Raw genomic sequence first — 56,411 nt, forward strand, 5'->3', positions numbered from 1 at the left:
GCCGCCGTCTTCGCAAGGCCGATGAACAGCCTGTCCTGCCAGATCGGCATGCCGGAATTGGGCGAGGCCTTCAGCGAGCGCCGCGACAGGAAGAAGGACGTCGTCATGATGTCGAACTTCCATCCCTGCTTGCGGCAGATCGCCAGCGCGCGCGGAATATTCGGCTGCTCCATGTAGCCGAAGGTCAGCGTGACCCGCATGAACAGCTCGTTGACCGTCTCCATCTTCACTCGCTCGCTATCCGGCACCACCGGCTGCGGTGCGGTCACCACGGAAAGAATGACATTCTTCTCATGCAGCACCTTATAGTGCTTCAGGCTGTGCATGAGCGCGGTCGGCGCGCTCAGCGGATCGCTGGTCAGGAACACGGCGGTGCCGGACACCAGCTGCGGCTTTTTCTTCAAAAGGTTCGCCGCCAGGAAGTCGAGCGGGATTTCGTTGCGTCGCGTCTTGTCGAACAGGTAGCGGCTGCCGCGCACCCAGGTCCACATGCCGAGGATGATGGCGAAAGCCACGGCGAGCGACGCCCAGCCGCCTTCGAACACCTTGACGATGTTGGAGGCAAAGAAGCCGACATCGATGAAGGCAAACAGAGCCGTTAACGACACCGCGACCCAGAGCTGCCACTTCCAGATACGGGTCATGACGACGAAGAGGAGCACCGTCGTCACCAGCATATTGCCGGTCACCGAGATCCCGTAGGCCGAGGCAAGTCTGCTGGACGCGCCGAAACCGACCACCAGAAGCATCACCACCAGCGCCAGCAGCATGTTGACGCGCGGCATGTAGATCTGGCCCGACTGTTTTTCGGACGTATGCAGGATCTCCAGCCGCGGCAGCATGTTGAGCTGCACCGCCTGCCTGGTCAGCGAAAAGGCACCGGAGATCACCGCCTGGCTGGCGATAACGGTCGCTGCCGTCGCCAGAATCACCATCGGGATCAGCGCCCAGCCTTCATTCATCTCGAAAAACGGATGGCCGACGACACCGTTCTTGGCGAGCACGAAAGCGCCCTGCCCGGCATAGTTCAATAGCAGGCAGGGAAATACGATCGCCAGCCATGCCAGCACGATTGGCTTGCGGCCGAAATGGCCGAGGTCGGCGTAGAGTGCCTCCGCGCCGGTGACGGCCAGGAAAATGGCGCCGATCGTGACAAAAGCCACGTCCGGCGAGTGGATCAGGAAGGCGACGATGTAGTGCGGGCTGATCGCCCAAAGGATTTCAGGATCGGCAATGATGTGATTCAGCCCGGACAGGCCGATGGCGAGGAACCACACGGCGGTGATCGGCCCGAAGATCAAGGCGACACCACCTGTGCCGAACCGCTGCACCGCAAACAGAATGGCCAAGATGAGCAGCGTCAGCGGCACCACATAAGGCTGAAAGGCGGGTGTCACGACATTCATGCCTTCGACGGCCGAAAGCACGGAGATGGCCGGGGTGATCACGGCGTCGCCAAAGAAAAGCGAGGCGCCGGCGATGCCGATGGCCAGGATGACCGCCGAACGCGTCGCGAAAGTGCTGCGCGCCAGCGCCATCAGCGAGAGCACGCCGCCTTCGCCACGGTTGTCGGCGCGCAGCACGAACATGATGTATTTGATCGTGACGATGATCGTCAGCGACCAGATGATCAGCGACAGCACGCCAAGGATATCGCCGCGATCGGCGACCTCACCGCGCGAGGAAGCAACGAGCGCCTCGCGGAACGCGTAGATCGGGCTGGTGCCGATATCACCATAGACGACACCCAGCGCGCCCAGCATCAGCACCTTGGTGCTGTGCTGCTCTATTTCCGGATGCCCCGTTTGCTCGACGGGTTCTGCCTCAGCACCATTGGCAAGGGCCATGACGACACTCCGATAAAATGCGCGGTGCTCTACGCTTGCTGCAGTGCAATATCAAGTGCCCTGGCGTTAGGGCTCCCATACCGCCAGTGCAAGGCTCGACCTGCAGAGGTGCATTCAAATCTATGGCACAATGTGGATGCTTGAAGCGTCAGATCGCGACCTGCGTACCGATCTCGACCACGCGCCCGGTGGGGATCTGGAAATACTCTGTCGCATCCGCCGCCGTCTTCGCAAGGCCGATGAACAGCCTGTCCTGCCAGATCGGCATGCCGGAATTGGGCGAGGCCTTCAGCGAGCGCCGCGACAGGAAGAAGGACGTCGTCATGATGTCGAACTTCCATCCTTGCTTGCGGCAGATCGCCAGCGCGCGCGGAATGTTCGGCTGCTCCATGTAGCCGAAGGTCAGCGTCACCCGCATGAACAGCTCGTTGACCGTCTCCATCTTCACCCGCTCGCTGTCCGGCACCACCGGCTGCGGCGCGGTCACCACCGAAAGAATGACGTTCTTTTCGTGCAGCACCTTGTAGTGCTTAAGGCTGTGCATGAGCGCGGTCGGCGCGCTCAGCGGATCGCTGGTCAAGAACACGGCGGTGCCGGACACCAGCTGCGGCTTCTTCTTGAGGAGGTTCATCGCCAGGAAGTCGAGCGGAATTTCGTTGCGGCGCGTCTTGTCGAATAGGTAGCGGGTGCCGCGAATCCAAGTCCACATGATCAGCCCCATGATCAAAGCGACAGTGATCGACACCCAACCGCCTTCGACCATCTTGACGACATTGGCCGAGAAGAAGCCGAGGTCGATGACGCCGAAGAGCAGCGCCAGCGCCAATGCGAGCGCCAGCTGCCATTTCCAGAGCCAGCGCATGACGACAAACAAGAGGATCGTCGTCATCAGCATCTCACCGGTCACCGAAATGCCATAGGCGGAGGCGAGCGCGCTCGAGCTGCCAAAACCGACGACCAGAAGCATCACGCCGAGCGCGACCAGCAGATTGACCCTCGGCATATAGATCTGGCCGCTTTGCATCTCGGATGTGTGCTGCACCTCGATGCGCGGCAGAAGATTGAGCTGCACCGCCTGTCTGGTCAGCGAGAAGGCGCCGGAGATCACCGCCTGGCTGGCGATGACCGTCGCCGCCGTTGCCAGGGCGACCATCGGCATCAGCCCCCATTCGGGAAGCATCTGGAAGAACGGGTTGGTCGGCTTGCCGCCGTGCGAGAGCACGAAGGCGCCCTGCCCGAAATAGTTGAGGAGCAGGCAAGGGAAAACGATGGAAAACCAGGCCAGCACGATTGGCTTGCGGCCGAAATGGCCAAGGTCGACATAGAGCGCCTCGGCGCCAGTGACCGCGAGGAAAACCGCGCCGACGGTGACGAAGGCGCCCGTCGGCGTGGTGGCCAGGTAATAGACCGCATAGTAGGGGTTTATAGCCAACAGGACGGACCAATCGTCGACGATGTGATAGAGGCCGGCAACGCCGATCGCCACGAACCATGTCGCCGTGATGGGTCCAAACACTGCCGCCACCTTGCCCGTGCCGAAACGCTGCACGGCGAAAAGCACCGCCAGAATCACCAGCGTGATCGGAACGACATAGGCATCGAGCGCCGGCGTGATGACTTCCAGGCCTTCAACCGCCGAAAGCACGGAGATCGCCGGCGTGATGATCGAATCGCCGAAGAAGAGGGCCGCGCCGCAGAGGCCGATCACCAGGATCAGGCTGGAGCCCTGCGGATAGGCGCTCCGTGCCAGCGCCATCAGCGACAGCGTGCCGCCCTCGCCCTTATTGTCGGCCCTCAGCACGAAGGCGACATATTTGATCGTGACGATGATGGTGAGCGCCCAGACGATCAGCGACAGCACGCCGAGCACATCGTTGCGGGCAACCACTCCCCCTGAAGCATGGAGAGCCTCTCGAAAGGCGTAGATCGGGCTCGTGCCGATATCGCCGTAGACGACGCCGAGCGCACCGAGCATCAGAACCTTGGTGCTGTGCTGCCGCTCGGCCTCGGCATGGCCCGAAGGTTCGAGGGATTCTGTTTCGCTGGCGTTGGCTAGCACCATGAACCCCACTTCATCAGATTCGCCACGCTCCGACGCTGCCGCAAAGCGCGGAACACGCCGGAGCTACGCAAGGCTTCCTCGCCCTACCATCCGCAGGCCTTCAAGAACCGCCCAACCGTGCCGGCCATGCCATACTCCAGCGCATCCGCTGTCAACCCATGTCCGATCGATACTTCGGCCAATGCGGGGATGCGTTTGATCAGTGCAGGCAGATTGTTCACGGTCAAATCGTGGCCGGCATTGACCTGGAGCCCCGCCGCGAGTGCCGCGTCCGCGGTTTTTCCCAGTCTTTCCAATTCCTTGGCCGCCTTGGCGGAATCGGAATGGTAACCGCCATAGGGCCCGGTATAGAGCTCGATCCGGTCGGCGCCGGTATCGCGCGCGGCATTCACGCCGGCCGCATCGGCGTCGGAAAACAGCGACACCCTAAATCCGCCCTTCTTCAGCCGCTTGACGATCGGTGTCAGGAACGCAGCCTGCGCGACGAAGTTCCAGCCGTGGTCTGACGTCGCCTGCGCCGGATCGTCGGGCACCAGTGTCACCTGCTCCGGCTGGCTCTTCTCGACAAGCGCTAGGAAATCCTCTGTCGGGTAGCCCTCGATGTTGAATTCCGTCTTGGGGAACTCATCGTCGATCAGCGCCCTGATCTCCGGCAGGTCGGAATGTCTCGTATGCCGCTCATCGGGGCGTGGATGGACGGTCAACCCATGCGCGCCGGCGGCAAGAGCGATGCGCCCCAGCCCTATGACGCTCGGCCACGGCAGGTCGCGGCGGTTGCGCAGCATGGCGACAGCGTTGAGGTTGACCGAAAGCTTTACAGGCATGAATTCGCATCCAGCTTGGTTTTGGCGGGCATCTATAGCGCCTTTGCAGGGAACAGATAGTGGGTTTCCGGTGTTCCAGAGACTAGCTGATGGCCAACACAAGGATTTGCCAGTGAATTTCCTCGAGGCGGTGCCGGCGATACGCCGCATTGAAACCAACCGTGACGCGCTTTTTGCCATCGACGTCGTCGGCGATGTCTCGCCGGCGGATGCGGAAAACCTGTTCGGCCTGCTGGAAGCTGCCTATGCCCTGCACCCGAGGATCGACGTGCTGGTGCGGCTGACTGACGAGGAGAGCGTCGATTGGGCCAACATCTCGCAAGAGACGCTGCAGCAAGGTGTGGCCGACGCGCTGGAGCATGTCGTCCGTTGCGCAGCTATCGGCGAACCGCGCTGGGCATCGCTTGTCGGCGACTTCTTTCCGAAGGTTCTGCCGTTCGAATTCCGGCATTTCACCAGTCAGGACGAAGCCGCGGCCTGGCAATGGCTCGATGCGAGGCCGGCAGAATAAGCGGACTGGAGCAATTCCATGAAAGGTGTGACGGCTTTCCGTTCAGAATTGCGCCAAAACAACGAGCTAGAGGGGTTTACCGTTTCCTGACCCGGTGAACCGCTCTATCGCACGATCGTCAGCCGCTCGGCCGCACGCGTGATGGCCGTATAGAGCCAGCGTTGCCGGGTCTCCTTGAAGGCCCAGCTCTCGTCGAACAGCACGACGGCGTTCCACTGCGAGCCCTGCGCCTTGTGCGCGGTCAGCGCATAGCCGTAGTCGAAATCGTCGAATCGCTTCTTCTGCTGCCATGGAATCTCGGCATCCGGATCCTCGAACGCCGCCTTCAGCAGCTTGATCTTGGCAACGCCGCGGTCGGGATCGTCCTCCTCCGGCGAGACCAGCAGGTTGATGCCGGGCTTCACCGTCTCGCGTGACGAGGTCATCACTTTCCACAGCGATCCGTTGAGCAGCCCCTTGGCCGGATCGTTGCGCAGGCAAACCAGCTTGTCGCCGGCCTGCGGATAATCGGCGGAAAAGCCCTTCAGTTCGCGCAGGCGCTGGTTGTAGCGCCGCCGCGTGCGGTTGGTGCCGACCAGCACCTGATCGGCTTTCATCACCAGATCCTGCGTGACCCCTTCCCTGCCGATCACCTGCGCCGTGCCGTAGTCGCCATGCATGAACTCGCGGCCTTCGCGCACGTCGAGCGCCAGCCGGATGATCGGGTTGTCGCGCGCCTGGCGATGGATCTCGGTGAGCAGCACATCCGGCTCATGCTCGGTGAAGAAGCCGCCGCCGGAGATCGGCGGCAACTGCGCCGGATCGCCGAGCACTAGGATCGGCGTGCCGAAGCTCTGCAGGTCGCGGCCGAGTTGCTCGTCGACCATCGAACATTCGTCGATGACGACGAGCTTGGCGCGCGCGATCGGACTTTGCCGGTTGAGTGAAAAGGTCGGCGACATCGACGTCTTGCCGGTCACCTGGTCCTCGACCGATTCCTCGCCCTTCGGCCTGTAGATCAGCGAATGGATGGTGCGGGCGTTGGTCGCTCCTTTGGAGCGCAGCACCTGGGCAGCCTTGCCGGTGAAGGCCGCGAATTGCACCTGCCCGTCGACATGCTCGGCGAAATAGCGCGCAAGCGTCGTCTTGCCGGTGCCGGCATAGCCGAACAGGCGGAATATCTGCGGCCGCCCGTCCTTCAGCCAGCGGCCGACCGCCTTCAAAGCCTCGTCCTGTTGGGGAGAGAATTCCATCAGTTCGACAGACCGGATTCGCGAGCGAAACACAAGGTTGCGTGCCATCACCGGCGTCGTCGGCGACGGTCTCATTCATTATCAGCTCGGCACGCTATCAGGCGCAAACAAGAACGTAAAGGGAACGCAGCTTGAGTCCGGGCTACCGGCGGGCTCCGGGATCATTCTCCAGCAGGATCGGCTTGCCGTGCGGCGTGGCGTGCGCGGCACGCTCCCAGGCGGCCGCGAGCGCATCGATCTCGTGCTTGCCGGCGACGCCCTTGGTCGCCAGCAATTTTTCCAGCGCCGACAGCCAGTGCTCGTAATAGTCGTGGCCGTCCCTCGCGGCGTCCGGCTTCTTCACTTCGGCGGACAGGGCGTCCGCCCATTCGTTCCACGAAAACAAGCCGCTGTCGTGCAGCGCGACCGTGATGGCGAAAGCCTCCGCCTGCCACGGTTCGGCGAACACCGGATCGTCGAAGCCGCCCGGCAGTTCGGTCTCATGCCGGCTCAAGGTAGCTCTCCCAGGCATCGATCGAGACCTCAAGCGTCGGGTCGGCGCCCTCGCCCCAGATCTCGGCACCGTCGAAAACCACGGTATAGACCCATTGCGGGTTCTCGCCCTTGCCATGCGCGTTGCTGTCCGGGAACACGAAGCCGTCGCGAACGGCCTCGATCCTTCCGTTCTTGCCGCGCGCGTAGCGCGGCAGGCGCGTATGGCCGGTCGGACTGAAATTCTTCGTCCGCACGCGGTCGCCCGCCTGGAAGCGCGCCGGCGCAGCCACGGGACGGTCGCAAGGCCCACCCTTGGCGAGCACGGCAGGCACATCGGCAGCCTTCAGCACGCGTTTGGGTGTCGCCGCCGGATCGACAGCCTTGCCGGCGGCAAGGTCGCGTTCCGTCACGAAGCCATGGCGCTTCAGGAGTACCTCAAGCGCCTGGATCCAGATCTGGTAATAGCTCGACGAATAATAATCGGCGGGATGCAGCGACTCTCGCGCATGCCGGCTCTCGTCGATGTTCCAGGCACCCATGGCGCCGGCAGTGAGCGTGACGCCAAGCGCCCGCCGCTCCCAGGCAGCATACTCGTCCGTCTCGGGCCCGACCGGCCCGAACCCCATCTGCCCGCCAAGATCTTGCGGCCCGTTCATGCCGGCTCCTTCGCCAGCGCCGTGCCGATCATCGAATCGCGGCTGACCAGGCTGGCGAGTTGCTCCTCGCTCCAGCCGTCGGTGCCTTTCGGCCGCATCGGCACCACCAGATAGCGAAGCTCGGCCGTCGAATCCCAGACCCGGATTTTCCTGCCCGCGGGCAAGGTTAGCCCGAATTCTTCCAAAACGCCACGCGGATCGATAACAGCCCGCGAACGATAGGGCGGCGCCTTGTACCAGACCGGCGGCAGGCCGAGCACGGACCACGGATAGCAGGAGCAGAGCGTGCAGACGACGAGGTTGTGCGTCTCGTGCGTGTTGAACACCGCCTGCATGTGCTCGCCCTGACGCCCGGTATAGCCGAGCGAGGCAATTGCTGCCGTCGCGTCGCGCTTCAGCCATTCGGCATAGGCCGGATCGTTCCAGGCCTTCGCCACCACCCTGGCGCCGTTGCGTGGGCCGATTTTCGTCTCGTATGTATCGACGATGACGTCGATGGCCGCCGGATCGATCAGGCCCTTCTCGGTAAGGATCGTTTCCAATGCGCGCACGCGCGCCGCAAACGGATCGAGCTCGTTGTCGTGATCGTGATCATGGGACATGGCGCAAGGTTACGATCGTGCGCACGCCCCCGCAAGCTCGGCACCTTGGGCCAGAGCCGGGCCGCCTATTCGGCGGCCAATTTTTTCGGCTCGGCATTTTCTCCGGGGTCGAAGAGCGAGGGCTGCTCGACCGGCTCGACCGCATGCAACTCCGGCCGGCTCTTCTTCGAGGAGAAGCTGAGCAGCCAACCGGAGAAATGCTCGAAATAGACATAGATGACCGGCGTGACGAACAGGGTCAGCGCCTGGGATGCGAGCAGGCCGCCGACCACCGCAACGCCGAGCGGCTGGCGCAGCTCGGCGCTGGCGCCGGTGCCGAGCGCGATCGGGAACGTGCCCATCAAGGCCGCCAGCGTCGTCATCATGATCGGCCGGAAACGCATCAGGCAGGCCTTGTGGATAGAGTCCAGCGCCGACATGCCCTCGCGCCTCAACTCCAGCGCCACGTCGATCATCATGATGCCGTTTTTCTTGACGATGCCGATCAGCATCAGGATGCCGATCACGGCTATGACCGACAGGTCCATGCCGAAGAGCCGCAATGCAACCACCGCGCCCAGTACCGCCGATGGCAGGCCCGTCAGAATGGTCAGCGGATGGATGAAGCTCTCGTAGAGCATGCCGAGCACAATGTAGATCGTGAGAATCGCGCCCCCGATCAGCAGCCCTTGGTTGGCAAGCGAATCCTGGAACGTCTTGGCGGTGCCGGCGAAGGTGGTGCCGATCGCCTGCGGCATGCCGATCTGGTCCTTGAGCTGGTTGATGCGGGTCACCGTGTCGCCGAGCGAGACACCCTGCGGCAGGTTGTACGAGATCGTCACCGCCGGCAGCTGGCCAAGCTGGTTGACCGTCAAGGCGCCGGCCGTGCGATCGACCCGGGCGAAGGCACCGAGAGGAACGAGGCTGCCGCTCGCCGTTCTCACCTGAATGGCCAGCATGCGCTCCGGCGACCACTCGATCTTCGGATCGAGCTCGGTGATGACCTCGTAACTGTCGGCCGAGCCGAAAATGGTTGAAACCTGATCGGTGCCGAAGCCGCCATAGAGGGCGGAGCGCAGCGTGTCCGTGTCGATGCCGAGCTGCGCGGCCTTGTCGCGATCGACGACCAGCGACGCCTGCAGCGCGTTGTTCTGCAAATCACTTGTGACGTCGGTGAAGAATTTATGATCGGCGGCCATGGCGTCGTTCAATTTCTGCGCCCAGGCGTCCGTCGCGCCGTTATCGAGGCCTTGGACGACCAGCTGATAGGCGCTGGCCGAGGAACGCGAGCCGAGCCTGAGGTTCTGCACCGGTTGCATATAGGTTTCGATGCCGGCGACGCCGGACAGCTGCCGCCTCAAATCGGAAAGCACCTTCTCTATGTCGGGACGCCTGTCCTTGTCCTTCAGTTGCACGAACAACTGTCCCTGATTGAGCGCATTGTTGCCGCTGCCCACCGACCAGGCGACGTGATCGACGTAAGGCGAATGCGAGAAGACGTCGGCAACCTGGCTCTGCAGCTTCGTCATCGCGTCGAAGGAGATGTCCTGGCGTGCGATGGTGGTTACCGAGATCTGGCCTATGTCTTCTTGCGGGAAGAAGCCCTTCGGCGAAACCTGGATCAGCCAGACAGAGGCCGCCGCGGTGCCGACGAAGACCAGGAACACCAGGAAGGTGTGGCGCAGACAGAAGCTCAGGATCCAGTCATAGCCACGCGTGATGAGATCATGTCTGTGACCGTCGGCATGCGCGTCGCGATCGGCCTTGGTCACCGACAAGAGCCGCGAGCACAGCATCGGCGTCAGGGTCAGCGACACGAACATCGACGCCAGGATGGCGACCGTCACCACGACGGCGAATTCGTTGAAGATGCGACCGATGACGCCGCCCATCAGAAGCACGGGGATGAACACCGCCACCAGCGAAATCGAAATCGATATGATGGTGAAGCCGATCTCGCGCGCGCCCTTGAGCGCGGCGTCGAAAGCCGACAGTCCGTCCTCTTCCATGTGGCGGAAGATGTTTTCGAGCATGACGATTGCGTCGTCGACGACGAGGCCGACGGCCAGCGTCAGACCCATCAGTGAGATGTTGTCGATCGAGAAGCCGAACAGGAACATCGCGCCGAGGGTTGCGATCAGCGAGATCGGCACGGCCACCGCCGGGATGATCGTTGCCGTGACGCGGCGCAGGAACACGAAGATCACCATCACGACCAACGCGATGGTCAGGAGCAGCGTGAACTGCACGTCGTCGACGGCCTGGCGGATCGAGGTGGATCGGTCGTTGAGCAGTTTGATGCTCGCGGCAGCCGGCATCTGGTCCTGGAAGGACGGCAGCATCGCCTTGACCTTGTCGACGACGTCGACCGTATTGGCGTCGGGCTGACGCTGCACGGCCATAATAATGGCGCGCGTGCCGTCATACCAACTCGCCGTCGTCGTGGTTTCGACCGAGTCGATGACGCGCGTGACCTCGCCCAGCCGCACCGGATGGCCGTTCTTGGTGGCGATGATAATGTTGGAAAAATCGGCGGCGTTCATCAGCTGGGTGTTGGCCGTGATCGTCAGCTGCTGCTTGTCGTTCTGCAGGACGCCGAGCGGGGTGTTGCTGTTGGCCGAGGCCACGGCCGTCTGCAACTGGTCGATCGAGATGCCGCGCGCGGCGAGGGCGGTCGGATCGATCTGGATGCGCACCGCATATTTTTGCTGTCCGTAGATCGAAACCTGCGCAACGCCATCGATGGTCGACAGCGAGGGCGAGATGACGTTTTCGGCGAAGGCGTCGAGGTCGGTGAGTGGAACGGTGTCGCTGACCAGCGACATCAGAAGAATCGGCGCATCGGCCGGATTGACCTTGCGATAGCTTGGCGGCGCCGTCATTTGCGGCGGCAGCGATTTTTGCGTGCGCGCAATGGCTGCCTGAACGTCCGCGGCGGCCGCGTCGATGTCGCGGTTGAGCACGAACTGGATGGCGATCGAGGTCTGGCCCAGCGAGTTGGTGGTCGAAATCGAATCGATGCCGGCAATGGTTGCGAACTGCTTGATCAGCGGCGTTGCGACCGAGGTCGCCATGGTCTCCGGCGAAGCGCCGGCCAGTTGGGCCGAGACATTCACCACCGGGAACTCCGCGCTGGGCAGCGCGGCAACCGGCAGGAACTTGTAAGCGAACAGTCCGCCCAGCACGAGGGCGAACGACATCAGCAGCGTGGCGACGGGCTTTCGTATGCAGAATTCGGAAATCATGGGCGAGCCTCGCCGGCCTTGTCGGCTTGTGCGACCTTAGGCGAATTTTGATCGCCACTGTTGCTCGCTGTCTTGCCTTCGTGCACCGTCGCGCCGTCCTTTAGCCTTGTCTGGCCTTCGACCACCACTTTCTCGCCGCCCTTGAGGCCTTGGCTGATGGCGCTGTTATCGCCCTCCGTCAGCGCCACCTGCACGGGCCGCATCTCGACCGTGTTGTCCGGCTTGACCACATAGACGAAGGGACCTTTCTGGCTCGGCTGCACCGCGACGGTCGGCACCGAGGTCATTTGCGGCATCGTGCCGGCATCAAGGATGACGTTCACATACTGCCCCGGCCAAAGCGAAAGATCGGAGTTCGGTATGCTCGCCCGCGTGGCGATGGTGCCGGAGGCGGTGTCGACGCTGGAATCGACGAAATCGAGCGTGCCCTTGCCGATCGGCGTCGGATCGCCGTCCTTGGTCAGCGTCACGTCGCCTTGCTGTGGGCTCGCCAACGCCTTGTGCAATAAAGCAAGGTTGCTTTCCGGCAGAGTGAAATTCACCTGCAGCGGGTCCATCTGTGTGATGGTCACAAGCGGCGTCGTGGTGCTTGAGCCGTTGCTGGTGGTGACGAGATCCCCGACCGAGACGTTGACCGCTCCCAGCCTGCCTGAGATGGGCGCGCTGATGGTCGCGTAGCTTAACTGGACCGTATCGGCGTCGATCGTCGCCTTGTCGGCATCGATGGTGGCGGCCGCGGCCTTCTGCGCCGCCAGTGCCTGGTCGTAAGTCTGCTGCGTGCCAGCCTGCTTGGCGACAAGGTCCTTGGCGCGCTGAAGATCCGCTGTAGCGCTCACCAGCAGGGCCTGGTCCTTGACCAGCGTCGCCTGGTCCTTGGCAAGCTGCGCCTTCAGCGCGCGGTCATCGAGCGAGAAGAGAAGGTCGCCGGCCTTGACCATTTGCCCGTCCTTCACCGCGATCGACACGATCTGGCTGGAGACACGGGCATTCACGCTGACCACCGACGGCGAGGAGACGAAGCCGATGGCGTAGCGGCGGATCGGAAAATCGGCGGTCGTCGCAGTTGCCGAAACAATAGAGGCGGAACGCGCGCCGCCAGCGCCGCCCTTTTGGCTGCCCGATGCCTTGTTCGTGTCGGCGCCGACTGCGTCGGCCTGCTGGCCGGAGATCAGCTGCTGCACCCTGCCCATCGTGGCGGGCGACAGATAAAGGCCGACACCTACAAGGCAGGCCAGAGCAACGACTGTAAAGGCGATTTTTCCGCGCATCGACAACTGGCCCTCTATCCGACACGCCGAAACCGGTGGTCTATTCTCAGCTCATTCACGGCCGTTGCCGCGAATTTCGCCGAATAGATAGGACAAGGCTTTGGCGGAAAAGGGCCAAAACGCGGGATTACGAAGATTTAATATGCACTGCACAATTGTTGTGCAGCCGTCTAACGTGCCGTGGCGATCCCTTAACGCAGCATCGGCCAGAGCGTCGCTGCGAGCAGCAGACCCATTCCTATGTTGAACCATTTCAGCCGCATGGGATCCGAAAGGAAGCCGCGCAGCGCGATGCCGAACCCGGCCCACACCGAAACGCTGGGCAGGTTGACGATGGTGAAGGCGATCGAAATCAGCGCCACCGAGACGAACGGATGATCCGGATTGGTGTAGACGGCCATGGCAGTGATCGCCATCACCCACGCCTTCGGGTTGACCCATTGGAACGCGGCGGCATCGATGAAGCGCATCGGACGCGCCTTCGCCCCGTCCTTGCCACCCATCGAGCGCGACATGCCGATCTTCCAGGCAAGGTAGAGCAAATAGGCGGCGCCGGCGATTTTCAGCGCCATATGCAGCACCGGAAACGCTGTCAGCACCGCGCCGAGTCCGAAGCCGACGGCCAGCAGCAGAACCAGAAAACCGATGCTGATGCCGAGCATATGCGGAACCGTTCTGAGGATGCCGAAATTGACGCCGGAGGCCAGCAGCATGAGATTGTTCGGCCCTGGCGTGATCGACGTCACGAAGGCATAGACCAGGAGTGCAAGGAACGCGTTGACGGACATCATATCCTCTCCGGATAGGTCAGCTATATTGTCCTTTTTCGGCAGGTGCGCAAAAGCCACGGACGGGTCGACCGCCGGGCCAGCGAGGAGAAGTTGAAGCAGTCGGAGCGGTGGTGGCGCGCCTACATCCCCTGCGGGCCGCGGTTCATGGCTGCGACACCGGTGCGGCAGATCTCGACCAGGCCGAGCGGCTTCATGATGGCAATGAACTGGTCGAGCTTGGAACCCTTGCCGGTGATTTCGAAGATGAAATGCTCGGTGTTGGCGTCGATGACCGACGCGCGGAAGGCATCGGCCAGCCGCAGCGCCTCGACGCGGGCGTCGCCGGTGCCGGCGACCTTGACGAGCGCAAGCTCGCGCTCCAGCGGCCGCTCCTGGCCGAGCTCGTGCGAGCGCACGGTGAGATCGACCACGCGGTGCACTGGCACGATCCGCTCGAGCTGGTGCTTGATCTGCTCCAGCACATGCGGCGTGCCGCGCGTCACGATGGTGATACGCGACAAATGCTTCTCGTGCTCAGTCTCGGACACCGTAAGGCTTTCGATGTTGTAGCCGCGCCCCGAGAACAAGCCGATGACGCGGGCAAGCACGCCCGGCTCGTTGTCGACCAGCACGGAAAGCGTGTGCGTTTCCGGCTTTTCGGTTTCCTTGGCGATGAAGTAGGCGGAGCCGGTCGGCTGGAGCTGTGCGTTCATGACGTGAATCTCGATTTCAAACTTTGGCGCTAATTCTCTGTTTCCACACGGCTTCCGCCGCAGACGCTGCCTGCCGCTACACCAGTTCCCTGCCCTTGGCGTCGATGGCGTTGGCCACCGCCTCGTCGGTCGCCTCGTCAGGCAGGAGCATCTCGTTATGCGCCTTGCCGGACGGGATCATCGGGAAGCAGTTGGCGAGAGTCGCCACGCGGCAGTCGAACAGCACCGGCTTCCTCACCGAGATCATCTCGCGGATCGCGTCATCCAACTCGTCCGGCTTGTCGCAGCGTATGCCATGGCCGCCATAGGCGTCCGCCAGCTTGACGAAATCCGGCATCGCCTCGGTGTAGGAATGCGACAGCCGGTTGCCGTGCAGCAGCTGCTGCCACTGGCGCACCATGCCCATATACTGGTTGTTCAGGATGAAGATCTTGATCGGCGCGTCGTACTGCACGGCCGAGCTCATCTCCTGCATCGTCATCTGCACCGAAGCGTCGCCGGCGATGTCGATGACCAGCGCATTCGGATGTGCGATCTGCACGCCGAGCGCCGCGGGCAGGCCATATCCCATCGTGCCCAGGCCGCCCGAGGTCATCCAGCGGTTGGGCTTGTCGAAGTGATAGTGCTGCGCCGCCCACATCTGGTGCTGGCCGACTTCGGTGGTGATGTAGGTGTCCATATCCTTGGTCAGCGCATAGAGCCGCTGGATCGCATATTGCGGCATGATCACGTCGTTGTTCATCCTATAGGCGAGCGAGTCCCGCGCGCGCCATTTCGCGATCTGCTCCCACCATGGATAGAGCGCCTTCTTGTCGGCCTTGGCGGTCGCCCGCCACAGCCGCACCAGATCCTCCAGCACGCGGCCGACATCGCCCAGGATCGGCACGTCGGCATGGACGTTCTTGTTGATCGAGGACGGATCGATGTCGATATGGATCTTCTTCGAGTTCGGCGAGAACGCGGTCAGCCGGCCGGTGATGCGGTCGTCGAAGCGCGCGCCGATGCAGATCATCACGTCGCAATCATGCATGGCCATGTTGGCTTCGTAGGTGCCATGCATGCCGAGCATGCCGATCCAGTTCTTGCCAGAAGCCGGATAGGCACCGAGGCCCATCAGCGTCGAGGTGATCGGGAAGCCGGTGAGGTCGACCAGCTCGCGCAGCAGATGGCTGGCTTCCGGACCTGAATTGATGACGCCGCCGCCGCTGTAGATGATCGGCCTCTTCGCGCCGGCCATCAATTCGACGGCGGCCTTCACCTTCTCCAGATCGCCCTGGACCTTCGGCTGATAGCTGGTGCGCGGCGCCGTTTGCGGCGGCACGTAGATGCCCTTGGCGAACTGCACGTCCTTCGGAATGTCGACGACGACCGGGCCCGGCCGCCCGGTGGTCGCGACATGGAAGGCTTCGTGGATGGTGGCGGCGAGCTCGTTGACGTCCTTCACCAGCCAATTGTGCTTGGTGCAGGGGCGCGTGATGCCGACGGTGTCGCATTCCTGGAAGGCGTCGGAGCCGATCAGCGAGGTCGGCACCTGACCGGTGAGACAGACCAGCGGAATGGAATCCATCAGCGCGTCCTGCAGCGGCGTCACCGCATTGGTGGCCCCGGGGCCGGACGTGACCAGCAGCACGCCGGCCTTGCCGGTCGAACGCGCATAACCTTCGGCGGCATGGCCGGCACCCTGCTCGTGCCTGACCAGAATGTGCTCGACCTCATCCTGCTGGAAGATCTCGTCATAGATCGGAAGGACCGCGCCGCCCGGATAGCCGAAGACATGCTTGACGCCGTTGTCCTTAAGCGCCTGCACCACCATTTCGGCGCCGGTCATTTCGCGCCGCTCGTTATGTCCGTTGCTCATCGGTCTGGTCCCGTACTGTTCGCCATCTGGCGATTTGCTGGTCGTTTAGTTGGGTTTTGGGCAATAAAAAAGGCCCCCGAGGGAGCCTGTGGGATGCGCATGGGAGGTTTTCGCCCGGCGGTTACACCGCCTTGCCCACGCGCCAGCCTACGAGAATGAGTGCTGTTTTCATGGGCGCGGACAATAAGGTCGGTTCCGCGCCGCTGTCAACGGGCAATCTGTCGGTCTCATTGTTCAGCGGCGCGGATTGTTCAGGCCGCCAGCACCACACCCCTTGCCTGGTTGCCGCCAATGCATTTGCCGCGTATGTCGAGACGCATGATGTTGCCGAGAAAACGTCCCTAGTCTTCGGCGGCGCACTATTGGCGGCAAGTGTGGCGCGTGGGGCGGCGACGGGTGATCTGAGATCACGTCGCGCTTTGGGCCGCGAACTTTTTCACCACCCGCTCCAGCAGCGGCACGTAGTCGCGAAAGGCGCGCGTCTTCATGTTGGCGACCTTGCCACCCTCGTCCCAGATGCGCACACGCATGGCTTCCTGATGGAATGGATTGCTGCGGAACTCCGCCACCTCCTCCGCGCTCATCGGCCCGCCTTGCAGCGACAGCGTATGAACCGAGGCCGGCGACAGCTTGCCGAAATAGGACGGATCGGTGGCGCAGAGATAACGCTTGGCCGCAACATGCAGCCTGACGCATTCGACGATGACCGGCGGAAAGAACGGCGCCAGCACCTCGCCCCCCGCCTCGTCGTGGTGCTTGTCCTCGACGTCGTCGGGCGAATAGGTACCGAACTCGCTGGTGTAGTGGCCGATGTCGTGCAGCAGCGCCGCAGCCACAAGCTCCTCCGGCGCGCCATCCTGCTCGGCTAGCCACGCGCCCTGCAGCATATGCTCGGACATGGTGACCGGCTCGCCGAGATAGGATTCCGCGCCGCGACGCTCGAAAATGTCGGCGATGAACTCGACGATGTTGCCGGTGTTCAGTTCATTCGATTTCATTCGGCCGCCTCTCTGACATCGTGTTCGATTGCCGCCAGCGTGGACAGCAGGCCGTCTTTGTCGGCGTAGCAGCCCTGCAGCCAGCGCGTGCCGCTGCCGGAAAAGGCCTTGCGCGCATGCATGACGCGCGTGTTGTCGACGATGAACGACTGGCCCGCCTCGAGCTTGAAGGTCACCTCGAAGGCCGGATCCTCGATCAGTTCGGCGAACCGGCGATAGGCAGCGTAATATGCGTCCATTTCGGCGAACGGCACGTCGATGGTCGGCGCCAGCGAACGGTTGTTGAAGCGCACGCAGATGAGCTCGCCATCCGGTCCGAGCTCGATCATCGGGCGCTTGGACTGCAGCCGCACGCCCGATGAGCCGGCATATTCGAAGCGTGCCGGATAGGAGGAAAGCAACCGGAAGCCGTCCGAATTCTCGGCCTGCAGCGCGGCCGCCACCGCGAATCCGTCGACGACGCTGGATTCGCCGCCTTCCACCGTATTCTCGATACAGGCCAGGATCTGCAGCGTCGGCACCGGGTCGCGGTAGGGATTGTCGGTATGCGCCTGCAGGCCGAGATTGGTGTAGGCGAGATTGCTCGGATTGACCTCGGCGCGCACCTCGAACCAGCGCCCGTAATTGGTCTCCCTGATATATCCGAAGAGATCGGCCACATTGCACAATGCCCCGGATTCGGCCGGCAGACCGTCCATGACGGCAAAGCCAAAGCTCCGCATCGCCGTCAGCCATTGCCGCAGAACATTCCTGTCCTGCCTGGCCTCAAGATAGGCCGCGCGCGGCACCGAACTCTGCATCGTGGCCTTGGTCCACCGCCGAATGTCGCTGCCGGTCCAGCCGGGCTGCCGATTTTCTTCACGGTCGTAAGTATGGCCACGAAGCCAGCTCGCGGGAAAGCTGACGGTCTTGTCTTCAGGCACGAACGTGACCACCAGCGCCTCGCCCTCGATCGAGGCCTCTCCGATCCGTGTCTCGGCCGGAATGTCCAGGATGGTGATCAGCCGCTGGCCGTTGCCGGAGCTGCGGGTCCTGTCGTCCAGTGCGTTGTCGCGCAGCCACATGGCATGGAATCGGCTGCGTGTTCCATCGTCCCAGCCTAGCGCGATCGTCCGTCCTTCGTCGACAAGGGTTGCTCTCGTCAGCATGTTTCTGAAACTCCCGTCTTCGGGCCGTCGCCGCGGTACCGATTGCATGCTGTCTTTGCCAGAGGCATAATTCAATTATTGTTTTTCACCTAATGCCGCCAAAAATCTAATGACTGGAAAAGCTGCCGATCTCATGCCTCCGCTCGACTGGCTACGCAGTTTCGAAGCGGCTGCGCGCCTGTCGAATTTCACCGCCGCGGCCGCCGAGCTCGGGCTCACGCAAGCCGCCGTCAGCCAGCACATCCGCTTTCTGGAAGAGCGTCTCAAGACGCGACTGTTCGCGCGGCTGGCACGCGGTGTGGCGTTGTCGCCGGAGGCCGCCGCCTATCTTCCCCACATCCAGTCGGCATTCGCGATCATCGGCAGCAGCACGCGCGAGTTGTTCGAGCCACGCGTCTTGCAAACCGTCACCATTCGCGTTCCGATTTCTTTCGCGCTGCTCGTGCTGGTCCCGGCTCTTCCCGATCTCGCAAAGGCGCTGCCGTGGATCAGGCTCGATCTGGTGACCATCCATCGGCCGACGGACTACGACGAGGCGGGCTCGACGCTCGACATCCGCTTCGGCAACGGTTCGTTTTCCGGGCGCGACGCCGACCGGTTGACGGTCGAGCGGCTCGTTCCGGTCGCGGCGCCGACCTTGGCCGGAAATGCCGAATGGACATCCCTGCCGCTGCTTTTGGTGGCGGGTGCGCGCGAGATGTGGGCGGAATGGTTCGCAGCCTCCGGCCTTGCCGGACACTCCCAACGCTCGCATCGCTTCGACAGTTTTGTCGCCGCGATGGAGGCGGCGAAGTCCGGCGCCGGAGCGCTGCTGGGCTCGCGGCCGCTCATCGAGGCCGCGCTGAAGGACAATCTCCTTGTCAGGCTTTCCGATTTCGAGCTCTCGAGCCCATCGGGTCACTTCCTGACATGGCCATCGTCATCGCGGCTGTCCGGCGCCGAACAGGATTTTCGCCGCTGGCTTTTGTCGCGTCTCGCCAGCATTTCAGGATAGCGCTCGGGCCGGCTCCCCTATCCGCTTCCAATAGATGAGCGTGCCGGTGAGCCCACCATGCGGTTTCAACGCATAGTTCGGAATCTCGCCGGTCAGCGAGAAGCCGAGTCTTTCGTAAAGGCCGGCGGCCCCCTCTTCGCTTGCTGTGTCCAACACCAGCAGGGTGCGCCCTTTCTTGACCGCCAGTTCCTCGGCGGCCCGCATCAGGCCGCTGGCAATACCTTTGCCGATAGTCGAGGCGGGTCATCAGCTTGGCGATCTCGGCGCGGTGCGGTTGGTTGGGCGGGCAGTCGAGAAGCAGTGTGACAGTGCCGACAAGCATCTCGCCATCCCATGCGCCCAGCAGCGCCCGTTCACCGCGCGCCGCGGCAGCGAGCGATTTGCGCCAGAACTCATGGGCCGCATCGGGAGACAAGGGATGCATGAAGCTCACCGATCCGCCGGCGGCGACTGTCTCGATCAGCAGGTCGGCGAGCATTCCGCTGGTCTTTGCGTCGTCGTTCAACACCCTGATTTCAAGGGGGGCCATGTCGGTGGTCTCCAGGTGATGAGGTGTCGGGCCACGCTCATCCGAAATGACTGCTCCGTCTTCGGCGGCGCGCCCTTCGGATTTCCGCGATACGCTCGGCATCCTCCTCGCTGAGGTGCCGCCCGCGCTCCAGGATCTCGAGCGTGTATTCCTCATAAGTGAGCCCAAGCCGCTCGGCCTTTTCCAGCCGCATCAGCATGACGGCGTGGCTCGGCGCCTTCCAGGCTTTGTCGTGGGCGGTGCGCCAGGCAAGAAAGATGTAGGGGTCGCCTTTGCCCCAGGGCGGACCATCGTAGTCGTCGAGAGGCGGCCCGCCATTGTGGGACCGTTCAGGCCGGCGTGCCATGCGATCAGCCCCGGACCAGCGCCACCAGATACTCGGCGGCTTCCGGTCCCGGAGCGTGGAAGGTGCAGTCCGACGGGGCTCCGAGCGCCAGGCAGTCACCCGGCTCCAGCCTGTGCTCGACATTGCCTTCGGTGAAGTCCAGGCGGCCGCCGATCAGCCAGATCTGCTGCTTGATGAAGGCATAGGACGCTGCCGGGAATTCGACCTTGGCGCCTGCCGGCAGGCTGACCCGGATCAGTTCGAGCGGCATTTGCGTTGCCGGCGACAGATGGCGTCGCACATAGCCGGTCGCCGGATCCTGCCAGACCGGCTGCTCGTCCTTGCGGGACACACTGCCGCCCTGCATTTCGGCGCGGGCAATCAGCGTCGAGAGCGTCATGCCGAAAGCCGACGCAATGCGCACGAGGAGCGCCGCGGTCGGACTTGTCATGCCGCGCTCCATGGCGCTCAGCATCGCCTTGGAAACGTCGGAACGCTCGGCCAACTCGGCCAGCGACCATCCCCGCAAATCACGCTCGGAGCGTATCCGCCTGCCGATCGTGGACGTGATGTCGTTCGATATATCAGTCATTCATCCAATATATCGAAATTTCGGGATGAAGGAAGAGGCTGGTCGATCGCATTTTCGCGAGTGGTTTAACGGGCCCTACACCATCCGACCTCACGCGGCTTTAACCCCGATTGGGATAGCTTTGACCCCGAGGGGAATGGGACAGGTAACCGATGTTTGTTGAACGCGAAGCCTCCGTTGGGGAGCCGACCTCGCAGGAGCGCCGCGACGCCCAGCAGAGCGACAAGCGCATCCTGGGCAACGTCGTGCAATGCGACGGTGCGCGCGCTACCATCAGCGCCTATGCCGAAGATGCCGAAGGCACGGTGACCGGCCTGTGGACCGTCGGCAAGATGATTTCCATCAACCTTGGCGCGACGCGAACCGTTGGTCTTGTCTATGCGATCGGCAAGTCTGACCGCGCCTGGAGCAATGAGGGCCAGAACGCAATCGAGGTCAGCATCGAACTGATCGGCGAGGTGCGCGACGGCGCCGAGCCCGGCGCCAAACCGGTCTTCGACCGCGGCATCACCACCTATCCGCATATCGGCGCGGTTGCCCACCGTATCCGCAGCCGCGACCTGCAGGCCGTCTACGATCTCGCCGGCCGCCATTCGATCACCATCGGCACGCTGTCCCAGGACGAGGCGATCGACGCCAACATCGCTGTCGACGACACGCTGGCGCGCCATTTCGCCATTGTCGGCACGACCGGCGTCGGCAAATCCACGGCTGTCTCGCTGCTGTTGCGCAAATCGATCGAGGCGCGGCCCGATCTGCGCGTGCTGATCCTCGACCCGCACAACGAGTTTGCCGCCTCGCTTCCGGAATACTGCGTGAAGGTTGATTCCAAGACGCTCGACCTGCCGTTCTGGATGTTCAGACTGGAAGAATTCGCCGAAGTTCTGTTTCGCGGTCGCGAGACCGTTCCGGAGGAAGTCGACGTCCTCCGCGACCTCATCCCGGCCGCCAAGAACCTCTATCGCAACCCGAGCTCCGGCTCGTATATCAGGCGCGGCAGCGATGCGCTGACGGCGGACACGCCGGTGCCTTACCGCATCGCCGATCTGCTCAAGCAGATCGACGAGCGCATGGGTCTGCTCGAAAGCAAGAACGATCGGCCGACACTGAAGTCGTTGAGGACGCGCATCGAATCGGCCGCTTCCGACCCGCGCTACCGTTTCATGTTCAATTCGCGGCTGATCGAGGACACCATCCACGAGACGATCGGCAACATCTTCCGCGTGCCGAACCATGGACGTCCGGTGACCTGCTTCGAGATGGCGGGCATGCCGTCCGAAGTCGTCAATTCGGTCTGCTCGGTGCTGGCGCGTCTCGCCTTCGACCTTGCGCTCTGGAGCGAGGGCCGGCTGCGGCTGCTCCTGCTTTGCGAGGAAGCGCACCGCTACATGCCTGCCGATCCGCGCCTCGGCTTCGCGCCGACCAGGCACGCTTTGTCGCGCATCGCCAAGGAAGGCCGCAAATATGGCTGCTATCTCGGCGTTGTGACCCAGCGTCCAGGCGAGCTCGATCCGACCATCCTGTCGCAATGCTCGACTTTCTTCGCCATGCGGCTCGCCAACGAGCAGGACCAGGCGATCATCCGCTCGGCGATCGCCGATTCCTCGGCCTCGACGCTGGCGTTCCTGTCCTCCATGGGCCAGCGCGAAGCCATTGCCTTCGGCGAAGGCGTGGCGACGACCATGCGGCTCAAATTCGAGAAACTGTCCCAGGAATTCATTCCCGGCACTGCGAAGCGGGAGCAGGCCTTGCCCGCGGAAGCCGGCGACGATGTCGATCTCGCCGGAATTGTCGAGCGTCTGCGCAACGTGCCGAAACCGCAGCAGTCGATCGCGTTCGCCGAGGCCGTCGATACCGGGCGCCAGGCTGGCGACCCCGATTACCGCAAGCCATCGGCGCCGCGCGTGCAGCCGGACGACGATTTCGACATGCGTTACGGCCTGAGGCCCTCGACCTTCGGCATGCGCCAGCAGAACGATTGATCGTTCTGCATCTTCGCGCCGACTGAGTCCCGGGCTGAGTCGACTGGAGTCGCTATCGAGGACCCGAGCGGAGCGGACATATAGTCCGTGAGCACGCGCATGACCCCGAAAATCGAGAACGCTTTTCGGAAAGGATCATAAGACATGCGGGCACGGTAGAAGCGCAGAACACGGCTCTAGGCGGCCAGCGTCAAGAATTTGATCATGGAATTTCAGGCGCAGACGCGGTTGCGGCCCTGCTTCTTCGCCTCGTAGAGCTGTCGGTCGGCGCGACGATAGAAGTCCTCGGCACTTTCCTTGCGGTCCCAGACGGCGAGGCCGACGCTGGTGGTGACCTTCAGCCGCACATTGCCCGACATGATCGACAGGTTGGCGATCGCCTTGCGGATGCGCTCGGCGAACCGCGCGAGCAGTTCCGCATCCATGTTGGGCGTGACCACGGCGAACTCCTCGCCGCCCAGCCTCGCCACCACATCGTGATAGCGGGTCATGCCCCGTACGCACTGCGCGACGGACCGCAGAACCTCGTCGCCGACATCGTGGCCATGCGTGTCGTTGACCTGCTTGAAATGATCGAGATCGAGGATCATCAGGCCCACCGGCTTGTCGATGCGGCCGAACTCGTCGAGATATTCCCGCAACGCGTCATCGAAGTAGCGGCGGTTCTGCATTCCGGTCAGGCCGTCGGTGAGCGCTGCGTGCTCAAGCGTTTGCGAACGGGCGCTCAGCGACACCGTCATGGCGCGCAACTTGCCCTCTTCCCTCACCTGGCCGCGGATCAGCGGGTAGATGAAGAAGGTTCCGAAGAACAGGGCAGCAGCCAGTAGCGCACCGGTCACGAACAGCAATTTGTTGAGATAGGCGATTCTGTCGAGGCGCGATGCGGTGTCGAGAGCGGTCGCGATATCCTGCAATTGGCCATAGGCGTGAAAGGTCACCAGGCCGGCGGCCAGGATCACGAAGATAAAGACGAAAAACGCGGATTCCGCCTTGTGAAAACGCATAACGCCCCGCGGTACTGCGACCGTCGCCGTTATGGCATGCCCGGCCTTACGGACGGTTAACCCGGACAACCGTGACGGGAAGCTGCACTCACAATTCCAAGCCCCTGATCAAATCGCATTCTATCAGTCCAGGATTGACCATTTCTCGCCCGGGCGTAACCTTTGCCACTCCGGTCCCAGTTGGTGTTTGAACCAGGTCGTCTGCCGCTTGGCATATTGGCGCGTGGCGATCTTGGCTCGCTCAATCGCTTCGGGAAAGCCCATGTGTCCGGCCATCGCGGCCTGCAGCTCGCGCACGCCGATCGCCTTCATCGCCGGCAGGTTCGGATCGAGGTCGAGCGCCATCAGCTGCCTGACCTCGTCGAGCGCGCCCTTGTCGAGCATTTGATCGAAACGCGCCCCGATACGCGCCACCAGTTCGCCGCGATCCGGCTCGATCACGAGGAAGCCTGCGCTGTCGCGGTCGATGAGCGGCTGGCCGCGTGCCGCCTGCCATTCAAGGATCGACCGTCCCGACGCGTCGAGCACCTCCAGCGCCCGCACAATGCGCTGGCCGTCGGTCGGCCGGATCTGCATGGCGACAGCCGAGTCCTGATGCATCAATATGAGGTGCAGCCGTTCTGCCCCTTGTTCCTTGAGTTCGTAGCGCCAGCGCTCACGCACCGAAGGTGGAATGTCGGGCATGTCCGAGATGCCTTCGGCTAAAGCGCGGAAATAGAGCCCGGTGCCGCCGACGAAGACAGCCGGCCGGCCGGACAAAATACCTTCCGCGATCAGCCCGGTGACGTCGCGCAGCCAGGCGCCGGTCGAGTAGGCTGTCGAAGGATGCACGTGGCCGTAGAGATAATGCGGCACGCGCGCCGTTTCGGCCGCGCTCGGACGCGCCGTCAGGACGTCAAGAACCGAATAGCCCTGCATGGAATCGGTGTTGACGATGACGCCGCCCTTGCGCTCGGCGATGTCCAGCGCCAGCGCCGACTTGCCGCTGGCGGTCGGCCCCGCTATCAGGATGGCGTTTTTCACGCGGCCTTCGCCCGCCTGCCTGCCGGAATTTTCGATGCCTCTGATCGCCACGCTTGTGTCCAATCCCAAAGACCGCCGAGTGTCGGTCCCGCTTGCGAATATCGCTTCGCGAGCGGCAGGCGCAAGCGCCGTTCATTGGCTGGCCGAGCATGTCGCCTGCGATCTGGTTTTGCCGGAGACGCCCGACATCGGCGAATTGACAGCCAATCTGCGCGCGGCATTGGCCTCCGAGCCGGTCGACATCATCGTCCAGCCGGCTGAAGGCAGGAGGAAGAGGATCCTGCTTGCCGATATGGATTCGACCATGATCAATCAGGAATGCATCGACGAGCTTGCCGACGAGATCGGCGTCAAAGACCGTGTCGCTGCGATCACCGCGCGATCGATGAATGGCGAGATCGCATTCGAGCCGGCCTTGCGCGAACGCGTCGCCTTGCTGAAGGGCCTCGACACGGCGGTGGTCGACCGCATCATCGCCAACCGGCTGACGCTGGCCGCCGGCGGCCGCGCGCTGGTGCAGACCATGCGTGCCAACGGCGCCTGGACGGCTCTGGTCTCAGGCGGCTTCGACGTCTTCACCAACCGCATCGCCGCAATGCTGGGCTTCCAGGAGAACCGCGCCAACCGGCTGATCGAGGACGGCGGCAGATTCACCGGCACGGTGGCCGCGCCTATCCTCGGCCGCGCCGCCAAGGCCGAGGCGCTGCTCGACATCGCGGCAAGGCTGGGCGTGACGACGCAGGATGCGGTTGCCGTTGGCGACGGCGCCAACGACCTCGACATGATCCGCCTTGCCGGCACCGGCGTCGCGCTGCACGCCAAGCCGGCGGTGGCGGAACAGGCAAGGATCCGCATCGACCACGGCGATCTGACCGCGCTGCTTTACCTCCAGGGCTATCGCCAGGGAGAATTCGTGCAATGAAGCCGATCCGCACCGAGCGCCTCATCCTGCGCAATTGGGAACAGCGCGACCGCGCGCTCTTCCATCGCATCAACTCGGACGAGCGCGTGATGGAATTTTTTCCGTTCCGCCGCGACCGCGCCACGGCGGACGCAAAGATGGACGAGCTCCGGGCCTGGATCGATGAGGATGGCTACGGCTTCGCCGCGGCCGAGATCGCCGCCACCGGCGAGTGCATCGGCTTCGTCGGCCTCCTCGAAACCGATCATGTGCCCTCGCTGCCGGCCGGCACGATCGAGATCGGCTGGCGGCTGGCACCGGAATACTGGCGCAAGGGCTATGTCACCGAGGCATCCGAAGCCTGGCTCGCCTTCGGTTTCGAAACGCTGGAGCTGGACGAAATCGTCTCCTTTGCCGTCGCGGAAAACCATCGCTCGATCGCCGTCATGAAGCGGCTCGGCATGCGCGCCGACCCGGGCGCCGATTTCGACCATCCCGCCGTGCCGGACAGCCACCCTCATCTTAAGCGGCATTCGCTGTACCGGCTGTCGCGCGACGACTGGCAGGCGCGAAAAAGGGCGGCCCGCTAGCCGCCCATTCTTGCAAATCAACCCGTTCGGGCTCTCCGGAATCAGTCCATCCGGATCGTCACGAAGCGCAACTCGCCGGATTTCGAGGCGAGCATCAGCAGCGCGTTCTTGCGGCCCTGCTCCTTCAGCGCGCCGATCCGGTCCATGACATCCTTTGGCGTGCCGACCGATTCCTGCGCGATCTCGGTGATCACCTCGCCGGGCTGGATGCCGCGTTCGGCGGCGGCCGAATCCTTGGCGACGTCGGTGATGACCACGCCCGACACATCGGCCGCGATGCCGAATTTCTGTCTGTTCTGCTCGTTGAGCTCGCCAACGGTCATGCCGAGCACCGAAGCCGTCGACACAGGAGCCGCCTTGTCGCCCTTGTCCTCGCCGGTACTGCCGTTCTCGCCGCTGGCCAGCTTCTCGCCGTCCTCGAGCCGGCCGAGCGTCACCTTCACTGTCTGCTCGACGCCCTTGCGCACGATGACGACGTCGACCGCCTTGCCGACCGGGCTTTCGGCGACGACGCGCGGCAGGTCGCGCATTTCGTGGATGTCCTTGCCGTCGAATTTGATAATGACGTCGCCGGCTTGAACCGTGCCGTTGTCGACCGGTCCGCCCTTGATGACGCCGGCCACCAGCGCGCCCTTGGCCGTCGCCATGCCGAGGCTTTCGGCGATGTCGTCCGTCACTGGCTGGATGCGCACGCCAAGCCAGCCGCGCCGCGTTTCGCCGAACTGGCGAAGCTGATCGACGACGCCCGCGGCGAGCTGCGAGGGAATGGAAAAGCCGATGCCGATCGAGCCGCCCGAGGGCGAGATGATCGCCGTGTTGATGCCGATGACCTCGCCACTGCTGTTGAACAGCGGACCGCCGGAATTGCCGCGATTGATGGCGGCGTCGGTCTGGATGAAATCGTCATAAGGGCCGGAATTGATGTCGCGGTTGCGCGCCGAGACGATGCCGACCGTGACCGTGCCGCCAAGACCGAACGGATTGCCGATCGCCATCACCCAGTCGCCGACGCGCATCTTGGTGGAATCGCCGAACTTCACCGCCGTCAATTTGTGGCCCTTCGGATCGACCTTCAGCAACGCGACGTCGGTCTTTGTATCAGTGCCGACAAGCGTCGCCTTCAGCGTCACGCCGTCGGAGAAATTGACCTCGATGTCGTCGGCATCGGCGATGACATGATTGTTGGTCACCACGATGCCCTGCTCGGCATCGATGACGAAGCCGGAGCCAAGCGACTGCACCTTCTGCCCGCCGCCCTTGTCGCCGCCGCGATTCTTGAAGAAGTCATCGAAAAAGTCCTGGAAGGGCGAGCCTTCCGGAAGCTGCGGCATCGGCACCGCACCGGGGCCTTCCGTGCCTTTGACGGTTTGCGAGGTCGAGATGTTGACCACCGCGCCGAGCAGGCGTTCGGCGAGGTCGGCGACGGAAGGCGGCGCGTCGGAGGCGATCGTGGGCGTGACGAAGGACGGGACGGCAATGATGCCGACGACGAATGCGGTGGCGCCGGCGAAAAACCTGCGCCGCGCCGCGCGCAACAGGGTGTCGGATATCATCGTGGCCTCCCGGCGTTTTTGAAAAAGAAAGGCGCTTCCGCAAAGGCGCCCGTCCAATTCATGTTGGCAAGAAATAAGGCACGTTTGCGGCTATAGCTATCGGCGGAAGATAAATCGTCAATCGCCTCGGCACCAAGGAATTTCATCAGCCGCGAACCAGCCAGACGATGGCGACGCCGATGGCGATTGCAGCCAATCCGGCGATCCGCAGCACATTCTCCGGCAACGACAGCACCTCCGCCGCCAGTTTCCTGGCCAGAGCCGGAAACCCGCCATAGACCAGGCCCTCGATGACGAGGACCAGGCCGATGGCCGCGAGGAAATCCTGCACCGCCCGCTACTGGGCGCTGCCGGGTTGCGTGGCCGGGGCTGCCGGCGTCGCGGGCGCGGGCTGCGATGCCGCCGGCTGTCCGGGCTCGGGCTTGCTTTCCGGATCGCGGAAGAAACGGAAGAACTCGGAGTCGGGCGACAGCACCATGGTGGTTCCGGTGCTATCCAAGGCCGTGCCGTAAGCATTCATCGAGCGATAGAAATCGAAAAAGCCCGGGTCCCGCTTATAGGCTTCAGCAAAGGTGGCGCTGCGCTGCGCCTCGCCCTCACCGCGCAGGATCTCCGATTCCTTCTGCGCCTCGGCGATGATCTCGACGACCTCGCGGTCGGCCCTGGCCTTGATACGCTGCGCCGCCTCGTTGCCGCGGGCTCTCAGCCGCTCGGCTTCCGCCAGGCGTTCGGCTTTCATGCGATCGTAGGTCTGCTGCGATACTTCGGCGGTCAGATCCGTCCGGCGGATGCGCACATCCTCGATGTCGAGGCCGAGCGACGTCGCGTCCGGACGCAGTTGGTCACGCACCTCGCGCATCATGACGCCGCGTTCTTCGGAAAGTGCCGCCTCGAAATCGCGCAGACCATAGACGCGGCGCAGCGCCGCATCGAGACGCGTCTTCAGCCGGGCTTCGGCGAGTTCCACCTGCCCCGATACCGCCGCGCGGAACGTGCGCGGATCCGAAATGCGGTAGGCGATGAAGGCATCGACCTCGTAGAACTTGCCGCCGGAGACCTGAACGCGGATATTGTCGAGGTCGAAGCGCATCACTTTTTTCTCGATCGTCTGAACGCTGTCGGCATCGAAGAAGGCGAATGGCGCCTTGAAGTAGATGCCCGGCTCGGTCTTGACGTCGATGATCTCGCCGAACCTCAGCACGATCGCCTGCTCGCCCGCTTTGACGACGAACACCGACGAATAGAGCAGGAACAGAAGGACGGCCGCGATGACCGCGATGATGGGAAGACGGTTGGCCATCACTGGTTACCTCCCAGCGCAGGCGCGGGCGGCGCCTTGGGCTGCAGCGCCGGCAGCGGCAGGTAAGGAAGCACGCCCTGCCCGTTGCCCTGCTCGACGACGACCTTGTTCGAGTCCTTCAGGATCCTCTCCATTGTTTCCAGGTAAAGGCGCTTGCGCGTCACGTCGGGCGCCTTGGCATATTCGTTGTAAACGGAGATGAAGCGCTGTGCCTCACCTTCGGCTTCCTGCACGACCCGGTTCTTATAGGCGGCGGCATCTTCGCGGATCTGGGCCGCCTCGCCGCGCGCCTGGCCGAGCTTCTGGTTGGAATATTGATTGGCTTGCTCGACGAACTTGTCCTCGTCCTGCTCGGCGCGCTGCACCTCGTCGAAAGCATCGGCGACCTCGCGCGGCGGGGCGGCGTCCTCGATGGAGATTGCGTTGACTTGCAGACCCGTCTTGTAACCGTCGAGCGTGTTTTGGATGATCTCACGCACCGATGTGGCAATACCCTGGCGATCGTCGCGGAAAATATCCTGCGCGGGGCGCCGGCCGACGACCTCGCGCATGGCGCTTTCGGCCACCTGCGTCAGCATGCCGTCGGGATCGGAGACGTCGAACAGATAGGCCCTTGGATCGGAAACCTGGTAGGCGACCGAGAACTGCACATTGACGATGTTCTGGTCGCCGGAGAGCATCAGCCCGGAGCCGCTGCTCGCCCCGCCGCCGATGCTGACGAGCTGCTCGGAAATCTTTGCCGTTTCGACCGTTTCGATCGGCCACCAGTGGAAATGCAGGCCTGGCTGCGAGAGCTCGGCCTTCGGCTTGCCGAAGCGCAATTCGACCGCGACCTCGTCAGGCTGCACGGTATAGATGGCCTTGAAAGCCCAAAGCACGACAAGCGCGAGCGCGATCAGCCCGAGGACGGCCGGGCTGGCGCCGCCGCCTCCCGGAAGAGCGCGCCGCAGCCTGTCCTGGCCGCGGCGGATGATGTCCTCGAGATCGGGAGGCGACCCGGGCGGGCCGCTCGGGCCTTTCGGTCCCTGTCCCCAGGGCCCCTGATTGCCGCCGCCGCCCCATGGGCCGCCGCCACCGCTCTTGTCGTTCCAGGGCATGAATGTCCTTTCGCTTCGATTCCCTCAGGCCTTGCGGCGCGATCCTAGCGCATGACCTCGAAAACCGATATCGGTTTTCCGAAAGGAATCATGCGCCAAATCAAAGTTTTACGGCGACCTTCTTGCGCGTCCGGTTGGAAGCGTGGCGCTGTACCCTCGTTCTTCTATAGGGACGCCGTGACGCGCTTTCAACGCGATCCGCTACGCGCGCCTGCGATTTGAGCCGTCAGCGACCCTTTGTCCTCGTCAGTGACCGTCGCCGCGGCGCTCGTAAACGGTATAGCGTGTCGCGTGGCTGTCCTTTTCGCCCGCCGGAAAATCCTCGGATCGGACGATCCGCCAGATCGCCGGGTCAATCGGCGGAAAATGAGCGTCGCCATCGACCGGGGCCAGCACATGCGTGACGTGGAGACGATCGGCCAGCGGCAGGGCCTGGGCATAGATCTCGCCGCCTCCGACGACGCAGATCTCCTCGGCACCTGCCATGCAGCGGCCGCGCACCTTGGCCAGCGTGATCGCCTCGTCGAGCGAATGGGCGACTTCGGTGCCCTCGGATCGCCAGTCTCTGGCTCGCGTCACCACGATGTTGAGCCTGCCGGGCAGCGGCCGGCCGATACCCTCATAGGTCTTGCGGCCCATGATGATCGGCTTGCCCATCGTATCGGCCTTGAAGCGTTTCAGGTCGCTGGAAAGCCGCCACGGCAGCCCCCCTTCGCGTCCGATCACGCCGTTCTCGGCAATGGCGACGTAGATCGCGATGTCCATCAGCCGCCGTTCCCGCTATTGTCCGACGGCTCGAGCAGCAAGATGCCGATATCGTGCTCCGGATAAAAATCCTTGGCCGTCATCTCGAACGTCGTCGGACCCACCTTGCGGACATTGTCGCCGCAGAAGGAAACCAGATTCTTTGGGCTGCCCTTGTCGATGGTAAGCTTGAAGTTGCCGATACTGCCGGACGCCCAGTTGCCGCCGGTGGTCAGGACATAGGCGATGCGGCTCTCGAAATATTTGGGATAGCCGTCGGGATTTTCGTTCGCTGCCTTGCGCACAGCGTTCTCGAACGCGCCGTCCATGCAGTAGCGGGTCTTGTAAGTGTCGTACTGCCCCTGGAACTTGCCGTCGTAATAGAAGCTGACCGATGACGTGCCGCCGACGCTCGGCTTGTAGCGGTGCGAGACATGGACTTGCTTGTTGGCCGGGAAGGTGGAGCGCCACCAATAGGTCGAGCGCAATTGCCAGAACGGCGCGTAGGCGGTTTGCATGCCCGAACCGTTATCGGCGGTGTCTTCGATGATGATGCCGCGATCTTCCCAATCCTCCGGGACGTCCTTGGGCAGCTTTGCCAGCGCCGCCTTGGCGACGTCGCCGAACGGATAGAGCGGCACGTCGTGCGCCTTGAGTTCGTCGGTGATGTCGATGCCCAGCGCGAACGCCTTTTGTTCGAGCTGCGGCTTGGCGTCGACGCCGTCGATCGTCACCTCGAAGCCGAGGAAATTGTCGCTCTGCGCTTCCGGGATCGCCGGCATCTCGTTCGGGTCGCCTTCGATGTCCGGCATCGGGAAGGCGACGATCGCGCTGACGTCCTTGTCGGTAGTGTTGCGGAAAACGTAGTCGACGGTCACCTTTTCCGGCGAGATGAAGAGATCCTCGCTTTCCATGGCAACCGCATCGCTGCGCGACAGGATCAGCCCGCCGGTGCCAAGCTCGGCAACGGAATCGTTGGCGAAGGCCGGTGCAACCGAGAATGCCAGCGCTGCGGTCAGGATAGTGCGTGTCATGGCTCCCCTCTCGACGGCATGACCGGGATCATGCGGATGCGCTTCCATCTAGAGCAATTCCAGGAGAAGTAGCTAGAGGCGTTCAGCGTTTCTGCCGACCGGCCGAGTTTTGCGTTCCCGCGTGCCTGCCTGCCCCCGTCTGGACACCGGCCGCCCGATCGGGCAGGAGGACGCCTATGCGCAAGCTTCTCGTCATCGGCATCGGCGCCGGCAATCCCGACCACATGACCGTACAGGCCATCAACGGCCTGAACCGAGCCGACGTGCTGTTCGTTCCCGACAAAGGCGCCAGGAAGAACGACCTTGCGGAGGTCCGTCGGCAGATCTGCGACCGCTTCGTCACAAACCCGAAGTCGCGCCGCGTCGAATTCGACGTCCCGGTTCGGGCCGAGCCGACATCGTCCTATCGCGTGACCGTCGACGACTGGCACGAGGCGATCGCCGAAATCTATGAAGGGCTGATCGGCAACGAGCTTGCCGAGGACGGCTGCGGCGCATTCCTGATCTGGGGCGACCCCTCGCTCTACGACAGCGCGCTGCGCATACTGGAGCGCGTGCGCCTGAGGGGCAATGTCGGTTTCGAGCTGGAGGTCATTCCGGGCATCACCGCGATCCAGGCGCTGGCCGCCTCCCATGCCACGGCGCTCAACCGCATCGGCGATTCGATCCTGGTCACCACCGGCCGCCGGCTGACTGAGGAAGGCCTGCCCGCGAATGCCGGAAGCACCGTTGTCATGCTGGACGGCAAGTGCGCCTTCAACACACTCGTCGACCAAGATGTTTTCATTCAGTGGGGCGCTTATCTCGGCACGGCGGACGAGATCATCCTTTCCGGCCGCCTCGGCGATGTCGGCGCCGAAATCGAGAAGGTCCGAGAGGAAGCTCGGCGCAAAAAGGGCTGGATCATGGACACCTATTTGCTCCGCAAGCCCGGGGAGCCGGAGGAATAGGCCCCTCACAGGCCCAATCAACCGGCGTCGATCTCGGCCTGCAACGCCTGCATATGGACGGCCGCCGCTGAAGCCGCCGCGCGCTCAATCGCTCTGAAACGGCTGACGACGGCGAGACCCACCGCGGTCAATTGCGCGCCGCCGCCTTTTCGGCCGCCGGTCTGCGCCGCCACCAGCGGCTTGCCGAACACCCGGTTCATGTCCTCGACCAGGTCCCAGGCATGCTTGTAGGACATCTCCATGCTGCGCGCCGCGGCCGAGATCGAGCCAAAAGCGGCGATCTGCTCCAGCAATTCGATCTTGCCCGGACCAATTCGTCCGTCAGGGTCCAGATTTATCCGCAGGCTCAGCGATGGCATCCCTTGTCCTCTGCGATCATGTCGAGATTACGCTCTCCGCCGCCACATCGCTATTCCAAACCAACATAGCGATATTGCCCTTTCGTCAACCATCGGCCTCCACCGGCAGCCCAGCACCTGTCGTCGCGCTGTCAAAGCTCACCGTCTTGATCACCGCGAAGACCTCGCGGCCGAGCGCGAGCCGAAGGCTCTGCTTCGACTGTTCGGTGACGCGCGCCAGCACCGTTGCTCCGTTGCAGTCGATGGCGATCTCCACCGTAGGCCCGACGCCCGGCCTGACCGCGGCGATCTTGCCCGGCAGTATGTTGAGCGCGCTAAAACCCGACGGCTGTTCGGTCGCGATCATGACATCGCGGGCGCGGATGCGGAGGCGCACCAGGGCGCCGGCCGGCCTTGGAAGGCGCGGCACGCGGATCTCGCCGGCCGGCGAGGCGAGCACAGTCATGCCGAAACTTTCGTCGTGACGCAGCACCATGGTGTCGAGCACCGCGCCGCCCTCGCCGCGCTCCTCCGCCGGCAAGAGGTCGAGCCGCTGCATGATCGCCTCGGTCGGGCCGAAAGCCGCGATCTTGCCTTGGGACAGCACCGCCACGTCGCTCGCCAGCCGCGCCACCTCGGCGACGGAATGGCTGACATAGGCGATCGGGATCTTCGTCTCGTCGCGCAGCCGCTCGATATAGGGCAGGATTTCGGCCTTTCGCGCCTCATCGAGCGAGGCAAGCGGCTCGTCCATCAAAAGCAGTTTTGGGCTGGCAAGCAGCGCACGGCCGATCGCCACGCGCTGCTTTTCACCACCCGACAATTTCGCCGGCCGCCGGTCGAGCATGGGACCGATGCCAAGGAGTTCGACCACCGCATCCATACTGGCGTAGCGCTCGGCAACCGGCGTGAACCAGCGGCCATAGCGCAGATTGCCGGCGACGCTCAAATGCGGGAAGAGCCGCGCATCCTGGAACACCATGCCGATCCGTCGCCTGTGCATCGGCACGAAGATGCCGGCGGCGGTGTCGACCAGCACGCGCCCGTCCACCGCGATCCGCCCTTTCCGCGGCCGGATCAGCCCGGCGATCACATTGATCAGCGTCGACTTGCCCGAGCCCGAAGGCCCGAACAGCGCCGTCAGCCGGCCGGCGCTTTCGAAACTCGCCTCGATGGCGAAATCGCCGAGACGATGACTGACGTCCACCGAGAGCGTCATTCGATGTCCATCCGCTGGCCGATCCGGCGCGCCAGAACCTCGGAGGCCACCAGCGCCACCATCGAGATGACGATCGAAATCAGCGTCAGGCGCAGCGCTCCGGGATCGCCGCCCGGCACCTGCGTGAAGGTGTAGATCGCCGAGGGCAGCGTCTGCGTCTCGTTGGGGATGTTGGAGACGAAAGTAATGGTCGCGCCGAACTCGCCCATCGCCTTGGCGAAGGACAGGATCGCGCCGGCGATCAGGCCGGGCAGGATCAGCGGCAGCGTGATTGTGGCAAACACCCAGATCGGGTTGGCGCCGAGCGTGCCGGCGGCCGCCTCCATCTTGCGGTCGACCGCCTCGATCGACAGCCGGATCGCCCGCACCATCAGCGGAAACCCCATCACCCCGCAGGCAAGTGCTGCCCCCGTCCAGCGGAAGGAAAAGACGATGCCGAAATGCTCGGCGAGGAAGGCGCCGGCCGGCCCGCGCCGGCCGAAGGTGAGCAGCAGCAGATAACCGGTCACCACCGGCGGCAGGATCAGCGGCAAATGCACCAGCCCGTTGAGCAAGGTCTTGCCCCAGAACCGCCCCCGGGCCAGGACGAGCGCGATCAGGATGCCGGGCGGCAGGCTGGCGATCATCGCCACAGTCGCCACCTTGATCGACAGCCGGACCGCATTCCATTCGTCGGGAGTGAGGTCCAGCAGCCAGTTCATTTGCGGTGTTAGGTCTTTCTCAGTTGCTCGGCGCCAGCACCGTAAAACCCTGTTCCTTGAAGAGCGTGGCGGCCTTGGCTGACTCGACGCATTTCAGGAAGGCAGCCGTATCCTTGTCCTTCGAATCCGCGGTCTGGGCAATCGGGTAGATGATCGGCGGGTGCGAATCCTCGGGGAAGGTGCCGACGACCTTGACGCCCTTTTCGGCATGGGCGTCGGTGGCGTAGACGATGCCGAGCGCGGCCTCGCCCGTCGACACCAGCTTGAGCGCGGCGCGGACATTCTCGGCCTGCGCGACCTTGCCTTCGACGGAGGACCAGACGCCCAGCCATTCCAGCGCCGCCTTGCCGTATTTGCCGGCGGGCACCGCCTTAAAATCCCCCATGGCGAGCCGACCGTCGCGGATGAGCCCGGCGAGGTCGAAGCCCTTCTCGACCTTCGCCTCGACCTTGGAATCTCGCGGCGCCACGAGCACGATCTGGTTGCCGAGCAGCTTCACCTCGGTGTCGGGCCTGGTCAGCTTCTTGTCAGACAGATACTTCATCCAGTCGAGGTCTGCCGAGACGAAGACATCGGCTGGCGCGCCGCCCTCGATCTGCTTGGCCAGCGCCGAGCTTGCCGCATAGGAAATCGTGGCCGCTTCGCCGACTTCGGGCTCGCAGGCTTTGTTGACCGCATCGAGCGCGTCCTTGAGGCTGGCCGCGGCGAACACGATCACCGTGTCGTCGGCGTGAGCAGCCGGCACGGCCGCCATCAACGCTGCCGTCAGTCCGCCAATGGCGATCGCCTTCAATCCAAAACCCTTGCCCGTCATGAAGCCTCGCCCTCTTCTGAAATCCGTTCGGTTCGAGCCTGACTCGATATATCCGGATGAACATAACAAGAAAAGGATTTTTAGGCTCCGCGCCATTGGACGTCGGGATTCCCACCAGCCCACGGTGAAGTCCGTTCGATACAGCGAGGCATAGGCGGATGTAGATCAGCGCCGGCAATATCCTGAAGGGCAAGGTCATCGTCGAGGGAGCGACCACCTCGCATGTCAGGATAGCTATCGGCGCGGCGCCCTCGACACGGCTTCGATCACGAACGAAGCGGTGGCCAATCTGCGACTGGGCAAGCAGACCTATAGGTGATCAAGGCCTCCGACGTCATGGCCGGGACTGGCTGGCGACTTGAGCGCTGGCAGCGCTCAAACCGGGCCTTAAACCGCGATCGGCGCCTTGATATTAGCGTCCGCAAAATAGTTCTCGAGGCGGAAATCCTCGAAGCGGAAGGCAAAAAGATCCTTCACATCCGGGTTGATCCACATCGTCGGCAGCGGCTTCGGCGTGCGCCGAATCTGCTCGCGCGCCTGCTCGAAATGGTTCAAGTAAAGATGCGCATCGCCGAGCGTGTGGACGAAATCGCCAGGCTTCAGGCCGGTGACCTGCGCCATCATCATGGTCAGCAGGGCGTAGGATGCGATGTTGAACGGCACGCCCAGGAAAACGTCGGCCGAGCGCTGATAGAGCTGGCAGGAGAGCCGGCCTTCCGAAACGTAGAACTGGAACAGGCAATGGCAGGGCGGCAGCGCCATCGCCTCCACTTGGGCCGGATTCCAGGCTGAGACGATCAGCCGGCGCGAATTGGGATTCTTGCGTATCTCCTTGAGAAGGGCGGCGATCTGGTCGATCTCGCCGCCGTGCCCATCCGGCCATGAGCGCCACTGCTTGCCGTAGACAGGGCCGAGATCGCCATTCTCGTCAGCCCATTCGTCCCAGATGGTGACGCCGTTGTCGTTGAGATATTTGATGTTGGTGTCGCCGGCCAGGAACCACAGCAACTCGTGGATGATCGACTTCAGATGCAGCTTCTTGGTGGTGGTGACCGGGAAGCCGCGCGAAAGGTCGAAGCGCATCTGGTATCCGAACACCGAGCGGGTGCCGGTACCGGTGCGGTCGCCGCGATCGGAGCCGTTCTCCAGCACATGCTTCAACAGGTCGAGATATTGGCGCATCGGCTCGGCCTCGATTCGGATGACAAGCGATCATAGCCGACTGGGTGTCGGTCGAATACCCAAAGCCTAGAGATGTCGATCCGGCGCCGAAAAATCCACGGCGCCGGCACGTTGCCATGCCGGCTGCCGATGGCCTTGCCTCACAGAGAACCCAGTTTGCCCAGGTCCTTCGCCACCAGATAATAGAAGGTCACGCGGCTCTTGGTGTTGTCGGCGGCCATCGCCTTGCACGCCATCTCGATCGAGGCGTCGGCCTTCTTGGCGTCGGCAATCCCAAGCTTCTTGGTCACCCAGTTGTCCCGGACCCGCTCGAGCTCCTTCGGGTCCGCGCAGGAGACCAGGGAGGAATCGCGGTTCCTGAGCGCGATGCCAAGATGCTTGACGATCTTCTCGACCGCATCGGCGCTGGCGCCGGCATCGTATTTCTTCACATCCGCAAGATAGTCGGCCATGAAACTTCCCCTCGTCGGCGCCACGGATCCGATCGATGAGGCTTGTGGCGCGCCGCGCAACTTGTGCGCTAGGTCAGATATTCCTCATCGCCGGGGGAGCTTCGATTGAGTAGACGCGCAAGTCAACCCTCGGCTGTCGGGTTTGGCGCAGGGGACAAGCCTCGACTTGGCCCTTTCATTTTCCGTAACCGCTCCCTATATTCGCTTGGTCGGCTTGACCGACTATGGCGATAAACAGGCGATGAAATAAGCCGTTCGGACCCGGGGGCGGTACCCGGCGCCTCCACCAAAAACCGCTCTTCCAAAGGGAGCGGCTTTTGCTGGGGGCGAAATAGGATCGACGAAGGTGTAAAGATCGTACTTTTGCCCGGCATTGTACCACCGTCATCGGGCTAAACTTATAGTTGCCAACGACAACTATGCGGAAGCTCGTCTCGCTGCTTAATGCAGTGCGAACGCTTCAAATCAAGCCCTAGGGGTTCGCACTTCTAGGCGGGGTTCGGAGGTACCTGGCAACAGAAACCTCCACCTTCCCCCTCGTCTTCTTTCCAAGTCAATTGAATGGCCAAGGCATGCTTGGCGCGCCTGCTTGCGCTCCTGCCTGAGCTGAAAAAGGCCGGGCAATCCCGGCCTCGGGCAATCCCGGCCTCTTCCAATTTATATCCGCTTCTTACTCGGCAGGTGCTTCGACCGCTTCGCGCGCACGGCCGAGCGTCAGCTTGGCCAGCATGAAAGAAATCACCGCGCAGAGCGTGATGCCAGCCACCATCGGCAGCGGCGTGCCGTCGAAGAAGAGGCCCGCCACGCCCATGGCCAGCGCGCCGATGGCGAAGTGCAGCGTGCCCATCAGCGCCGATGCCGTGCCGGCGATCTCGCCATGCTCTTCCATCGCCAGCACGGAGGTGGTCGGAATGACCAGGCCAAGGAAGCCGTAGCCTACAAAGAGCAGCGCCGCCATCACGTCGAGCCGGTCGACACCGGATGCCATGATCGCGAACAGCGCCACCATCACCGTGGCATAGCCGGTCACCGCCACCCACACGACCGGCTTCAAGCCGAAGCGATCCGCCAGCATCCCGGTCAGCTGCGACATGCCGATGAAGGCGACCGCGTTGATCGAGAAGAACACGCTGTAGACCGACGGCGACAGGCCGTAGTGGTCGATCAGGATGAAGGACGAACTCGACAGATAGACGAAGAAGCTCGCAATGCCGAAGCCGGCGATCGCCGTCAGGCCAAGGAAGTTGCGGTCGCTCATCAGGTAGCGGTAACCGGCAAGTGCCGTGCCGAAGGACGAGTTGGCGCGCTCCTCCGCCGAACGCGTCTCTTTCAGCGAGGTCGCGAGCAGGATGGTGGCTAAAGCGGCGGCGCCCGTCACAGTCCAGAACACGGCACGCCAGCCGAAGCTCTCGATGATCTGGCTGCCCGTGAGCGGCGCGAGAATAGGCGACACCGAGAACACCAGCATCAGCAACGACATCAGCTTGGCGGCCTCATTACCAGTGTGGAGGTCGCGGACGATGGCGCGCGGCACTGCCATGCCGGCGCTGGCGCCGAGCCCTTGCAGGAAGCGGAAGGCGATCAGCCACTCGATAGTGGGCGCCATAGCCGAGCCGACGCCGCCAACCATGAACAGCGCGAGTCCGACATAAAGCGGCAGCTTGCGCCCGACCATGTCCGAGATCGGTCCGACGACGATCTGGCCGAAACCCATCGACAGGAAGAAGATCAAAAGGCTCATCTGCACGGCGGCGGTGCCAGCCTTCAAATCCGCACCGATCGAAGGCAGTGCGGGAAGGTACATATCGATGGCGAACGGACCGATTGCGGACAACAAGCCTAGCACGACCGCGATGCGGAGGAATTTGGGACTCATGATAAGGGCTTCTTTCGGATCTGGTTGCCGCCGTGGTCCGGCGTCTACCCGAGGACGTTCCATCCCGTGGAACCCCGACATCCGGGATGTGAAATCATCGTCGCTTCAAAGCGCGAATCTGCCGTTTCCCGGGAGCGGACTTCGCTTTATGGTGTCTATAAATTTAGACAGGCTTGTCCAATTCGTCAATCATCGCTATATAGTTTTTTATGAAGGTCGGCGTTTCTCCTGACACTTTCCCGCCACGCAGCCATGAGGCCAAGCGCATATCGGTGGTTGATGCTGCCGCTTCGGTCTTCTGCCGCGAAGGCTATGCCGGCGCCAATATCGACCTGATCGCGGCCGAGGCCGGCGTTTCGCGCCAGACCGTCTACAATCACCATGGCGATAAGGAAAAGCTGTTCATGGCCATTGTGCGCGACCTGACGGAGCGCTGCAATGCCGGCATCTTCGCCACCATTGCCACCTTTCCCGACCAGCCCGCCGATCTCGAAGCCGATCTTGTCGCCTTCGCGGTGCGCATGAACCGCAACTGTATCTGCAATCGCGACGGCCGCTTCCTGCGCAAGCTGATCCAGGCCGAGGGCGAGCGCTATCCCGAGCTTTTTGCCGAGTGGCGCGAACAGGGACCGGGCCGCACCTGGTCGGCGCTTGCCGCCCGCTTCGCGCGGCTGGCCTATGCCGGGCACCTCTCGATCGACGATCCGGACGTGGCGGCGCGGCAGTTCCTCGCACTCGTCAACGCCGAGTTGCAGACAACCTTCATGCTCGGCGGCATACCGACGGAGGAAGAGGTGTTGCGGTCAGCGACCAATGGCGTGCACACCTTTCTGGCCGCCTTCGGCAGGAAGAAAGCGGCAGCCGCCCGGCAGGCCGCCCTCGCCCACGCCTGAGCGATCAAATCGCCGCCAGCCCTCTTGGCCTTAGCTTTCGGCGCCTATATGCGGTTTACGCCGCGCCCAAGCTTGATTACAGCTATGCGGACGATTCAATGGAACCCGACCGTCACATGGCCGACGACCACATCCGCTACGACATTCTGGCCCAGGAGGCATTGCGCGGCGTCATGCGCAAGGTCCTGGCCGAAGTCGCGCGCACGGGCCTTCCGGGCAACCATCATTTCTTCATCACCTTCCTGACCGGCGCGCCGGGCGTGCGCATCTCCTCGCGGCTGCGCGAGCGTTATCCGGAGCAGATGACCATCGTCATCCAGTTCCAGTACTGGGACCTGAAGGTGACCGACACCGGTTTCGAGGTGGGACTCTCCTTTTCCGACGTGCCCGAAAAGCTCGAAATCCCCTTCTCCGCCGTGCGCGGTTTCTATGACCCATCAGTGAATTTCGAACTCGAATTCGACGTCAAGGCGGACAACGCAGCGGAAGACGACGACGCCGCGCCGGCCCCGGAGCTGCCGATCGCGGTCGTGACCGAAAAGAAACCGGAATCGAAGAAAAAGGCCACCGAGGCCGAGAAGAAGCCGGCTGCCGCCGATACCGGCGGCAAGGGTGCCGAAGTGGTTTCGCTCGACGCCTTTCGCAAGAAGTGAGCCGGGGAAATGGGCGAGGTCGTCAATCTCCGCCAGGCCCGCAAGCAGAAAGCGCGCATCGAGAAGGAACGCCTGGCCGGGGAAAACCGGGCATTGCACGGCCGTTCCAAAGCCGAGCGCGAGCGTGACCGGCTGACGTCCGACATGACGGAAAAATTCATGGACGGCCATCGCCGCGAAAAGCCCGGCGATCCGGACCGGCGCTGAGCGCCCGGATGGCCGCTGTCGAAAAACGCTCGGTGACGATTCGCGGCCACCGCACCAGTTTTTCCCTGGAGCAACCCTTCTACGACGATTTGGTGGCGATCGCGACGCAGCGCTCGCTGTCGCTCGCGGCCCTCGTTGCCGAGATCGACGAAACGCGGACCCGTGACGCCAACCTCTCCTCCGCGCTCAGACTCTACGTGCTCGCCTGGGCAAAGCGCGGCGGCAAGGCGTCTTGACCGGCCTCAGACCGGATCGCCGAGGCTTTCCTGCGCCTTGCGCTTGGCGCCGAAGCTGAGCAGGGCCGAACGGTCGCGTTCCTCGGCCTGCTTTTTCGACCGCACCCGCATCAGGTCCTTCCAGCCGATATAGCCGACCAGCCGTGCATCCTCGCGCGAGACGACCGGCAGATGCGAGACGTTGGCCAGGAGCAGCTTGTCTGACAGTCCTTCCAGATATTCGTCGGGATAGGCGAGCGTGACCTTGCTGCCGGCCAAAAGTTCGCAGAGCGTCGTCTTGCGGTGCTTGCCGGCGCGGCGCCAACGCAGGATCGCCGGCGGATCGATGAGGCCGAGCACATGGCCATTCTCGTCGATCACAGGAAAGCTCGGATGGCGCGTGTCCGGCGCGGTCAGGAATGCCGCCGCGCCGTGCAGCGTCATCGTCGCCGGCACGCTCTCGACCTTGGTCGTCATCACCTCGCGCACCCTGGTCAGCGCGAAGGGATCGACGCGGTATTCGCGAACGAGGTGGTGTCCGCGCCGCGCCACCTTTTCGGTCAGGATCGATCGCTTCATCAACAGCACGGTGACGGCATGGGCGGTGGCGCAGGCTGCGATCAGCGGCACCAGCATGTGGGTGTTGCCGGTGAGTTCGACCGCGAAGAAGGTCGCGGTCAGCGGCGCGCGCATGGTGCCGCCCATGGTCGCGGCCATCGCCAGCAGCGGCCAGAAGCCGGGCGTCGCCTCGGGCAGGATACCGGCAAGCACCGCGCCCATCGCGCCGCCCATGATCAAGAGCGGCGCCAGCACGCCGCCCGACGTTCCCGAACCCAGCGCCACCGACCAGACAATGGCCTTGATCACCAAAAGCGTCAGTGCGGCCGCCGCCAGCACATGGCCATCCAACATGTTGGCGATGTTGTCGTAGCCGACACCGAGCGCCTGCGGCTCGATCAGTCCGCCGATACCGACCACCAGGCCGCCGATCATCGGCCACCACATCCAGTGTATCGGCAGCTTCTGGAAGGCGTCCTCGCACGCATAGACCATTTGCGTCAGCAAGCCGGAGAGCAGGCCGGCGGCAATCCCGACCAGCACCCAGCCACCCAATCCGGCGATCGACGCTTCCATGCTGCCCGAGAACGGGAAGATCGGTCCGGGCAGGTGCAGCAAGGTGCGTTCGACCTCGGCGACGATGGCGGCAACGGCGACCGGGATGAAGCTGCGCGGCGTCCATTCGAACAGCAGCAGCTCGACGGCGAGCATGATTGCCGCGATGGGCGTGCCGAACACGGTCGTCATGCCGGCCGCCGCGCCCGCCACCAGCAGCGTCTTGCGTTCATTGTCGCTGACCGGCAGCATCTGCGCGATCAGCGAGCCGATCGCCCCGCCGGTCATGATGATCGGCCCCTCGGCGCCGAACGGTCCGCCGGAGCCGATCGAGATCGCCGACGACAATGGCTTCAATACCGCCACTTTGGCGTCGAGCCGCGAGCGGCCGAGCAGGATTGCTTCGATGGCTTCCGGAATGCCGTGGCCGCGGATCTTTTCGCTGCCGAAGCGCGCCATCAGCCCGATGATCAGCGCGCCGATCACTGGAACCAGCACGGCGGCATAGCCGAGCGGCGTGTCCTCGAGCCTGAGCTCGGTCAGCGTGAACTGGCCGAAATAGGCGATGTTGGTGGCGAGCCTTATCAGCTTCAACAGCGCGATGCCGGCAAACAGCCCGGCGGTCGCGACAACGACTGCGATGGCGGCGATAATGAGCACCCGAGGATCGGTGGTGAAGTCGCGGAGATGGCCGTTTCCGGCATGAGCGGATTTCATTGGGGAGCCTGAGCTTTCTGGCGGCGCGGTGCCGTCCGGTTGTCGGGCGGCTACATATCGTAACACGATATAATTCTTCAAGGCCGTTTTTGGCGGTTGCTCCGCGTCATTTTGGTCATGGATGCGCCAGGCCCGAGCTTTCATAAGAGTTGAGCTTTGGCCGGAAAGGGCGATAAGTCGTGGCATGACGCACCCGAAGAAACCACGTCCCGCCATCAGCCAGGCCGACTATCAGCGGCTTTCGGAGTTCCGCTACCTGATCCGCCGCTTCCTCGAATTCAGCCAGTTGCAGGCGAATGAGGCGGGCTTGACCCCGCGCCAGCACCAGGCGCTGCTGGCGATCAAGGGCTATCCCGGCGGCGGGCCGGTGGCAGTGGGCGATCTGGCGGAGCGGTTGCGCATCCGCCACCACAGCGCCGTCGAACTGGTGAATCGGCTGAGCGAGGCCGGCTTGGTCGCGCGGGATCAAGACAAGGCGGACCACCGCCGCGTCCTGCTGCAACTTACCCCGCTCGCCGACGACCGTCTCGCCGAATTGTCGGCCGCCCATCTCGACGAGCTTGCCCGCATCGAGCCTATGCTCAAGCGCCTGCTTTCGCGGCACGAGCCGGTTTGAGCGCTACATCCAGCGCTGTCCTTCGCGACGTCTTGGGTGTTTTGTTCGCCCGCGATTCCGGGCGGAACCGCTATGCAGTTTTCCTGGGATAATGGGTTTCAACCGCCGTCCAGCGACTTCAGGAGGTTGTCGATCGTGAACGGATTGGACTTGGGCTTCGGCGGCTCTGGAACGGAACCGTCGTTGACGCCGGGAAGCGACTGGTCGACTTTTGGCGCCTGCTCAGCCGCCCTGCGTTCAGCTTCGAGCCTCGCCTGCTCGGCACGCCTGCGATCCGCCTCGGCCTGGGCTTTCGCCGCTGCGGCCTGTTGTTCGGCCTTTGCCTTGGCGTCGGCTTCCGCCTCTGCTTGCGCATCAGCCTCGGCCTTGGCCCGCGCCTCGGCCTCGGCCTGAGCCTTGGCCTCGGCTTCCGCTTTTGCCCTTGCCTCTGCTTCCGCTTTGGCTTGCGCCTCGGCTTCTGCCTTCGCTTGCGCCTCCGCTTCGGCTTTCGCCCTGGCTTCAGCCTCGGCTTTCTGCCGCGCCTCTTCCTCTTGCCGGCGCCGTTCCTCGGCCGCCCGGTCGCGCTCCGTCTGCAGCGCAGCGTAGTAGCGCACCTCGCGCCGCAGCCTCTGCTTCTCGAGCAGCGTCGCCTGCATCGCCTCGACGCGCTGCTGCTCCTTCTCCAGCGCGCGCTGGGTCAGGAACTGCGCCAGCGGCGCACTGTCGAACTGGAGCGACGTCGCCCCGATCTGGCCTGCAAGGTTGAAATTCACAGCCGGTTCGGAACCGACCAGCGCCTCGTCGCCCGGCCGATAGGTGATCGCCCCCTTGGCGGCCACCGTGCTCGTATCGAGGTCGGCGGTGACGTCCGCAGACAGCGTCGCCGCCGGATTGTCGAGGCTGATCGGCGGCGCCCGCAGCGTGCCATTGGCAACTGTGAAGGGGATATCGGTGTTGCCGGCCGCGAAACTTCCCTGTCCGGCGATCTCAGGCGCGAAGCCGGCGGTCTTGGCGGCATCGATGTCGCGTCCGATTGCATCGGCCTTGGCGATGACGGGGGCAAAAGCATCGGGATTGATGCCGGCGATGGTCAGTCCCTTCAGCGCGGCCGTGCCGGACCCTGACAGGGCAGCGATCATCGCATCGACAGACTTGCCGCTGGTCGACAGCGCGGCCGAAATGTCGCCGCTGCCGCTGATTCCGGCGCCAGGCAGCACTGCGGTAAGATCACTGCCCGCCAGCTTCAACTGACCCGATAACAGGCCGGTGCCGTCCGTGTTCTTGAGCTCGAACAGGCCGGTCAGCGTGCCCTCATAGAGCTTGGCTTTGAGGTCCGAGACACGGATGCCTTCCCGGTCGAGCTTCAGCGACAGCGTCGCGTCATGCGCGGTCGCGAACGGTCCGGCGGCAAGGGCCGCCGTGTTGAGGTCGAGATCGGCGCTGAACGGCAGGGTCGATTTCCGGCTGAACGGCGTCGTCGGCCAGCCACCGTCCTTCCCGGCGAGGAAGGACTGGTCGCCGAACAACGAAACCGCCAGCGGATCGAGGTCGAGCTCATCGAGCGCCAGCGCGCCGGCAAGATGCGGCAGTCCGTCCTTCATGTCGGCGTTGACGTCGCCGGACACAGTCGCCTTGTTGACGGCGCCGCTGAGCCCGCTCAGCACCAGAAGCCCATTGCCGAAGTCGGCATCGCTGGCGAGCGAAGCCGACGTGCCGGTGCCCATGCCGGGCAGCCCGACACCTGTCGTCATCAGCCATGGCTCGATATCGGCGGCGTCGAGATTGACCTTGCCCTTGGCGGTGGCGCCTTGCCCTGTCTCGGCTATGGTCCCGTCAAAGCTCGCCCTGAAATCGTCGGCCGTCAGGTTGAAGCTGGTTGCCAGACCGCCGCCCAGCGAGCCTCTGGCCGTGATATCGGTGGTGGCCTGTCCAAGCATGCCGAGCGGCAGCGCCGGCAGGCCGTAGAGTGCAAGCAGCGTAGCGGCGTTCTCGTTCCTGGCATTGAAGGTGATCGACACCGGCGCATCGGGAAGCCGATCCCGCGTCCCCCTGCCCGAAAGCGAAGCCGAGAAGGCGGAACCGCCGGCCTTGCCTTGCGCGGAGAGCGCGAGTCCGGTGGTGCCGTCGCCATTGTCGGCGGCACTTGTCACCAGGTCGATCCGGGCGTCCTGGAACAGCTCCGGATAGGCAGCAGCACGGGCAGCCAGGCCTTTCAGAACCTGATTGTCCGGATAATGCTGGGCTGCGACATCTATGAGCGGCTTGAGATCGACGGCCACCACGGATGCGTCGAGCTTGCCGGTCGGGCTTTCCGGAAAATCCTTGATGCGCCCGGTGGCGCTGATCGAGGCGCCGGCGAGCCCTCCGACCGAGAGCCGGTCGATCTCGAGCAGGCCCTCGCGCAGCCTCAACGCCGTATCAACTGTATCGGCGGTCAGCCCGGCGGCGCTGACCGGGCCCGCCTTGATCTGGAAATCGAGGTCGCGGTCGGAGAAGCGGTTGGCGCCCTTGTCGCTGACAAAGATCGAGGCGAAGGCCGCCAGCCCATCGACGTCGAGCTCGCCGCCCTCCAGCTGCATCAGCACCGAGGGCCTGGCGCCATCGGGCTGGCTGGAATCGATGCGGCCGGAAAATTTCGCCTTGCCGAGGATCAGCTCGAGGTCGCTGAACGACTGCCGGTTCTCGCTGAGATCGACCTTGGCCTTGAAGCCCGCCGCCGGCAGACGGCGGATCGCGTCGTCGACATCCTTCGACAGCCAGGCGGCGAAACCGGACGGCTGTCCGACGGCAAGCAGCAGGGATCCGGTGAAGCCGAAATGGTCCTCGACGTTCAGCATGCCGTCGGCTTCAAGCGTCGCCCGGCCCGGCAGTGTCGCGGCGAGCGACTTCACCGACCAGCCGCCTTCGGCCGGCTCCGCCGAGAGCCGCACGTCGCGAACCGTGGTATCGCCCGCCACCACCGCCGGGAGCCTGACCTCGACCGTGCCCGGTATTGTCGGCTTCGGCATGTGCTGAAGCGTCTGCTCGAAAGCCGCGATACGCTGGTCGAGCGTCAATCCGGCACCTGCGGATGCGCCCACCGCCTCGTCGAACTGCACCTGCGCGCCGCTCGCTTCGATCGAAAAATGCGGTTTCAGGCCGAGATCGACCGAGGCCTTGCCGTCGGCGGTATAGGGGTTGTCGAGCGGTCCGGTCTCGAAGCGGAATTCATCGACGCCGAGCTTCTGATGGTCGAGCGCGAATTTGCCGTTCAGCCGGAAGCCGGGATCGGGCTTGCCGGCGCTGACCTTCACGGGCTCGCCATCAGTGCCGCGCAATTCGGCCGAGCTCCTGTCGGCCCCATTCTTGTCAGAGGCCGAAACTTTGAACTGACCGGAATAGACCGCCGCGCCTTTGACGATGCCGGCATTGCCGTCCGTCTCGATGATGAGCGGATAGGCATCCGGGTCAGCTTTGAGTCTGACCCGCATCTGGCCGTCGGCTTCCGTTCTGCCGGTTGAGGCCGAGACTTCCGTGCGCAGGCCGTCGAAGCGCAGCGAGCCGTCCATCCGCCACGGGCCGGCGAGCGACTTTGCCGAAACGGTCGAGTTGATCTCGGAGATGAAATGGCTGCGCCCGCCGGCGGCATGGCGCAATTCGATCTGCCCTTCGGTCACCGTCAGCTTCTCGATCGCGATCTGTCCGGGATCGAAGGGCGTCGACGGCCGGATCGCCCAGTCGACCGTGCCGTCGCCGGCAACATCGATGGTCGCCTTCGGATGCACCAGCCGCATGTCGAAGATCAGCAGTTCGCCGCGCAGGAACGGCGCCAGCTCCGCGTCCATGGAGAAGGTCTCCATCGTCATCGCCGGCTGTCCGCCAGGGCCGCCTGCGACCTCGACATTGGAGAAGGTCACCGAAGGGAATGGCAAGAGCCGCGCGGTCGCGTCGCCTTTCACGGTCACCTTGCGGCCGAGGATGGTGCTCGCCTCGCGCTCGAAATCGGCGCGGTAGCCGGTCCAGTCGATGAAATACGGCACCACCAGCGCCGCGCACAGCACCAGCACGAACAGGCCACCGAAGATCACGAACAGGCGAGCGAGCATCGGCCCCAAAGCCTAGGATTAAAGTCAGCCGCACTCTACCCGCATCCGCGCGGCGATAAAGAGGCAATTCGGCTGCAACCCTCGGCGTCTAGGCTCTCGGCAAGATCTTGCCGGGGTTCATGATGTTCAGCGGATCGAGCGCCTGCTTGATCGTGCGCATGACGTCAACGCCATGGCCGAGCTCATGGCGCAGGAAGCCGACCTTGCCCTGGCCGATGCCGTGCTCGCCGGTGCAGGTGCCTTCCATGGCGATCGCCCGCATGTTGAGCCGCGCGACGAATTTTTCAGCGAGTGCGATCTCCTGCGGGCTGTCGACATCCATCAGCACCAGCACGTGGAAATTGCCGTCGCCGGCGTGCCCGACGATCGGCGCGATCAGGCCCATTTCGGCAATGTCGGCTTCGGTCTCGGTGACGCATTCGGCAAGCCGGGAGATCGGCACGCAGACATCGGTCGAAAGCCCCTTGGCACCGGGACGCAGCGTCAGCGACGACCAGTAGGCGTCGTGCCGCGCCTTCCAGAGCTTCGTCCGCTCCTCGGCGACGCTGGTCCACAGGAACGGTCCGCCGCCATTCTCCTCGGCGATCATGCCGAAAGTCTCGGCCTGTTCGGCGACACCGGCGTCGCTGCCGTGAAATTCGACGAAAAGGCACGGGCTCTCGGGGTAGTCGAGCTTCGAATAATTCTTCATCGCCCGCATCTGCAGCGCGTTGACCAGTTCGATGCGCGCCACTGGGATGCCCATCTGAATGGTCGCTATCACTGCGTTGCATGCGGCCTCCAAGGTCGGGAACGGGCAGACGCCGCCGGAGATCGCCTGCGGAATGCCCTGCAGCCTGAGCGTCAGTGCTGTGATGATGCCGAGCGTGCCTTCCGAGCCGACCAAGAGCCGCGTCAAGTCGTAGCCGGCCGAGCTTTTCTTTGCCCGCTTGCCGGTCGTCACTGCCTCGCCGTCGGCCATCACCGCCGTCAGCGACAGCACGTTCTCGCGCATCGTGCCGTAGCGCACGGCATTGGTGCCCGACGCCCGTGTTGCCGCCATGCCGCCCAGCGAGGCATTGGCGCCGGGGTCGATCGGGAAGAACAGGCCGGTGTCGCGCAAATGGCGGTTGAGATCCTCGCGTGTCACTCCGGGCTCGACCGTGCAGTCGAGATCCTGCGGATTGACCGAGAGGATGCGGTTCATGCGAGAGGTGTCGATGGAGATGCCTCCGCCCGGCGCATTGGTGTGGCCCTCGAGCGAGGAGCCGACGCCGAAGGCAATGACCGGCACACGATGCGCGGCGCAGGTGCGCACGATCTCCTGCACCTCCGGCTTGGTTTCGGCGAAGACGACGCCGTCCGGCGCCTGGGTAGGGATGTAGGTGGTGGTGTGCGCATGCTGGTCGCGGATCGCCTCGCCGGTCTGAAAACGCTCGCCGAACCGCTGCTTGAGGATGCCGAGCACGGCGGCGATGCCTTCCTCGTTGCGCTCGACGGGGTTGAGGTCGCTCAAAGCCATGAATTCCTCCGCGAATGGACCAGCGGCCACTCTTGTAATGCAGCTATGGATGATGCCTAAAGCAATTCCAGGAAAAGAGTGAAGCGGTTTCCGTGCGGAATTGCGCCAGAACAAAAGTGAACCTCACCAGCCAGGCCCTGTCCAGCGACGATCAAGGAAAGCCAGATGACGATGCCCGCGCCGATCATTTCCAGCCCGATGGCGATCGAGAAGGACTGGATCGACTATAACGGCCATCTCAACATGGCCTATTACAACGTGCTGTTCGACCGCTGCTCGGACGAAGCGTTCGAGCTGATGGGCATGGGACCGAACTATGCCAAGGATCGCCGCCTCACCATCTACACCGCGGAAGTCCATGTCTGCTACGTGCAGGAGCTTCACCTCGACCACAAGGTGAAGGTCTCGTTCCAGCTCATCGACCACGACGAGAAGCGGCTGAGGGCCTATCAGGAGATTCGCCACGTCGATGGCTGGCTGGCCGCGACGTCCGAGCAGCTTGCGCTGCATGTCGACATGGCCGGGCCGAGGGTCGCTCCCTTCCCGGCCGATGTGATGGCACAGGTTGAAGCCATGCGCGCCGCCCACGCCGCGTTGCCGATGCCGGAGCGTGCCGGCCGTTCGATCGGCATCAAACGCAAGAGCGCTTGAAAACCCGCACACCCGCGTTAACCTTACCAAGGTTTTAACGTGAACAAGCCGATTGAGTCTGTTGAACGACTCAGTGGCGCGTTCGAAAACCGCCGCACCGGGTTTACGCGCGGGCGGCAGGCGGAATGCGGTGCGAGGACAGTGCATGAAAACCGACATCAAGGTCGAAGTGGAGCGGTTGGCGGCCGATCCGCGCATCACCGACTATGATTTCTGGCGATCGTTGAAGAACGTCAACAACGAGATCTTCCACATCGCCAACAACAACGAGCCCATCCCCTTCGACATGATCCGCTGGCGCGCGATTCTCAAGCAGGCGCGTATGAGACGCGGTCACACTGAGCCTTCAGCGCTCCCTTAAATTGCCAAGCGGCGAGCGCGCCTCGACCGGCGACGACTGTATGATGGCGGTGTTGGTCATCGCATATGGAATAATTTTGTCGATCACCCGCTCCAACTCGGCCACCGAGCCGACATGCGCGAGCGCGATGAAGCAATCCTCGCCGGTCACCCGGTCGCATTGGGCGATTTCCGGCAGGTCGCGGATGATGCCGGCCACGACGGCAAGCTGCCCCGGGACCGGCCGGATTCGCAGCCATGCCGACAGCTTCATGCCGAGCGCCGCCGGATTGATCTTCACCGTATAGGCTTCAATCACGCCATTCTCCTGCAGCTTGCGAATGCGTTCGGCCACGCTCGGCGCCGAGAGCCCGACGGCGCGCGCCAGCTCCGCCGTGCTGGCGCGCGCATCCTTTTCCAGGAGTCGCAGGATCTTCAGGTCCGCCGCATCCAGCTCGCCATTTTCATTTCGAAGGCGTTTCAAATAATTCTCTTTTCTTCAGAAGGTGAACGGTGATCGAAACCGTGCATCATCCATATAAGTCGCGAAGTTCGCCTGCGATAATGACCTTATGAATTCTGAAGCGCAAGTTCGTCCGACAAACCGGGCCGGCAGCGACACCGACGCTGCACGCCCTGCCCTCGCCGGACTGGCCGATGCGCTGCCGCCGCATGTCTGGTTCTGCGTCAGCGCGATCTTCCACTATCTCGGGCCGGCCTTCGCCGTGCTGCTGTTCGCTCAGGTCGGCGTGCTCGGCATGGCCTGGCTGCGCATCGCCACGGCCGCGCTCGTCTTCGCGCCGCTTACCAGGCCATGGACGGTTTTCGCGCGCGCCGACCGCTCGGCCCGCCTGCTGCTGTTGGCCTTCGGCGCCTGCCTGGCGGTGATGAACTGCGCCTTCTATCTGGCTCTAGACCGCCTGCCGATCTCGCTGGTCGCCGCGATCGAATTCGTCGGCACTATTGGCGTCGCGCTGGTCGGCCTCAGAAGCCCGCGCAATTTCGCGGCGCTCGCCATCGCTGTCGCCGGAACGTTGCTGTTGATCGATGTCAAATGGTCGAGCGAATCCGTCGGCCTGTTCTGGGCTTTTCTCAACGGCGCGCTGTTCATCGGCTATATCGTTTTGGGCCACCGCATCGCCCGGACAGGCCTCGGCGTCGCCGGCCTCGGCACCGCCATGGCGATCGCCTTCCTCGTCGTGCTGCCGGTCGGCCTCATCGAGGCGCTGCCAGCCTTCTCGGCGCCGCAACTGATGATCGCCGGTATCGGCGTCGGCATCTGCTCCTCGGTCATCCCCTACATTTGCGACCAGCTCGCCATGGCGCGGCTGCCGCGCGCGAGCTTCGCGCTCATGCTATCGCTCTTGCCGCTCACCGCGACCCTGATCGGCGTCGTCGTGCTCAGGCAGGTTCCGAGCCTCACCGATTGCCTCGGGATCGCGCTGGTTGTGGCGGGCGTCGCCATGCACAAGCCGGCGCCGGAGTGATCCGCCGCCGTCGAGGTGTGTTGAGATTCAGGTCAGGCCGAGCCGAGAATGGTGGATTCCGAGAACCGGAGCGGAGCGTACTTTGAAGTACGTGAGCACCGGAAGCGCAGGAAGCCGCCATTCGCAGGCCGGGCTCACCTGAATATCAACACACCTCAGGCCAGTTTCTCCTTAAGGAAGGCGAGCGTCCTCCCCCAGGCCAGATCGGCCGCCTTCTTGTCGTAGCGCGCGGCCGAGGTGTCGTTGTTGAAGGCGTGGTTGACGCCGTCATAGACATAGACGGTGTATTCGATATGCGCGGCGTCGAGCGCCTTCTTGTAGGCGTCGATGCCGGCATTGATGCGCTCGTCCAGCCCGGCATAATGCAGCAGCAGCGCCGCCTTGATCTTCGGCACATCCTCGGCCTTCGGCTGCATGCCGTAATAGGCGACGCCGGCGCTGAGGTCCGGCGCATTGACGGCGAGCGTGTTCACCGTGCCGCCACCCCAGCAGAAGCCGACCGCGCCGACCTTGCCGTTGCTGTCTTGGTAAGTCTTGAGATAGGCGACCGTCGCTACGCCGTCGGCCGCGACTTGGGCAGCATCGAGCTTGCTGAACATGTCGCGCGCCTTGTCCTCGTCGGCGGGAGTGCCGCCGAGCGGCGACAGGAAGTCCGGCGCCAGCGCGACGAAGCCTTCCAGCGCCACGCGCCGGGCGACGTCGCGGATATGCGCATTGAGCCCCCGGTTCTCATGGACGACGATCACAGTGCCGAGTTTGCCGGACTGGTTCGCCGGCTTGACCAGATAGCCCTTCATCTCGCCGCGGCTGCCGGGATAGGTGATGTCCTCGCCCTTCACCCTCGGATCGTTCTCGGCGACGATCGCCGCCTTGGCCGAATTCGCAGCCAGCATCGGCGCGATCGCGGCGGCCCCCGATCCAGCGAGCCGGGTCAATTGCTCCATGAAGCGCCGCCGGTCCAGCGTCAGATGCGTATATTCGTCATAGGCATCGATCATCGCCTGAGTGATGATGGGCTGCGTGACGACAGGCTTGGCGGCAGGTTCGGTCATGGCTCTCCTCGACGACTGTTTGACGCGCAAGATAGGGTTAGAACGCGCACGGTCCAGTCATCCGCCGGCGGCGGCGGCCCTCGGACCCAACTTCGACCAATGACGATTGCCGGTGGCTTCTGCATCCATCACATTTTGGTCATTTCCGAAAACGTTGATGGTGCTGTCACATTGGGATGGGAAACTGCGGAGCGGCCCCGCCCGGTCCGAACGGCAAAAAGGGGAATGCCGGGAACGTGATGGCCGCTGGCGCAACGCCTTGGCTCAGGCGGCGGCTGTCGTCGCTGCAGGGAGCGCTTGGCGGCGTGGTCGGCGAAAAGGCCGGCGCGATTGGATGTCCTCGTCTACTTGGGCAGCGTGTAAGCCATCACATAGTCGCCCGGCTTGGTGCCGACCGAACCGTGGCCGCCGGCGACAATGACCACGAACTGGCGGCCGTCGGCGACGGTGTAGGTCATCGGTGTCGACTGGCCGCCGGCCGGCAGCCTCGCGCGCCAGAGCTGCTTGCCCGTCGTAAGGTCATATGCGCGCAGATAGTCGTCGACCGCGGCCCCGAGGAAGGCAACGCCACCGGCCGTGATCATCGGCCCGCCGATGCCTGGAACGCCGACCTTGAGCGGCAGGGGCAGCGGCGTCATGTCGTAGACGGTGCCGTTGCGATGCTTGTAGGCGATCTGGCCGGTTCTCAGGTCGACGCCGGCGACATAGCCCCAGGGCGGCGCCTGACAGGGAATGCCGAGTGGCGACAGGAATGGCCCCATCACCACCGCGTAAGGCGCGCCCTCATTGCGGTTGAGCCCTTGCTCGCTGCCCTTGGTGTCGCCGGGCGGCGGCACGTCCGCGCGCGGAATGAGTTTCGACGTGAAAGCGAGATAAGTCGGCATGCCGAACATCACCTGTCGCACCGGGTCGACCGCGACGCCGCCCCAGTTGAACACACCGAAATTGCCGGGATAGACCAGCGTGCCCTGCAGCGAGGGCGGCGTGTAGCGTCCCTCGTAACGCAGTCTCTTCAGTTCGATCCGACACGCCAGCTGATCGAACATGGTGATCCCCCACATGTCGGCGCCGGTCAGCGGCTTCGGGTTGAACGACAGGTCGGAGGACGGCTGCGTCGGCGAGGTATGGTCGCCTTCGATCGCTCCGCCCGGTGCCGGCACTTCCTTCACCGGAATGATCGGTTCGCCAGTGCGCCGATCGAGCACATAAAGATCGCCCTGCTTGGTCGGCCCTACCAGTGCCGGCACCACGCCGCTCCCCGTCGTGATGTCGACCAGCGTCGGCTGCGCCGGCACGTCCATGTCCCACAGGTCGTGATGCACCGTCTGGCGCACCCAGCGCAACTGTCCGGTGTTGAGGTCGAGCGCAGTGATCGAGGAGGAGAATTTTTCGACATCGGCGCTGCGGCCCATGCCGAGCTGGTCGGGCGTCTGGTTGCCGAGCGGCAGGTAGAGCAGGCCAAGCTTCTCGTCGGCGCTCGCCGTTGACCACATGTTGGGCGAGTTGTTGGTGTAGTTCTGCCCCGCCGGCAGCGGCGTCGTCTGATCCGGTTTGCCGGAATCCCAATTCCACAACAGCGCGCCGGTGCCCGCGTCATAGGCGCGGATGACGCCCGACGGCTCCTCGGTCGAATAATTGTCGTTGACCGCGCCGCCGACGATGATCTTGCCGGCGAGGATGAGCGGCGCCGAGGTCGAATAGTAACAGCCCGACTTCGGAAAGGGCATGTTGGCCATCAGGTTCAGCGTGCCGCCTTCGGCGAAGGACGGACAAACTTGCCCGTTCGCGGCATCGAGAGCGATCAGCCGGGCGTCCGAAGTCGGCAGGTAGATGCGTGCCGCGCAGGGCTGGCCCGCCGCGATCTTCGCATCGGCGTAATAGGAAACTCCGCGGCAGGTCTGGTGCTGGCGGTTGGGATCGAGCTTGATCTTCGGGTCGTAGCGCCATTTCTCCTTGCCGGTCGCGGCATCGATCGCGATGGCGAAATTGTGGGGCGTGCAGATGTAGAGCGCATCACCGACCTTGAGTGGCGTTACCTGATAGGTCGTCTCACCGATGTCGTCCGGACCCTTCATGTCGCCGGTGCGGTAGGTCCAGGCCGGCTGCAGCTTGGCGACATTGTCCGGCGTGATCTGAGCGAGCGGCGAGTAACGCTGGCCGAACGGCGTGCGGCCGTAGAAATGCCATTCGCCCGCCGGCATGTCGCCGCCGAGATTGGCCGTCGGCGTCACCTTATCGGTGTTGAGCGTGCCGCCGATGTCCTTCGGATCGGCGGTCATCGAATAGCCGGCCACTGCAAGCGATGCGAGCACCGCCAGGATGAGCGGAGCGCGTCCGTCCGGACCGGTGAATCCCCGCCTGGCCCATGGCGTCAGCAGCCAGAGCGCGATGAGAACGATGATGCCGCCGCGCGGGCCGAGCTGCCACCAATCAAAGCCGGTTTCCCACACCGCCCAGCAGAGCGAGGCGAGCACGATCGCGGCATAGAGCCAGAGCCCTGTCGATCTGCGGCGGAAAACGAGCCAGGCGGTGATCAGGAAGGCCAGTCCGGCAATCAGGTAGTACCAGCTGCCACCCAACGTCACCAGCCAGATGCCGCCGCCGCCGAGGACCAGGCCGATAAGCAAAAGGACGAGGGAGGTGATGGTGACAGCCAAGACGATACTCCTTCGACTGTTGCGCGCTTGCGGCGCCTCTGAGGCAACGGCTTGCCGTCCCTGCCCTGTTGGCAGCTTTCTCTCGCAAGTTGCGCCTGTCAAGGCGGCCCCGAACAGGAACAACTAGAACAAAACGGAGACACTTCTGGCCTTTCGCTGCCGAATCACTACATTCGGGGGCGATGTCCGGCTTTTCGGAAGACATGCCCTTTTTTGACGAACCGAATGCGCGGCCCGCCGCCCCATCCGGCCTTGCCGCGCGCGCCATGGCCGCACGCAACGCGCAGAACCGTGCGCCCGATTATCTGAACGGCCTCAATCCCGAACAGCGGCTCGCTGTTGAAACGACCGAAGGCCCGGTTCTGGTGCTGGCCGGCGCCGGCACCGGCAAGACGCGGGTGCTCACCACGCGAATCGCCCACATCCTTGCCACCGGCAGGGCCTTTCCCTCGCAGATTCTCGCCGTCACCTTCACCAACAAGGCCGCGCGCGAGATGAAGCAGCGCATCGGCTTGCTGATCGGCGAGCAGAATGTCGAGGGCATGCCCTGGCTCGGCACCTTCCACTCGATCGGCGTCAAGCTGCTGCGCCGGCATGCCGAGCTTGCCGGATTGAAATCCGATTTCACCATCCTCGATACCGATGACGTGGTGCGGCTGATCAAGCAGCTGATCCAGGCCGAAAATCTGGACGACAAGCGCTGGCCGGCCAAGACCTTCGCGCAGATGATCGACAACTGGAAGAACAAGGGCCTTGGCCCCGACGAGATTCCGGAAGGCGACGCGCGCAGCTTCGGCAACGGCAAGGGGCGCCAGCTCTACAAGGCCTATCAGGAGCGGCTGCAGACGCTGAATTCCTG

At 63.6% G+C, this 56,411-nt stretch carries 53 protein-coding genes, 1 other RNA gene and 1 pseudogene (1 of these 55 running past the window's edge); 17 read left to right on the top strand and 38 right to left on the bottom strand.

The features are described from left to right. The 3 genes from CK221_RS20075 to CK221_RS20085 form a co-directional block, all read right to left on the bottom strand. Positions 1-1,847 (bottom strand): potassium transporter Kup (locus CK221_RS20075; protein WP_095778989.1); only part of this gene is annotated, 1,847 nt, incomplete at its 3' end. Between the two features lie 148 nt (positions 1,848-1,995). After that, a complete protein-coding gene (locus tag CK221_RS20080; protein WP_348628443.1) occupies positions 1,996-3,822 on the bottom strand; it encodes a potassium transporter Kup in 1,827 nt (608 codons plus the stop codon). Positions 3,823-3,992: 170 nt separating this feature from the next. Further along, positions 3,993-4,733 (bottom strand): pyridoxine 5'-phosphate synthase, encoded by a 741-nt coding sequence (locus tag CK221_RS20085; protein WP_095778990.1) that lies wholly within the window; start codon positions 4,731-4,733, stop codon positions 3,993-3,995. Here CK221_RS20085 and CK221_RS20090 point away from each other — a divergent pair. Then, entirely contained in the window at positions 4,711-5,244 is a 534-nt protein-coding gene (locus CK221_RS20090; RefSeq protein WP_348628442.1) for an STAS/SEC14 domain-containing protein, read from the top strand. The genes CK221_RS20085 and CK221_RS20090 overlap by 23 nt on opposite strands. Positions 5,245-5,348: 104 nt before the next feature. Here CK221_RS20090 and CK221_RS20095 read toward each other — a convergent pair whose 3' ends face one another. The 11 genes from CK221_RS20095 to CK221_RS20145 form a co-directional block, all read right to left on the bottom strand. After that, on the bottom strand, positions 5,349-6,476 hold the full coding sequence (locus tag CK221_RS20095) for an ATP-dependent RecD-like DNA helicase (RefSeq protein ID WP_095779088.1): 1,128 nt from the start codon (positions 6,474-6,476) through the stop codon (positions 5,349-5,351). 142 nt (positions 6,477-6,618) lie between these two features. Then, the gene (locus tag CK221_RS20100; RefSeq protein WP_095778992.1) at positions 6,619-6,969 is read right to left on the bottom strand and encodes a nitrile hydratase accessory protein; all 351 of its coding nucleotides are present in this window, start codon (positions 6,967-6,969) and stop codon (positions 6,619-6,621) included. Further along, positions 6,956-7,606 (bottom strand): nitrile hydratase subunit beta, encoded by a 651-nt coding sequence (nthB, locus tag CK221_RS20105; RefSeq protein WP_095778993.1) that lies wholly within the window; start codon positions 7,604-7,606, stop codon positions 6,956-6,958. Before nthB ends, CK221_RS20100 begins: the two co-directional genes overlap by 14 nt. Beyond that, a complete protein-coding gene (gene nthA, locus CK221_RS20110) occupies positions 7,603-8,208 on the bottom strand; it encodes a nitrile hydratase subunit alpha (protein ID WP_095778994.1) in 606 nt (201 codons plus the stop codon). Before nthA ends, nthB begins: the two co-directional genes overlap by 4 nt. 65 nt (positions 8,209-8,273) lie before the next feature. Beyond that, a complete protein-coding gene (locus tag CK221_RS20115) occupies positions 8,274-11,432 on the bottom strand; it encodes an efflux RND transporter permease subunit (protein ID WP_095778995.1) in 3,159 nt (1,052 codons plus the stop codon). Beyond that, positions 11,429-12,700, bottom strand: a complete 1,272-nt coding sequence (locus CK221_RS20120) for an efflux RND transporter periplasmic adaptor subunit (RefSeq protein WP_095778996.1) — start codon at positions 12,698-12,700, stop codon at positions 11,429-11,431. The genes CK221_RS20115 and CK221_RS20120 overlap by 4 nt, the downstream gene beginning before the upstream one ends. Before the next feature lie 191 nt (positions 12,701-12,891). Then, positions 12,892-13,488 carry a LysE family translocator gene (locus CK221_RS20125; RefSeq protein WP_095779089.1) on the bottom strand — a complete coding sequence of 199 codons (597 nt, stop codon included), beginning with the start codon at positions 13,486-13,488 and terminating at the stop codon, positions 12,892-12,894. A gap of 122 nt (positions 13,489-13,610) precedes the next feature. Beyond that, positions 13,611-14,183 (bottom strand): acetolactate synthase small subunit, encoded by a 573-nt coding sequence (gene ilvN, locus CK221_RS20130; protein ID WP_059185300.1) that lies wholly within the window; start codon positions 14,181-14,183, stop codon positions 13,611-13,613. 76 nt (positions 14,184-14,259) lie between these two features. After that, positions 14,260-16,041 carry an acetolactate synthase 3 large subunit gene (locus CK221_RS20135; protein WP_095778997.1) on the bottom strand — a complete coding sequence of 594 codons (1,782 nt, stop codon included), beginning with the start codon at positions 16,039-16,041 and terminating at the stop codon, positions 14,260-14,262. Positions 16,042-16,448: 407 nt separating this feature from the next. Continuing rightward, positions 16,449-17,039, bottom strand: coding sequence for an HD domain-containing protein (locus CK221_RS20140; RefSeq protein WP_095778998.1), 591 nt, complete (start codon positions 17,037-17,039; stop codon positions 16,449-16,451). Continuing rightward, positions 17,036-18,187 carry a gamma-butyrobetaine dioxygenase gene (locus CK221_RS20145; protein WP_095778999.1) on the bottom strand — a complete coding sequence of 384 codons (1,152 nt, stop codon included), beginning with the start codon at positions 18,185-18,187 and terminating at the stop codon, positions 17,036-17,038. The genes CK221_RS20140 and CK221_RS20145 overlap by 4 nt, the downstream gene beginning before the upstream one ends. Before the next feature lie 133 nt (positions 18,188-18,320). Between CK221_RS20145 and CK221_RS20150 the strand changes: the two genes are divergently transcribed. Then, entirely contained in the window at positions 18,321-19,181 is an 861-nt protein-coding gene (locus tag CK221_RS20150) for a LysR substrate-binding domain-containing protein (protein ID WP_095779090.1), read from the top strand. On the opposite strand, the pseudogene CK221_RS20155 reads toward CK221_RS20150, so the two are convergent. Further along, positions 19,173-19,659 (bottom strand): annotated as a pseudogene (locus CK221_RS20155) (GNAT family N-acetyltransferase). The gene CK221_RS20150 and the pseudogene CK221_RS20155 sit on opposite strands and share 9 nt — an antisense overlap. Between CK221_RS20155 and CK221_RS31095 the strand changes: the two are divergent. Next, positions 19,604-19,729, top strand: a complete 126-nt coding sequence (locus tag CK221_RS31095; protein ID WP_280952185.1) for a hypothetical protein — start codon at positions 19,604-19,606, stop codon at positions 19,727-19,729. The pseudogene CK221_RS20155 and the gene CK221_RS31095 sit on opposite strands and share 56 nt — an antisense overlap. An 18-nt stretch (positions 19,730-19,747) precedes the next feature. Here CK221_RS31095 and CK221_RS20160 read toward each other — a convergent pair whose 3' ends face one another. Next, entirely contained in the window at positions 19,748-20,056 is a 309-nt protein-coding gene (locus tag CK221_RS20160; protein ID WP_095779000.1) for a hypothetical protein, read from the bottom strand. A gap of 4 nt (positions 20,057-20,060) precedes the next feature. Continuing rightward, positions 20,061-20,627, bottom strand: a complete 567-nt coding sequence (locus tag CK221_RS20165; protein WP_095779001.1) for an XRE family transcriptional regulator — start codon at positions 20,625-20,627, stop codon at positions 20,061-20,063. A gap of 152 nt (positions 20,628-20,779) precedes the next feature. Here CK221_RS20165 and CK221_RS20170 point away from each other — a divergent pair, with 152 nt between their 5' ends. After that, on the top strand, positions 20,780-22,609 hold the full coding sequence (locus CK221_RS20170) for an ATP-binding protein (RefSeq protein WP_066990923.1): 1,830 nt from the start codon (positions 20,780-20,782) through the stop codon (positions 22,607-22,609). A gap of 212 nt (positions 22,610-22,821) precedes the next feature. Here the strand turns inward: CK221_RS20170 and CK221_RS20175 are convergent, their stop codons facing one another. Both CK221_RS20175 and miaA read right to left on the bottom strand, forming a co-directional pair. Beyond that, a complete protein-coding gene (locus tag CK221_RS20175) occupies positions 22,822-23,613 on the bottom strand; it encodes a GGDEF domain-containing protein (RefSeq protein WP_066990920.1) in 792 nt (263 codons plus the stop codon). Positions 23,614-23,736: 123 nt separating this feature from the next. Next, complete coding sequence (gene miaA / locus CK221_RS20180; protein WP_095779091.1) at positions 23,737-24,681, bottom strand: tRNA (adenosine(37)-N6)-dimethylallyltransferase MiaA; 945 nt, start codon at positions 24,679-24,681, stop codon at positions 23,737-23,739. Here miaA and serB point away from each other — a divergent pair. Then, the gene (serB, locus tag CK221_RS20185) at positions 24,671-25,558 is read left to right on the top strand and encodes a phosphoserine phosphatase SerB (protein ID WP_095779002.1); all 888 of its coding nucleotides are present in this window, start codon (positions 24,671-24,673) and stop codon (positions 25,556-25,558) included. The genes miaA and serB overlap by 11 nt on opposite strands. After that, positions 25,555-26,127 (top strand): GNAT family N-acetyltransferase, encoded by a 573-nt coding sequence (locus CK221_RS20190; RefSeq protein ID WP_066990918.1) that lies wholly within the window; start codon positions 25,555-25,557, stop codon positions 26,125-26,127. The genes serB and CK221_RS20190 overlap by 4 nt, the downstream gene beginning before the upstream one ends. Before the next feature lie 41 nt (positions 26,128-26,168). On the opposite strand, the gene CK221_RS20195 is transcribed toward CK221_RS20190, so the two are convergent. The 6 genes from CK221_RS20195 to CK221_RS20220 all read right to left on the bottom strand — a co-directional run bounded on the left by CK221_RS20195 (position 26,169) and on the right by CK221_RS20220 (position 31,855). After that, positions 26,169-27,680, bottom strand: a complete 1,512-nt coding sequence (locus tag CK221_RS20195) for a DegQ family serine endoprotease (protein WP_066990915.1) — start codon at positions 27,678-27,680, stop codon at positions 26,169-26,171. Between the two features lie 145 nt (positions 27,681-27,825). Then, positions 27,826-28,011 (bottom strand): DUF2065 domain-containing protein, encoded by a 186-nt coding sequence (locus CK221_RS20200; protein WP_066990912.1) that lies wholly within the window; start codon positions 28,009-28,011, stop codon positions 27,826-27,828. Between the two features lie 6 nt (positions 28,012-28,017). Beyond that, entirely contained in the window at positions 28,018-28,980 is a 963-nt protein-coding gene (locus CK221_RS20205) for a protease modulator HflC (protein ID WP_095779003.1), read from the bottom strand. Next, positions 28,980-30,077, bottom strand: a complete 1,098-nt coding sequence (gene hflK, locus CK221_RS20210; RefSeq protein ID WP_066990906.1) for an FtsH protease activity modulator HflK — start codon at positions 30,075-30,077, stop codon at positions 28,980-28,982. Before hflK ends, CK221_RS20205 begins: the two co-directional genes overlap by 1 nt. Before the next feature lie 246 nt (positions 30,078-30,323). Continuing rightward, positions 30,324-30,842: a dihydrofolate reductase gene (locus tag CK221_RS20215; RefSeq protein ID WP_095779004.1), complete on the bottom strand. Its 519-nt coding sequence runs from the start codon at positions 30,840-30,842 to the stop codon at positions 30,324-30,326. Then, positions 30,842-31,855 carry a DUF4424 domain-containing protein gene (locus CK221_RS20220; RefSeq protein ID WP_095779092.1) on the bottom strand — a complete coding sequence of 338 codons (1,014 nt, stop codon included), beginning with the start codon at positions 31,853-31,855 and terminating at the stop codon, positions 30,842-30,844. The genes CK221_RS20215 and CK221_RS20220 overlap by 1 nt, the downstream gene beginning before the upstream one ends. Positions 31,856-32,031: 176 nt before the next feature. On the opposite strand from CK221_RS20220, the gene cobF reads away from it, so the two are divergent. After that, positions 32,032-32,805 (top strand): precorrin-6A synthase (deacetylating), encoded by a 774-nt coding sequence (cobF, locus tag CK221_RS20225; RefSeq protein WP_095779005.1) that lies wholly within the window; start codon positions 32,032-32,034, stop codon positions 32,803-32,805. A 17-nt stretch (positions 32,806-32,822) separates the two neighbouring features. Here cobF and CK221_RS20230 read toward each other — a convergent pair whose 3' ends face one another. The 6 genes from CK221_RS20230 to CK221_RS20255 all read right to left on the bottom strand — a co-directional run bounded on the left by CK221_RS20230 (position 32,823) and on the right by CK221_RS20255 (position 37,511). After that, entirely contained in the window at positions 32,823-33,164 is a 342-nt protein-coding gene (locus CK221_RS20230) for a winged helix-turn-helix domain-containing protein (RefSeq protein ID WP_095779006.1), read from the bottom strand. 85 nt (positions 33,165-33,249) lie between these two features. After that, positions 33,250-34,362: a molybdenum ABC transporter ATP-binding protein gene (modC, locus tag CK221_RS20235; RefSeq protein ID WP_095779007.1), complete on the bottom strand. Its 1,113-nt coding sequence runs from the start codon at positions 34,360-34,362 to the stop codon at positions 33,250-33,252. Next, positions 34,359-35,063 carry a molybdate ABC transporter permease subunit gene (modB, locus tag CK221_RS20240; RefSeq protein ID WP_067323203.1) on the bottom strand — a complete coding sequence of 235 codons (705 nt, stop codon included), beginning with the start codon at positions 35,061-35,063 and terminating at the stop codon, positions 34,359-34,361. Before modB ends, modC begins: the two co-directional genes overlap by 4 nt. Positions 35,064-35,082: 19 nt before the next feature. Next, positions 35,083-35,877, bottom strand: coding sequence for a molybdate ABC transporter substrate-binding protein (gene modA / locus CK221_RS20245; protein WP_095779008.1), 795 nt, complete (start codon positions 35,875-35,877; stop codon positions 35,083-35,085). 387 nt (positions 35,878-36,264) lie between these two features. After that, on the bottom strand, positions 36,265-37,059 hold the full coding sequence (locus tag CK221_RS20250) for a thymidylate synthase (protein ID WP_095779009.1): 795 nt from the start codon (positions 37,057-37,059) through the stop codon (positions 36,265-36,267). 140 nt (positions 37,060-37,199) lie between these two features. Next, positions 37,200-37,511, bottom strand: coding sequence for a DUF2853 family protein (locus CK221_RS20255; protein ID WP_095779010.1), 312 nt, complete (start codon positions 37,509-37,511; stop codon positions 37,200-37,202). A 169-nt stretch (positions 37,512-37,680) separates the two neighbouring features. Between CK221_RS20255 and ssrA the strand changes: the two genes are divergently transcribed. After that, positions 37,681-38,041: a transfer-messenger RNA gene (ssrA, locus tag CK221_RS20260) on the top strand. Between the two features lie 140 nt (positions 38,042-38,181). Here ssrA and CK221_RS20265 read toward each other — a convergent pair. Then, on the bottom strand, positions 38,182-39,387 hold the full coding sequence (locus CK221_RS20265; protein WP_095779011.1) for a multidrug effflux MFS transporter: 1,206 nt from the start codon (positions 39,385-39,387) through the stop codon (positions 38,182-38,184). Between the two features lie 209 nt (positions 39,388-39,596). On the opposite strand from CK221_RS20265, the gene CK221_RS20270 reads away from it, so the two are divergent. The 4 genes from CK221_RS20270 (at position 39,597) to CK221_RS20285 (ending at position 41,376) form a co-directional block, all read left to right on the top strand. Then, the gene (locus CK221_RS20270; protein WP_095779012.1) at positions 39,597-40,280 is read left to right on the top strand and encodes a TetR/AcrR family transcriptional regulator; all 684 of its coding nucleotides are present in this window, start codon (positions 39,597-39,599) and stop codon (positions 40,278-40,280) included. A 116-nt stretch (positions 40,281-40,396) separates the two neighbouring features. Then, entirely contained in the window at positions 40,397-40,933 is a 537-nt protein-coding gene (locus tag CK221_RS20275) for an SspB family protein (RefSeq protein WP_066990875.1), read from the top strand. A gap of 9 nt (positions 40,934-40,942) precedes the next feature. Next, positions 40,943-41,140, top strand: coding sequence for a DUF4169 family protein (locus tag CK221_RS20280; protein WP_066990872.1), 198 nt, complete (start codon positions 40,943-40,945; stop codon positions 41,138-41,140). 8 nt (positions 41,141-41,148) lie between these two features. Continuing rightward, positions 41,149-41,376, top strand: coding sequence for a ribbon-helix-helix domain-containing protein (locus CK221_RS20285; protein ID WP_095779013.1), 228 nt, complete (start codon positions 41,149-41,151; stop codon positions 41,374-41,376). Positions 41,377-41,382: 6 nt separating this feature from the next. On the opposite strand, the gene CK221_RS20290 is transcribed toward CK221_RS20285, so the two are convergent. After that, positions 41,383-43,185 carry a chloride channel protein gene (locus CK221_RS20290; RefSeq protein ID WP_095779014.1) on the bottom strand — a complete coding sequence of 601 codons (1,803 nt, stop codon included), beginning with the start codon at positions 43,183-43,185 and terminating at the stop codon, positions 41,383-41,385. 184 nt (positions 43,186-43,369) lie between these two features. Between CK221_RS20290 and CK221_RS20295 the strand changes: the two genes are divergently transcribed. Further along, complete coding sequence (locus CK221_RS20295; RefSeq protein WP_095779015.1) at positions 43,370-43,801, top strand: helix-turn-helix domain-containing protein; 432 nt, start codon at positions 43,370-43,372, stop codon at positions 43,799-43,801. Between the two features lie 98 nt (positions 43,802-43,899). On the opposite strand, the gene CK221_RS20300 is transcribed toward CK221_RS20295, so the two are convergent. Next, positions 43,900-47,865, bottom strand: coding sequence for an AsmA family protein (locus CK221_RS20300; RefSeq protein ID WP_095779016.1), 3,966 nt, complete (start codon positions 47,863-47,865; stop codon positions 43,900-43,902). Between the two features lie 88 nt (positions 47,866-47,953). Then, positions 47,954-49,366: an FAD-linked oxidase C-terminal domain-containing protein gene (locus CK221_RS20305; RefSeq protein WP_095779093.1), complete on the bottom strand. Its 1,413-nt coding sequence runs from the start codon at positions 49,364-49,366 to the stop codon at positions 47,954-47,956. 165 nt (positions 49,367-49,531) lie between these two features. On the opposite strand from CK221_RS20305, the gene CK221_RS20310 reads away from it, so the two are divergent. After that, complete coding sequence (locus CK221_RS20310) at positions 49,532-50,017, top strand: thioesterase family protein (protein WP_095779017.1); 486 nt, start codon at positions 49,532-49,534, stop codon at positions 50,015-50,017. A gap of 145 nt (positions 50,018-50,162) precedes the next feature. Next, on the top strand, positions 50,163-50,378 hold the full coding sequence (locus CK221_RS20315; protein WP_066990849.1) for a hypothetical protein: 216 nt from the start codon (positions 50,163-50,165) through the stop codon (positions 50,376-50,378). Here CK221_RS20315 and CK221_RS20320 read toward each other — a convergent pair. Then, a complete protein-coding gene (locus CK221_RS20320; protein ID WP_095779018.1) occupies positions 50,364-50,840 on the bottom strand; it encodes an Lrp/AsnC family transcriptional regulator in 477 nt (158 codons plus the stop codon). The genes CK221_RS20315 and CK221_RS20320 overlap by 15 nt on opposite strands. A gap of 88 nt (positions 50,841-50,928) precedes the next feature. Here CK221_RS20320 and CK221_RS20325 point away from each other — a divergent pair, with 88 nt between their 5' ends. Continuing rightward, positions 50,929-51,843: a DMT family transporter gene (locus tag CK221_RS20325; RefSeq protein WP_095779019.1), complete on the top strand. Its 915-nt coding sequence runs from the start codon at positions 50,929-50,931 to the stop codon at positions 51,841-51,843. A 155-nt stretch (positions 51,844-51,998) separates the two neighbouring features. On the opposite strand, the gene CK221_RS20330 is transcribed toward CK221_RS20325, so the two are convergent. Both CK221_RS20330 and CK221_RS20335 read right to left on the bottom strand, forming a co-directional pair. Further along, on the bottom strand, positions 51,999-52,895 hold the full coding sequence (locus CK221_RS20330; RefSeq protein ID WP_095779020.1) for a dienelactone hydrolase family protein: 897 nt from the start codon (positions 52,893-52,895) through the stop codon (positions 51,999-52,001). A gap of 344 nt (positions 52,896-53,239) precedes the next feature. Further along, on the bottom strand, positions 53,240-55,552 hold the full coding sequence (locus CK221_RS20335) for a glucose/quinate/shikimate family membrane-bound PQQ-dependent dehydrogenase (RefSeq protein WP_095779021.1): 2,313 nt from the start codon (positions 55,550-55,552) through the stop codon (positions 53,240-53,242). A gap of 182 nt (positions 55,553-55,734) precedes the next feature. Between CK221_RS20335 and CK221_RS20340 the strand changes: the two genes are divergently transcribed. Next, positions 55,735-56,411, top strand: partial view of a UvrD-helicase domain-containing protein gene (locus CK221_RS20340; RefSeq protein WP_095779022.1) — the start only. Its footprint extends 2,020 nt past the window's final position; the window shows 677 of its 2,697 coding nt (coding positions 1-677); the start codon lies at positions 55,735-55,737; its stop codon lies beyond the right edge, outside the window.

Origin of the sequence: Mesorhizobium sp. WSM3868, assembly GCF_002294785.1 — a bacterium.
Lineage (GTDB): Bacteria > Pseudomonadota > Alphaproteobacteria > Rhizobiales > Rhizobiaceae > Mesorhizobium.

Excerpts from the sequence above, each read along its gene's own strand:
- CK221_RS20080 (WP_348628443.1), bottom strand. The coding sequence starts at position 3,822 with ATGCTCGGTGCGCTCGGCGTCGTCTACGGCGATATCGGCACGAGCCCG.
- CK221_RS20085 (WP_095778990.1), bottom strand. The coding sequence starts at position 4,733 with ATGCCTGTAAAGCTTTCGGTCAACCTCAACGCTGTCGCCATGCTGCGC.
- CK221_RS20095 (WP_095779088.1), bottom strand. The coding sequence starts at position 6,476 with ATGGAATTCTCTCCCCAACAGGACGAGGCTTTGAAGGCGGTCGGCCGC.
- nthB (WP_095778993.1), bottom strand. The coding sequence starts at position 7,606 with ATGAACGGGCCGCAAGATCTTGGCGGGCAGATGGGGTTCGGGCCGGTC.
- nthA (WP_095778994.1), bottom strand. The coding sequence starts at position 8,208 with ATGTCCCATGATCACGATCACGACAACGAGCTCGATCCGTTTGCGGCG.
- CK221_RS20115 (WP_095778995.1), bottom strand. The coding sequence starts at position 11,432 with ATGATTTCCGAATTCTGCATACGAAAGCCCGTCGCCACGCTGCTGATG.
- CK221_RS20120 (WP_095778996.1), bottom strand. The coding sequence starts at position 12,700 with ATGCGCGGAAAAATCGCCTTTACAGTCGTTGCTCTGGCCTGCCTTGTA.
- CK221_RS20125 (WP_095779089.1), bottom strand. The coding sequence starts at position 13,488 with ATGTCCGTCAACGCGTTCCTTGCACTCCTGGTCTATGCCTTCGTGACG.
- ilvN (WP_059185300.1), bottom strand. The coding sequence starts at position 14,183 with ATGAACGCACAGCTCCAGCCGACCGGCTCCGCCTACTTCATCGCCAAG.
- CK221_RS20135 (WP_095778997.1), bottom strand. The coding sequence starts at position 16,041 with ATGAGCAACGGACATAACGAGCGGCGCGAAATGACCGGCGCCGAAATG.
- CK221_RS20140 (WP_095778998.1), bottom strand. The coding sequence starts at position 17,039 with ATGAAATCGAATGAACTGAACACCGGCAACATCGTCGAGTTCATCGCC.
- CK221_RS20145 (WP_095778999.1), bottom strand. The coding sequence starts at position 18,187 with ATGCTGACGAGAGCAACCCTTGTCGACGAAGGACGGACGATCGCGCTA.
- CK221_RS20150 (WP_095779090.1), top strand. The coding sequence starts at position 18,321 with ATGCCTCCGCTCGACTGGCTACGCAGTTTCGAAGCGGCTGCGCGCCTG.
- CK221_RS31095 (WP_280952185.1), top strand. The coding sequence starts at position 19,604 with ATGAAGCTCACCGATCCGCCGGCGGCGACTGTCTCGATCAGCAGGTCG.
- CK221_RS20160 (WP_095779000.1), bottom strand. The coding sequence starts at position 20,056 with ATGGCACGCCGGCCTGAACGGTCCCACAATGGCGGGCCGCCTCTCGAC.
- CK221_RS20165 (WP_095779001.1), bottom strand. The coding sequence starts at position 20,627 with ATGACTGATATATCGAACGACATCACGTCCACGATCGGCAGGCGGATA.
- CK221_RS20170 (WP_066990923.1), top strand. The coding sequence starts at position 20,780 with ATGTTTGTTGAACGCGAAGCCTCCGTTGGGGAGCCGACCTCGCAGGAG.
- CK221_RS20175 (WP_066990920.1), bottom strand. The coding sequence starts at position 23,613 with ATGCGTTTTCACAAGGCGGAATCCGCGTTTTTCGTCTTTATCTTCGTG.
- serB (WP_095779002.1), top strand. The coding sequence starts at position 24,671 with ATGCCTCTGATCGCCACGCTTGTGTCCAATCCCAAAGACCGCCGAGTG.
- CK221_RS20190 (WP_066990918.1), top strand. The coding sequence starts at position 25,555 with ATGAAGCCGATCCGCACCGAGCGCCTCATCCTGCGCAATTGGGAACAG.
- CK221_RS20195 (WP_066990915.1), bottom strand. The coding sequence starts at position 27,680 with ATGATATCCGACACCCTGTTGCGCGCGGCGCGGCGCAGGTTTTTCGCC.
- CK221_RS20205 (WP_095779003.1), bottom strand. The coding sequence starts at position 28,980 with ATGGCCAACCGTCTTCCCATCATCGCGGTCATCGCGGCCGTCCTTCTG.
- hflK (WP_066990906.1), bottom strand. The coding sequence starts at position 30,077 with ATGCCCTGGAACGACAAGAGCGGTGGCGGCGGCCCATGGGGCGGCGGC.
- CK221_RS20215 (WP_095779004.1), bottom strand. The coding sequence starts at position 30,842 with ATGGACATCGCGATCTACGTCGCCATTGCCGAGAACGGCGTGATCGGA.
- CK221_RS20220 (WP_095779092.1), bottom strand. The coding sequence starts at position 31,855 with ATGACACGCACTATCCTGACCGCAGCGCTGGCATTCTCGGTTGCACCG.
- cobF (WP_095779005.1), top strand. The coding sequence starts at position 32,032 with ATGCGCAAGCTTCTCGTCATCGGCATCGGCGCCGGCAATCCCGACCAC.
- CK221_RS20230 (WP_095779006.1), bottom strand. The coding sequence starts at position 33,164 with ATGCCATCGCTGAGCCTGCGGATAAATCTGGACCCTGACGGACGAATT.
- modC (WP_095779007.1), bottom strand. The coding sequence starts at position 34,362 with ATGACGCTCTCGGTGGACGTCAGTCATCGTCTCGGCGATTTCGCCATC.
- modB (WP_067323203.1), bottom strand. The coding sequence starts at position 35,063 with ATGAACTGGCTGCTGGACCTCACTCCCGACGAATGGAATGCGGTCCGG.
- modA (WP_095779008.1), bottom strand. The coding sequence starts at position 35,877 with ATGACGGGCAAGGGTTTTGGATTGAAGGCGATCGCCATTGGCGGACTG.
- CK221_RS20250 (WP_095779009.1), bottom strand. The coding sequence starts at position 37,059 with ATGCGCCAATATCTCGACCTGTTGAAGCATGTGCTGGAGAACGGCTCC.
- CK221_RS20255 (WP_095779010.1), bottom strand. The coding sequence starts at position 37,511 with ATGGCCGACTATCTTGCGGATGTGAAGAAATACGATGCCGGCGCCAGC.
- CK221_RS20265 (WP_095779011.1), bottom strand. The coding sequence starts at position 39,387 with ATGAGTCCCAAATTCCTCCGCATCGCGGTCGTGCTAGGCTTGTTGTCC.
- CK221_RS20270 (WP_095779012.1), top strand. The coding sequence starts at position 39,597 with ATGAAGGTCGGCGTTTCTCCTGACACTTTCCCGCCACGCAGCCATGAG.
- CK221_RS20275 (WP_066990875.1), top strand. The coding sequence starts at position 40,397 with ATGGCCGACGACCACATCCGCTACGACATTCTGGCCCAGGAGGCATTG.
- CK221_RS20280 (WP_066990872.1), top strand. The coding sequence starts at position 40,943 with ATGGGCGAGGTCGTCAATCTCCGCCAGGCCCGCAAGCAGAAAGCGCGC.
- CK221_RS20285 (WP_095779013.1), top strand. The coding sequence starts at position 41,149 with ATGGCCGCTGTCGAAAAACGCTCGGTGACGATTCGCGGCCACCGCACC.
- CK221_RS20290 (WP_095779014.1), bottom strand. The coding sequence starts at position 43,185 with ATGAAATCCGCTCATGCCGGAAACGGCCATCTCCGCGACTTCACCACC.
- CK221_RS20295 (WP_095779015.1), top strand. The coding sequence starts at position 43,370 with ATGACGCACCCGAAGAAACCACGTCCCGCCATCAGCCAGGCCGACTAT.
- CK221_RS20300 (WP_095779016.1), bottom strand. The coding sequence starts at position 47,865 with ATGCTCGCTCGCCTGTTCGTGATCTTCGGTGGCCTGTTCGTGCTGGTG.
- CK221_RS20305 (WP_095779093.1), bottom strand. The coding sequence starts at position 49,366 with ATGGCTTTGAGCGACCTCAACCCCGTCGAGCGCAACGAGGAAGGCATC.
- CK221_RS20310 (WP_095779017.1), top strand. The coding sequence starts at position 49,532 with ATGACGATGCCCGCGCCGATCATTTCCAGCCCGATGGCGATCGAGAAG.
- CK221_RS20315 (WP_066990849.1), top strand. The coding sequence starts at position 50,163 with ATGAAAACCGACATCAAGGTCGAAGTGGAGCGGTTGGCGGCCGATCCG.
- CK221_RS20325 (WP_095779019.1), top strand. The coding sequence starts at position 50,929 with ATGAATTCTGAAGCGCAAGTTCGTCCGACAAACCGGGCCGGCAGCGAC.
- CK221_RS20330 (WP_095779020.1), bottom strand. The coding sequence starts at position 52,895 with ATGACCGAACCTGCCGCCAAGCCTGTCGTCACGCAGCCCATCATCACT.